Here is a 57,671-nt window from a genome sequence, read left to right on the forward strand (position 1 = left end):
CACCCGCCGCCTATGCCAAGCAGTTAAAGTGACCCCGGACTCCAAACCGTCCCGCTACTCAAAGCGGGGGGACGTCGCTAGTAGAGCTAAGTCCGCTCACTTCTAAACGTGAGACACCAGCGATCTTCGCAGCAGAAGCGTTTAACGAACTTACCGCGGATCCGGTATCAATAAGCATCATCAACCTTTTTCCGTTGACATAAATGTAAGCAGAGGGATAGTTTAAAATTGCGTGGCTGGGCTTGAAGTCATTGGTATATGATTTTGCCGATCCGTCCCCAAAGAGTTGTACAGATTTTATGGTTTGTTTATATTCAAAATGAGGCTTTCGCATAGCGAGTCTCTGCAGGGCTATGCTATCTTGGATTACGGGGCTATTAGCTTCTGTGCCCGCGTTTTTGCCCCAAAGCTTCTGCCACGTCCCATCTGCATAGCCACGCTTTGTGGCCTTGGCGAGTGACCGGAGGGTGGACCAGTAACCATAGTAGCCATATAAGTTAATTGCGTTGGCGCTAATAATCCTGGCGCAGGTGTACGCTGCAAAGCTTTCGTTGTCTTTGGATTCAGATATGCAACGAGCTGCTTCCTGACTCGAAGAAGCCAAATTCCATTCAATTCGAAATGCTGTCGCCCGTAAAAGGTGAGAAATATTTGATGGGCACTCATTAACTGGGCAGCGCGGCAGCTCACCCACGTCCCCCCTTTTTAGAGCGAGGATCAGCTCATTGTACTGAGCTTGAGTGAGATCACGAGTTTTCGTTTCGACCCCGAATGCCGGCAGCGAAGTGACGCAAACGGTCATAAGGAAAACTAGAATAATTTTCATGGATTTCGCTCTCGGCCTAATGCGAACGCCGCTGCCTTGATGTGCGGCTGCGAAATTTTTTCTCGGCAAGGAGTTCCTTATTTACTACTGGATACTTGACGAGTTTTTTGCCGGTCCATCAGCGTGAGAGCACGAGCCAGTATGGCCATACGTGGTCTTGCTCGAGCTCCCATTGGCGCTAGGTCGACTGATTTCCCTGGTGTGGCGCAGAAAGGTCCGGCCGACATCGCGATAAGTTTTTTTTTGAGACAATGAAGTAGGATTCATTCGATATTTAGTGCGTAGTCGCTATGTGTGCACAACCTTTTGAAGCAGTCGCTGCTTCAGCCTGTCGATGCAGAAACGGCAGCCTCGGGGCTGCCGTTTTCGTGTCCGGCGCGCTACGCCCGGATCCACCGCCACAGCTCGCCCCAGCTTGGCTTCTTGCCGTACATCAGAATGCCGGTGCGGTAGATGCGCCCGGCCAGCCACACGCAGGCCAGCAGACCCAGCACCATCAGGCCCAGTGACAGCGCCAGTTGCGTGGGTGGCACGGCGGTCATCGACCAGCGGACGGGCATGGTGAACGGAGCGAAGAACGGGATGAAGGACATGGTGGTACCCAGCATGCCCGAGGGGTTGTTGATCAGCCCGAACATCGACATGAAGCCGACCACGATGCTCATGGTGACGAAGACGGCGTACTGCTGTGCCTCCTGGATGGTGTTGCACATCGCGCCGATCGCTGCGTACAGCGAACCGTAGATCAGGAAGCCCAGCGTGAAGTAGAGCAGGAACACCGCCAGCAACGATGGCGGCATGCTGGGAATGGCGAAATTTCCTGCGGCAGCGCCGATGCCGAATGCACCGGCCAGATGCGGGCCCTGGCTGCCGAGCACGAGGGCCGTGCCCACCCATATCGCCATTTGGGTCAGGCCGGCCAGTCCCACGCCCAGCACCTTGCCCATCAGCATCTGGAACGGCGTGAGCGAAGAGGTGAGCACCTCCATGATTCGGGAATTCTTTTCCTCGATGACGGAGGTCAGGGTGCGGCTGCCGTAGGACAGTATGGCGATATAGAGGATGAAGCCCATCGCGTAGGCGAGCACGAACGATGCCTTGCCGCTCTGTCCGGTGAGCTTGCCGTCGGTGACCTTGGCGGTGTCCACGTCCGCGGGCGCCATCGCCTTGGCGACCAGCGCCTGGTCGACGCCGGCATGCGCCAGTCGCACGCCGGCGAGCGCCTTGGAGATTTCGCGTTGCAGCCGGCCCATGCCGTTGGGCGAACTGACGTCGTCGCCGTAGTAGTGCAGCTTGCCGCTGGCCAGCGTGTCGGCGTCGAGAACCAGTACGCCGTTCCAGCCATCCGGCTGCGTGTCCCGTGCGAAGCCGGCCTTGGCGATCAGGCCGCTTCGCACCTGGTCGAGGTGTTCGGTATCGGTGGTGAACAGGGTCAGTTCGTAGCGTGGCCTGACCTGTGCGCTGTCGCCGAAGGTGGCGGTCCCGAGCGCGGTCATGACCGGTTGGCCCAGCCCGGCGCCGGAGGCATCCACCACCGCCACGCGGCTGGTGTGGTCGCCGCCGCGCATCAACAGTGCCGGCAGTACCGCCATCGCCACCATGAACACCGGCAACAGCAACGTGGAGATCAGGAAGGCCCGCGTACGCACGCGCTCCACGTACTCGCGGCGGATCACGGCAAAGGTCTTGTTCATGCGGCGGCTCCGGTGGCAACCGGCAGGGGGGCGGCGTCGGGATCGGAGTTGACCTTGGCCACGAAGATGGCGTGCAGCGAGGGCTCCACCACTTCAAAGCGGCGCAGGCCCACGCCGGCGTTGACCAGTGCGGCGAGCAGCTGCTCGGGCTGTGCGCCTTCAGCCATCTTCAGTTCGGCACTGGCGCCGTAGTCGTCCATCCGTGCGATCAGCCGGGGATCGGCGAGTACCGCGTCGGCGAGCGGTCGATTGCCGGAAAACCCCAGTGCGACGTGACGTCCGCCGAAGTCGGCCTTCACCTGCGCCACGGTCCCGTTCGCCACCAGCTTGCCGCGGGCGATGATCGCCACGCGATCGCACATGCGTTCGGCCTGTTCCATGACGTGGGTGGAAAGCAGCACGGTGCGGCCGGCCGCAGCGATCTCCACCACGATGTCCTTCATGACCTGGGCGTTGATCGGGTCGAGGCCGGAGAACGGCTCATCGAGAATCACCAGTTCCGGTTCGTGCAGCAGCGCGCCGGCAAACTGAACCTTCTGCTGCATGCCCTTGGAGAGGTCCTCCACCTTCTTCTGCGCCCAGTTGGCGATTTCCAGGCGTTCCAGCCAGACCAGTGCGCGACGCCGCGCCTCGGTGCGCGAAATCCCCTTCACTTCACCCAGGAACACCAGGTGATCCAGCACCTTCATCTTCTTGTAGAGACCGCGCTCTTCGGGGAGGTAACCGATGCGTGAGGAGAGGTTGCGGCCGCTGCCGCTGGCACCGAACAGGGCGATGCGTCCCTCGTCGGGTTGCAGGATGCCCATGATGAGACGGATGGTGGTGGACTTGCCGGCGCCGTTGGGGCCGAGCAGGCCATAGATGCCACCGGACGGTACCTGCAACGACAGATTGCTCACGGCCGTATGGCCGGCGAACCGCTTGGTTACCGATTCAACGCTGATGCTGGACACGCGCACTGCTCCCTGTTCGCCGGTCTCCCCGACCTTCCGCAGATCAAGCTAGCACGGTGCAAATGGCGTCCCGAAGTGTCGTTTGTCACCTGTCTTCATCGCGGCTAGGAGCGCGCCAGGACGAGAGCGTGGAACGGGTCGGCCGACCGTGTCGGCGCAAGCATGCGCAGACCATCCCGCCAACTTCCGCTCCGGATCCGCTCGCCGCGCATCGCCGCGCGGCGGGCTCTGCTCTGGCGGTCTGTCAGGCGCTCAACGGAAATGGTGGATGAAGCCGACCTGGAAGCCGCCGGGCAGCCAGCTCAGGATCAGGGGGGACTTCCGCTTGGCCGACCAGATGCCGATGCCGGTACCCAGGGCAGCACCGACCAGCACGTCGCTCTGCCAGTGGCCGCGGACTTTCATGCGCGCGACGGCGTCATAGGCCGGCAGCAGCGCCAGTGCGTAGACCGCGGGATGTTCGTCGCCGTAGTTGACGATGAACGGCGTCACCGCCGCGGAGATCGCCGCAACCTCGCCGCTGGGGAAGCTTTGCGCGCTGGAACCCTTGAACCACTGGTTGGGGCTGGCCGTGTGCGAGGGCCGCTCGCGGCGGAAGGTGTACTTCATGCCGGTGGCGGCGACGCCGGTGATCACCATCGAATCGACCGAGCGCCAGAAGGTGTCGCCGAGCTTGTCGTTGTCGCCGAGCGCCAGCGCGCCGACGCCGACGGTGAGGATGCTGCCGTACATCAGTGCCAGCTGGTTGTTGCGCTTCCAGATGCCGCGGTTGTCGTAGTGCAGGCGGTGGTCGATACCGAACGGGCCGCCGGCGGCGCGAACCGGCGACGTGACCAGGACCGTGGCGAACAGGCACAAGGCAAGGCAAAGACGGCGCATGACGAATCTCCCCGATCATCGCGGGGACGGACCCCGGACGCCTCGAGCCTGCGCGTGCCGGCTTTCGTCCCGCTTACGTGGGGCCAGAGCATCCTCCCGACGCCCGGGGCGAAGCTTGACGAGGGTCAGTATCCGGGACGGTCGAGCGCCTGCCGCTCGACCGGTGTGAGCGGCACGGACACGGCGCGGCCCTCGCGATGGGAGGCGAAGCCGGCCTCGATCACCGCCATGGTCGCCAGCGCCTCGATCGCACGCACCGGCATCGGCGCCTCATCCCGCAGTGCGTCGCGCAGGCCGGCGTAGTAGGCACGCTGGTCGCCCGGCGCCGTCGCTCGCCGGGTCTCGCGACCCTCGCCATCGATCACGACCAGCGGGTCGGGATCGTCGCCCCAGCCCGGAGTGCCGGGGGCCTGTCCCGCCAGCATCTGCGCCTCCTGGCGGTCGGTGCCGACCTTTACCAGGCTGCCGCGGGTGCCGTGGACGACGAAGCGTCGCGCGCCGCCGGCGACCAGCATGCCGGCGTGCACGATCACCTGCCGTGCGCCGTAGTCCAGCCGCACGTGCGCCCAGTCGTCGCTGAGGCCACCGGCACGCTGGATCGCCAGCCCCGCGTGCACGCGCTCGGGCAGCCCGAACAGTTGCAGCGCCTGGTCGACCATGTGCGGGCCAAGGTCGTACCAGATGCCCGCGCCCGGACCGGCCGATTCGCGCCAGCGGTCGCGCACGGCGGGGCGGTAGCGGTCGATGTGCGATTCGAAGTGCATCACCTCGCCGATGCTGCCCTCGCCGATGGCCTGCTTCACCGCGAGGTAGTCGCTGTCCCAGCGGCGGTTGTGGAAGACCGAGAGCTGGCCGGGCGAGGCGTCGGCCAGCGCGACGAGGGCACGCGCCTCGGCCAGGTCCAGTGCCATCGGCTTGTCGATCACCACCTGCCTGCCGGCGCGCAGCGCCGTGCTGGCCAGTGGAGCATGGGTGTCGTTGGGCGTGGCGATCACCAGCAGATCGATGTCGTCGTCGGCGATCAGCGCGCCGGGCGTCGGCAGCACGCGCACGTCGGGCAGGTCGGCGTGAACCTTGGCGGCGTCGCGCGAGGCGACGGCGACCAGTTCCATGCCGGGCGTGGCGGATATCAGCGGCGCGTGGAAGGTCTTGCCGGCGTAGCCGTAGCCGATCAGGCCGACGCGGATGGGGGCGGGCATAGTCATGGCGGTGCCGAGTGCGAAGTGGTTTGAAGATTCAAGTCGCTGGATCCCGGCTTTCGCCGGGATGACGGCTTACAGATTTTTGAGCGACACGGCAGTGCTGTTTCGCTGGGCTTTCTTCTAACTGAGCCTCGGCAGCAGATGCTAGTGGGCAGCCTCAAAAGTCATCATCCCGGCGAAGGCCGGGATCCAGCGTCTTGCGCTGCCCCACCCGCCTGCCGTCCCATCCGTGAGCGATTCGCTACAAAAAGCAAAGGCCCGCCGACGCGGCGGGCCTTTGCCAAGGCATCACGGTGGGTGGCCCTTACTTCACCGCAAAGCGGTCATTGCCTCGATCTGCATCCGGCAGATCGTGCTTCGGGTCGAGCTCGACCATGGTCACCGGTTGGGTGCCATCCACGTGCACCACGTAGCTGGTGTGCTGCATCCAGGTCTCCACCGGCACGCGCACGTCGCGCGTGCTGCCGTCGGCGTAGGTCAGCTCCAGCGTGTTCGGCAGCACCAGCTTGTCGTGGTTGGACACGGTGACGTCCGCACCGTTCTTCCAGCCGCCGTCGGCCGGCGCGACCTTGTCCACGCTCATGTCGAAGGGCCAGTTGTGCTCGAACCAGCCGCGCCAGAACCAGTTGAGATCCTCGCCGGTCTCGCTGTCCATGAAGCGGAAGAAGTCCGACGGGCTCGGGTGCTTGTAGGCCCAGGTGGCGATGTAGCGACGGAAGGCCGGGTCGAAGCGCTCGGGACCGATGATCTGCTCACGCAGCAGCACCAGGCCGAAGGCGGTCTTGAAGTAGGTGATCGGGTGGCGGTACTTCTCCTTCACCGCGTCGGCGTAGGTCATCGGTGGCGGGGCGTCCGGGTCCTTGAGCAGCGCGGCGATCTGCTCGGCCGGCGTGCCCTTGCCCGGTGCGTACTCGCTGTCGCGCTTGGGCGCGAACTTGCCACCGTCGAAGGCCTCGGCCTCGTAGACGTCGACGAAGGTGTTGAAGCCCTCGTCCATCCACGCGTCGCGGCGCTCGTTGCTGCCCACGATCATCGGGAACCAGGTGTGTCCGATCTCGTGCGCGATCAGCATGCGCAGGACCGGGCCGGCGGCCTTCTTGTGGTCGAAGGTGATGCCCGGGTACTCCATGCCGCCGGCGGTGCCGGCTTCGTTGATGGCCACCGGATAGGGATACGGAAAGTAGGTCCTGGAGAAGAACTCCACCGACTTCTTCAGGTCCTGGGTGGCCACGCCCCAGGCCTGGTCGCCGGCGCTTTCCACCGGATAGGCGGACATCGCCAGCGCGGTCTTGCCGCCGGGCAGGTTGATCCGCGCGGCATCCCAGATGTACGCCTTGGAGGCGCCGAACACGGCGTCGCGCGCGTTCCTGATCGCGAAGTGCCAGGTCAGCGTGCCGCTCTGCTTCGGCCGCGAGGCCGGGTCGGTGACTTCCGCCGCGGTGCGGATCATCACCGTGGCGTCGCTGTGGCGGGCTTCGTCCAGGCGCTTGATCTCGGTCCTGGTCAGCACGTCCTGCGGGTTGAGCAGCTCGCCCGAGCCGACCACGATCATGTCCGACGGCACGGTGATGCGGTAATCGAAGTTGCCGTACTCGAGATAGAACTCGCTGTTGAGGAAGGGCTGGGTATCCCAGCCGCGCAGGTCGTCGTAGACGCACACCCGCGGGTACCACTGCGCCATCTCGAAGATGTCGCCCTGCTGGTTGGCGTTCCAGTCGGTGCGGCCGCCGAATTCGCCGGGGACGGTGTAGTCCCAGGCGATGTGCAGCTTGAGCTTGCCGTCATGTGCTTTCAGCGGCGCGGGCAGGATCACCTGCATGCGGGTGTCGCTGATCACCCATTTGGCCTGCTGCTTGTGGCCGGACGCGTCTTCCACCTCGACCGAACGGATGTGCTCGCCGTCGGTGAATTCGGTCGGGAACTTGCCGCCGCCGAACGCGCCACGGGCGTCCTTGCGGTAGCGGTTCTGCTCCACCTGCAGCCAGATCACGTCGAGCGCGTCGGGGCTGTGGTTGGTGTAGGTGATCGTCTCGCTGCCGGTGAGCTTGCGCGCGACCGGATCGAGCGAGGCCTGGATGGTGTAGTCGGCGCGGTTCTGCCAGAACAGCGGGCCGGGCTTGCCGCTGGCATCGCGCATCGCGTTGGACGCATGCGGATAGGCGAACGGGGCGAAGGTTTCCAGCGGGTTGAAGCCATCCTTGGCGGTATCGGTCGCGTGCAGCGGCAAGGCCGCCCCGAGCAGCATCGCCAGGCCAGCAGCGAGGCGGGTGGTGGTGGGTGTCGTCATGTGGATGGATTTCCCGGTCTCGAAAGAAATAGCGGTGGAACGGCACGTGGGTGCGACCGTTCCACCACCTTACGTGATCACGCGCGCGTCACGCTACGCATCAGCCATGCGGCGGCGGGAACGACGGTGGCTCGCCCGCATCACCCGCGCCCCAGCGCGTATTCGCCTTGCTGCCGAGCACGTAATGCAGCGTGCCGCCATGCCCGACCAGCGAAGTGGTCAGCCAAGGTTTGTCGTGCGCCTGTCCATCGACGGTGAGCGACTGCACGAACGGCGTGGAGGCCGAGGCGCCGGGCGCGTCGATGGTGACGTCGCCGCCGCTGCCGTGGATCACCGCATGCGGGAACAGCGGGCTGCCCAGCACCAGCTCGGCGCGGCCGGGAATCTCCGGGTACATGCCGAGCGCGGCCCACACGTACCAGGACGACATCTCGCCCAGGTCGTCGTTGCCGGGAATGCCGTCGGGCGCGTTCTTCCAGATCGTGTTGGTGACGATGCGCACCGCTTCCTGGGTCTTCCACGGCTGGCCGGTGTAGTCGTACAGCCAGGGCGTGGCGACCGAGGGCTCGTTGTCGAGCTCGGCGTGCAGCGGACCGGCATGGGTCAGCGCCCACTGGCCGTCAGGGGTGTGGAAGAACGTATCCAGCCGCTTCGTCGCGACGGCCTTGCCACCGAGCGTGTCGAGCAGGCCGTGCACGTCGTACGGCACCATCCACAGATACACCGAAGCACTGCCTTCGACGAAGCCGTCGTCGGTGTCCGGGGTGAACTTCGGCCAGCTGCCGTCGGCGTTGCGGTTCTGGATGTAGCCGCCTTCCGGCGTCGCCTTGGGGTTGAACAGGTTGCGCCAGTAGCCGGCACGGGTCAGGAACTGCGCCTGGCCCCTGGCATCGCCGGCAAGACGGGCCAGTTCGGACAGCGCGAAGTCGGCGGTGGTCTCCTCCAGCGTCTCGCCCGCGCCGCCCCAGGCGTGCGACTGGCTGGCGATGTAGTGCAGCTTCAGCCACTGGTCGAGCGAGGGGCGCTCGCCCGCGCATTCGACGTTGCAGCCGGCGTCGGAGAGATCGTGGGCGGTGACCACGGTGGCCGCCTTCTTCAGCGACGCATAGGCGCCGGCGAGGTCGAAGTCGTGGCCACCGAAGGCATGGATATCGGCCAGCGCCGGCACGGCGGGGTCGCCGCTCATCACGTGGGTGCCGCCGGAGTTGTGGGTCCAGCGGTCCCACTCGCCGTGGTTCTGCTTGGCCTGGTTGTACAGCGACTGCGCGATGTCGCTGCCGCGCTCGGGATCGAGCCAGGTGACCAGCTGCAGATGCGAGCGGTAGATGTCCCAGCCGGAGAAGTTGGCGTACTGCATCTCCTGCGTGCCTTCGACCGTGTGCGTCTTCTGGTCGAAACCGCGGTACTGGCCGTTGACGTCGCTGTAGACGTTGGGATGCATCATCACGTGGTACAGCGCGGTATAGAAGGTGGTGCGCTGGTCCGGCGTGCCGCCGTCGATGGCGATCCGGCCGAGGTCCTGGTTCCAGGCCCGGGTGGCCTCTTCGCGGACGGTGGCAAAGGTGGTGCCCCTGGGGATCTCCGCGTGCAGGTTGGCGCGGGCGTTGGCCAGGCTGACGTAGGAAATGCCCACGCGCACGCCAACCCTGGCGCCCTTGTCGCCGAAGTCGATCCACGCGCCCGAGCCCTTGCCGTCGGGGAAGAAGCCCTTCCTGCCGTAGGTGGTGCCGCCGCGGGCCGCACGCGCGCCCTTGTGCACGGTGCCGTCCGCCCAGGTGCCGCCGGCGCTGAACGGCTGGTCGAATTCGGCGACGAAGTACAGCGTGTAGTAGCTCTTGCGGTCGGCCTTGGCGAGGTAGCCGCAGAAGTTGCCGCTGGTGACCGAGCCGGTGACGGTGCGGGTGGCCGGGTCGACCGAGACGCGTGCGTCGCTGGAGCCGACCTCGGAGTCGGAGGTGCGGATCAGCAGATGGGCGGGCTTGCCGGCCGGGAAGTCGATGTCGGCCATGCCGCTGCGCATCGCGGCGGTCAGCGCCACGGTACTGCCGTTGGCCAGTTTCACCCGGTAGTAGCCGGTCCGGGCGGCCTCGTCGGCGTGGCTGAAGTCGCTGGCGTAGAGGCTGTCGGTGGCGTCGGCGGACGGCGAGCGGGTCACCGCCGTGGTGATCGGCATGAACGGGATGTCGCCGCTGGCGCCGGCGCAGCCGGTGCCGGACAGATGGGTCAGCGCGAAGCCGCGGATACGGGGATGGTCGTAGGCATAGCCGCCCGGCGCGGTGGTGCGGTTGTGCTTGCCGCGGGTGGTTTCCGGACTCCACTGCAGCATGCCGAACGGCCGCATGGCGCCGGGGAAGGTGTTGCCGCCGTGGCTGCTGCCGATCAGCGGATTGACCGCCCCGGCGGGCGAAGGCAGGGCCGTGCCGGCCAGTGCGGACGAGGCCGCCAGCAGCAGGGGGACGAGGACGGACAGGCGGGGAGCAGGGACGCGCGACATGCAGACTCCGGTCGTGAGAGTCCGACGCGGACCGCTCCTGCGATGCCACGCGGGACAGACTGCGGATGCGGACCGGTTCCTGCCCGGCCCGCGCGGGGGAGTGGCGGCCGGTACGAGCCGGCCGCCGGGGTTCCGTGGATCAGCCGGTCAGCAGCGCCAGCACTTCGTGGCACGCGCCCATGGTGTGGTAGTCGGTCTTGCCGGCCGGGCTCTTCTCGTCGTCGATCTTGCGGTTGTCCTGGGTGAGGATCCGGTACCAGGCGCCGTAGGTGTGGTCGATCATGTGCTGCCAGCTGTAGCGCCAGATCTTCTCGTAGACCTCGCGGTAGCCGGCGTCGCCGGTGCGGTCCTCGAGCAGCGCGGCAGCGGCCAGCGACTCGGCCTGCACCCAGAAGTACTTCTCGCCGTCGCAGACGCTGCCGTCCGGCGCGAAGCCGTAGCAGATGCCGCCGTTCACTTCGTCCCAGGCAGCGGCCAGCGCGCGGTCGAACAGCTCCTTCGCTTTCGGCACCAGCCAGTCCTGCCCGGTGCCGCGCTCGCGCAGCAGCGGATCCATGATCAGCAGCAGCTTGGCCCACTCGGTCTGGTGGCCGGGCTGGAAGCCCCACGGCTTGAACAGGTTCTTCGGGTCGTCCTTGTTGAACTCCCAGTCGATGTTCCACGCCGTGTCGTAGTGCTCCCACACCAGGCCGCCGGCCTTGGCCGCCTGGCGGCGGGTCATGTGGTCGGCCAGGGTCAGCGCGCGGTCGAGATAGCGCGGCTCGCGGGTGGCCTGGTAGGCGGCGATCATCGCCTCGCACATGTGCATGTTGGCGTTCTGGCCGCGGTAGGGCGAAAAGTGCCAGTCGGCATCCGCCTCGTCGCGGTACAGGCCCGCGTCGGCGTCCCAGTAGCGGGCTTCGAGCAGGTCCCAGGTCTCGTCCATCCAGGCCCGGGCTTCGTCGATGCCGGCCTTCACCGCCGTGGCGTAGGCCAGCAGCACGAAGGCCACGCCGTAGGCCTGGTTGGAGCTGTCTTCCGGCCGACCGTCGCGGATCGTCCAGTGATAACCGCCGTTGGCGTTGTTGCGATGGACCTCGCGCAGGTAGCGCAGGCCGTGCCGGGTGGCGTCGAGATAGTCCGGATCACCGAAGGCCAGCCACGCCATCGCGTAGTTGAAGACGAAGCGGGTGCTGCTCACCAGGTGGCGATGGCTGCGGTCGTAGATCGTGCCGTCGTCCCTGAAATACTGGAAGAAGCCGCCGGCGGGGTCGATCGCACGGGGGTGGTAGAACGCCATCGTCTGCTCGATGTGGCTGCGCAGGAAGTCGGGCGAGCGGAAGTCGGGGAAGGGGGGCGTGGTGTCGCTCATGCGTGGGCATCCATGAAAGCGCGGGCTTCGGCGTCGCTGGGCATGGCGGTGAACGAGCCCTGGCGGGATGCACACAGTGCCCCGCAGGCCGCCGCGTAGCGCAGCACTTCATGCAGGTAGGGCAGCTTGCCGACCAGGCGGTCGAGCATCCCGGCGTGGTTGTCGAGTTCGGCCAGCCGGCACAGCAGGCCGCCGACGAAGGCGTCGCCAGCGCCGGTGCTGTCGACGGTGTCGACCGCATAGGCGGGTAGTTCGCCCTCGGCATCGGGGTGGAACCAGCGCATCGCGCGCGGCCCATCGGTGACCACCAGCAGCCGGGTGCGGCCGCGCCACAGGCGGTCGAGCGTCGCCTCCTCGCCGTCGACCGCCAGCCAGGCCAGTTCCTCGGCGCTGAGCTTCACCACATCCGCCAGGTGCAGCACCGGCCAGACATGATCCAGTGGATCGCGTCCGGACGACCACAGCGCCGGACGCAGGTTGAGATCGAAGCTCACCAGTGCACCCGCGCGGTGGGCGCGCTGCATGCCCTCCAGCGTGGCCGCGGCGATTCCCGCCTCGGTGAGGCTGTTGGAGCACACGTGGAACACGCCGAGTCCGTCGAAGGTGCGATCGCGGAAGTGCTGAGCGCGGAACAACAGGTCCGCCGCCGGTGGCCGGTAGAAACTGAAGCTGCGCTCGCCCGCGGCATCCAGCGTGACGAACGCCAGCGCGGTGTTCGCCTCGCCGGTGCGCACCACGTCGTCGGTGCCCACGCCGGCCTCGCGCAGGTGCGCGAGGAGGAAGTCGCCGAAGCGGTCTTCGCCGAGCATGCCGGCGAAGCGTGCGCCCGCGCCCAGTCGGGCGGCGGCGACCGCCACGTTGGCCGGTGCGCCGCCGGCGAACGGCACGAAATGGCGGGCGAAGCCGTGGTCGTCACGGCCTTCGCCGTGAAAATCGATCAGCGCTTCGCCGAAGCACAGGACGGGGCGACTCATGGCATCCGCCTCATGCGTGAGGGGCCATGGGTGCGTTGTCCCGCACGCGCGAACCGGACGCGCCGTAGAACACGATGTACGCGTAGCAGAGCAGCGGTAGCACGAAGGCGTGCTGCAGTCCGAAGCGGTCGGCCAGCACGCCCTGCACCCACGGTACGATCGCGCCGCCGACGATGGCCATGATCAGCAGGCTCGAGGCCTTGCTGGTCATCGGTCCGAGCCGCTCGATGCCGAGCGCGAAGATGGTCGGGAACATGATCGAGTTGAACAGGCCGACAGCGATCACGCTGTACATCGCCACGTTGCCATGGCTCATCATCGTGGTCAGCACCAGCAGCATGTTCACCGAGGCGAACGCGGCCAGCAGCTTGCGCGGAGACATCGTCGCCATCAGTCCGGAGCCGATGAAACGGCCGATCATGGCGCCGCCCCAGTAGTAGGAGACGTACTTGGCTGCTTCCTGCTCGCTCATGTGGCCGATGTCCGGCATCGACAGGTAGTTGACCATGAAGCTGCCCAGCGACACCTCGGCGCCGACGTAGCAGAAGATCGCGATGACGCCGAACAGCACATGCGGATGGCGCAGTACCTCGGCGAAGCTGTGGCGGTCGTGGTCGCCCTTGTCGGTGGCCTCGGTCAGCGCAGGCAGGCGGAATGCCCACACGAACAGCGCCAGCAGGAACAGCACCACGGCGAGCCCGACGTACGGTCCCTGCACCGCGTGTGCCTGCTGCGCCTGGTAGGCGAGCTGGTCGGCCGGCGCCATGGCGGCGAGTTCCGTCGGCGTCTTCACCACGCCGGAAAGGATCAGCATGCCGCCGAACCAGGGGGCGAGGAAGGTGCCGAAGGAATTCAGTGCCTGGGCCAGGGTGAGCCGGCTGGAACTGGTTTTCTCCGGACCGAGCAGTGCGACGTATGGGTTGGCCGCCACCTGCAGCACGGTGATGCCGGTGGCCAGCACGAACAGTGCGCCGAGGAACGCCGGGTACGAGTGCTGTCCGGCGGCGGGCCAGAAGCCCAGTGCACCGACGCCGGCGATCGCCAGGCCGGCCACGATGCCCTTCTTGTAACCAAGACCGGCGACCAGTTTGCCGGCCGGCAGTGCCATCAGGAAGTAGGCGCCGAAGAAGGTGAACTGCACCAGCATCACCTGGGCATAGCTCAACTGGAAGATCGACTTCAGGTGCGGGATCAGGATGTCGTTGAGGCAGGTCAGGAAGCCCCACATGAAGAAGATGACGGTGAGCACCACCATCGCCATGGGGTAGTCGGTGTAGCGGCCGCTGCCGGACGGAGAGGAAGGCGAGCGCGGAGAAGACATGGGTGAGGCGAGTGCCATGACGGATTCCGTTGGGAGGAAAGAGAGCGGCTCAGGCCGCCAGTGGTGGGCAGCTGCTGGTGCGGACGATCAGCTCGACCGGGACGATCGTGCGTTCGCCGCGCTCCTGCGGGTGCTCCAGGCGGGCCAGCAGCAGGCGGGCGGCCTGGCGGCCGCGCTCGCGTGGGGCGGTGGAGATGGTGGTGAGCGAGGGCGAGACCATGGCGGCTTCGCCGATGTTGTCGAAGCCGGTCAGCGCGAAATTGCGGCCGGGCTGCAGGCCTCGCTGGCCAAGGCCGAGCATCAGGCCGAGCGCGACCGCGTCGTTGTAGCAGACCGCGGCGGTGGGCGCCGGGTCGCTGGCGAACAGAGCATCGCAGGCGCGTGCGGCATCCAGTCGGGTCGGCGCACTCTCGACCAGATAGTCCTTGGGCACCTTGAGCCTGGCGCGCTTCATCGCCTTCATGAAACCGGCGCGGCGCTGCTGGCAGGAGCTTGATTGCGCGTGGCCGCCGAAGAAGGCGATGCGGCGGTGCCCCTGCTCGATCAGGTGCATGGTGGCGAGCTCGGCACCGTGCGCGTTGTCCAGCATCAGCCGGTCCCAGTGGGCGGACTCCGGCAGGTCGCCACCCAGTTCGCGGTTGAACAGCAGCACCGGCATCTGCGGCCCCAATGACTCCATCACGCGGGAGGCATCGCTGCCCTCGGCCGGCGACAGGATGATGCCGCCGGGGCCATGCTCGATCAGCGAGCTGAGTACCGCCTGCTGGCGCTCCGGCGACTCGCCGGTACTGCCGAGCAGGGTCACGAAGCCGGCTGCGCCGACCTCCTCGTCGACGCCTGCCGCGAACTCGGCGAAGAACGGATTGGCCAGGTCGTTGAGCACCAGTGCGATGCTTGACGAGGTGCGCTTGCGCAGATTGGCTGCTGCCCGGTTGTAGATATAGCCTTGCCGCTGCAGTTCGGCCTGCACCCGTTCACGCGTGTGACGGTTGACCAGTGGACTGTTGCGCAGCACCAGCGAGACGGTGGCCCGCGAGACATCGCAGGCAGCGGCGATGTCGATGAGCGTGACCTTGCGGCGAATCGGGGCGTGGGTGCTGGGCATGGGCGCAATCAGCTGCAAAACGGTTCGAATGTACCTGCAACGGCGCGGGTGCGCCCTCCGGCGCTGCAGCATGCGGCGACCGGCCGGGGGATGATAGCGTTATTTTTAGAACGATCTAAATGGGGCATGTCATGGACCACAAATGGGTACTCGCAACGGCGGTCTTCCTGGCCCTGACATCGACGTCGGCCGTCGCTGCCAGCCCCGCTCCGGCCGGACACGCCGCCTCGGTCGATCCGCGCATCGGCACCGGCGGTGACGGGCACACCTTCCCGGGGGCCACGGTGCCGTTCGGCATGATCCAGCTGTCGCCGGACACGGCGATGCCGGATTTCCACCACGCCTACAAATGGGCCGCCGGCTACCAGTACGGCGATCCGACCATCAGGGGCTTCTCGCACACCCACTTCTCCGGCTCCGGCCATTCGGACCTGGGCGATGTGCTGGTGATGCCGATCGCCGGCGCGGTGAAGCTCGATCCGGGCGACGCCGGCCAGCCCGGCAGCGGCTACCGTTCGCGCTTCAGCCATGCCACCGAGGTGGAGCAGGCCGGCTACTACGCGGTCACCCTGAGCGACTACGGCATCCGCGCCGAGCTCACCGCCGGCCGGCGGATCGGCTGGCACCGCTATACCTTCCCCAAGGGCAAGCCGGCGCACCTGCTGCTGGACCTGCGCCCCTCGATCTACGACTACGACGGCAAGGTGCTGTGGTCGCGCCTGCGCGTGCGTGAGGACGGCACGGTCACCGGTTGCCGTCTCACCAACGGCTGGGCGCGCGGCCGCGAGCTGTGCTTCGCCATGCGCTTCAACCAGCCGATGACCGGCCGCACGCTCTACAACCGCGAGCAGAACATGCCGTACAAGGGTTTCAAGGGCCCGGGCAACCAGCCGCAGGACGCGGACGACCAGAACGGTCGCGCGCTCGAGGCGGTGTTCGATTTCGGCGCGCTGGGCAAGCCGCTGGAAGTGAAAGTGGCGATCTCCACGGTGAGCGCGGACAACGCCATCGCCAACCTCGACACCGACGGCAAGGGCTGGGATTTCGACGCCCGCCGCCGCGAAGCCGCCGCCGCCTGGAACAAGGCATTGGCGGCGATCGACATCAAGGGCACGGCGGCGCAGAAGACGCAGTTCTACACCGCGCTCTACCACGCGTTCCTGTCGCCCACGCTGAGCATGGACGTCAACGGCCAGTACCGCGGCCCGGACCATCAGGTGCACGAGGCGAAGGACGCCAACGGGCGGTTCGACTTCTACTCCACCTGGTCGCTGTGGGACGTGTACCGCGCCCAGCAGCCGCTGATGGTGCTGCTGCGCCCGGACATGAGCACCGACTTCGTGCGCTCGCTGGTTGCCGCTGCCAAGGACAGCCCGTTCGGCATCCTGCCGGTGTGGGCGTACCAGGGCCTGGAGACCTGGTGCATGATCGGCTACCACGCGGTGCCGGTGATCGCCGACGCCTACGTCAAGGGCGTGCGCGGCTTCGATGCGCGTGAGGCGCTGAAGGTCATGGTGGCCAGCGCCACCTACAAGCCCTACGGCGACCTGGCCGACTACATGAAGCTCGGCTACGTGCCGATCGACCACGAGCCCGAAGCCGCCTCCAAGACCCTGGAATACGCCTACGACGACTGGTCGCTGGCGCAGATGGCCAGGGCGATGGGCGAGTCGGCCACCGCGGCGACCTTCATGAAGCGCTCCACCAACTGGCGCAACGCCTGGGACCCGGTGACCGGCTTCATGCGCGCCAAGCTCAGCAACGGCCAGTTCCGCGAGCCGTTCGACCCGACCTTCGCCGGCTACGGCAGCGACTACACCGAGGGCAACGCCTGGCAGTACTCCTGGTACGTGCCGCAGGACGTGCCGGGCCTGATCCAGGCGATGGGAGGCAACGACAAGTTCATCGCCAGGCTCGACGCCACCTTCGACGCCAGGGTCGACCCGGCGCACTTCAGGAACGTGGAGGACATCACCGGCCTGATCGGCTGGTACGCGCACGGCAACGAGCCGAGCCACCACATGGCCTACCTCTACGACTACGCCGGCGCGCCGTGGAAGACCCAGCAGCGCCTGAAGCAGATCATGGACACCCAGTACGCGGCCACGCCCGACGGCCTGGCCGGCAACGACGACCTGGGCCAGATGTCCGCCTGGTACGTGTTCACCGCGCTGGGCTTCTATCCGGTGGCGCCGGGCAGCGACACGTATGCCGTTGGCCGGCCGTTCGTGCCGGAAGCGGTGCTGCACCTGGCCGGCGACAAGACCTTCACGATCACTGCGGCACCCTTCGACGGTTTGCATCCGTATGTCGGCGAGATCACCCTCGATGGCCACCCGCTCAGGCAGCCCTTTCTGCACCACGGCGACCTGGTCGCCGGCGGCACCCTGCACTTCACCATGGTGGCCCACCCGCCTGCCGGCGCGACGGCGGGCGATGCGCGTTGAGCGCGCCGCGTCCGCGACCGGGCCGCATGACGCGCGGGCGTGCCAGAATGCCCCGTCCAGCCTGTCGGGGGGCGGTCGGTAGATGCAGATGAGGAACCTGAGCTTCCTGCGCTGGCGGGTCGTCGGCCTGCTGCTGTCGGTGGTGGTGATCGTTGCGCTGCCCTACGCGATCACCCGCAACACGTCGAACGATGCGCTGGATGCGTCCCAGTGGGTGACGCATTCCTCGGAAGTGAAGTCGATCACCTATCGCATCGCCTATCTCAGCCGCGATGCCGAGGCGGCCGCCTACCGGATCGTGCTGAGCGGCGATGACGAAGCGGCGCAGTCGCGGATCGACGATGCCTCGCATGCGATTTCCAAGCTGCTCTGGCAACTGCGCGACCTCACTCGCGACAACCCGGACCAGCAGGCGCTGATCGGTTCGCTGCAGACCACCATCAGCGGCCGCTCCACCCTGATGTGGCAGGCGCTCTGGCGTGCCCGCCACAACGATCGGCCCGGCGCGGAGAAGGCGTTGCGCGACGCCGGCAGACTGTTCGTGCTCGGCGACATCCTCGACAAGATCGTCAGCACCGAAGACCGGCTGCTGGTGGACCGGCGAAAGGCGGCAGAGGCCCAGTCGAGCAACTATCGCCTCGTGCTCGGCATCGGCGCATTCGCGCAGATGCTGCTGCTGGGCATCGTCGTGGTGGTGTCGGAGCGGCAGATCGGCGAACGCCTGCGCGCGGAGGAGCGCGAGAGCCAGGCTGTGCGTCGTTCACGGCAGATCGTGCAGGCGGTGCGCGAGCCGATCGTGCTGCTGGACAAGGGGCTCGATACGCTGCTGGTCAACGCCGCGTTCGCCGAGTTGTACGGCATGGATCCGGACGAGAAGCAGTCCCTGCCGTTGGCCGAACTGGGGGGAGGGGCCTGGAACGACGGGCCGCTGCTGCAGCGGCTGGGCGACGTCATGCTGCGCGACCGCGAGCTGTGGGACTACGAGCTCAACCAGCGCACCGCGGACGGTGCCGATCGCCGGGTGGTGGTCAACGCGCGCCGCGTGCAGCAGGAAAACGACGAGCCGGCGCTGCTGGTGACGGTGAGCGACATCACCGTGCGTGCGCTGGTGGAAAAGCAGGTCAAGGAGCTCAACCGGCAGCTGGAGGGCAAGGTCGAGCAGATCTCCGACGTGAACCGCGAGCTGGAAGCCTTCAGCTACTCGGTATCGCACGACCTGCGCGCGCCGCTGCGACACATTGCCGGTTTCGCCGGCAAGCTGGAGCGCCACCTCGGCGAGCAGCTGGACGAAAAGGGGCACCATTACCTCGGGGTGATCTCCGGCTCGGCCCAGCGCATGGCCCAGCTGATCGACGATCTGCTGGTGTTCTCCCGCCTGGGACGTGGTGCGCTGCGCCTGCAGCCGGTGGACATGCAATCGCTGGTGGACGAGGCCCGCGCCCTGGCCGAGCCGGACACCGCCGATCGCCGCGTCGAGTGGAAGGTGGCGCCGCTGCCGGTCGTGGTCGGCGACGAGAACATGCTGCGGATGGTCTGGCAGAACCTGGTCAGCAACGCGGTGAAGTACACCGGCAAGTGCGACGTGGCGCGGATCAGCATCGAAACCACACGCGCCGCCAACGGCGACTACCAGTTCACGGTGGCTGACAATGGTGCCGGATTCGACATGGAATACGCCGGCAAGCTGTTCGGCGTGTTCCAGCGGCTGCACCGCGCCTCCGATTTCCCCGGCAACGGCATCGGGCTGGCCAATGTCCGTCGCATCGTGGCGCGCCATGGCGGACGGGTCTGGGCCGAGGGCGAGCCGGGCAAGGGCGCACGCTTCCACTTTTCCCTGCCGGCCTCCGACGCCGGCGACACCCATCGACAGGACCGTTCATGAGCAATCGCCTTATCCGCCCCATCCTGCTGGTCGAGGACAGCCTCGCCGACGCCGAAATGGCGATGGATGCGCTGCGCGAGGCCAATCTGGCCAACCCGGTCATCCACCTCGAGGACGGGGTGGAGTGCCTGGACTATTTCTATGCCCGCGGTGCCTGGGCGACCCGTGAGCGGGCCGAGCCGGCGGTGGTGCTGCTGGACATCAAGATGCCGCGGATGAACGGTCTGGACGTTCTCACCCAGATGCGCACCGACGAGCGCCTGCGCCGGGTCCCCGTGGTTATCCTGTCCTCCTCGCGCGAGGAGAGCGATCTGGCGCGCAGCTGGGACCTGGGTGTGAACGCTTACGTGATCAAGCCGGTGGATGCGGACCAGTTTTTCGAGGCGGTGCGCACGCTGGGCCAGTTCTGGGCAGTGCTGAACCAGTCGCCGGCGCTGGACTGACCGCGACGGGGCGAGGTGGCCGCGCTACGCTGCGCGGCGGACGAGGACGCAGATCGGATACAGCTTCCATGCCTCACAGGTTGAACAGGACCATTCCCCCCATCCGCGTCCTCCAGGTAGAGGACAACGCGCTCGACGCCGAGCTGGTGCTCGGCGAGCTCGAGGCGGACGGTCTTGCCCATTCGGCACGGCTGGTCGACGACGAGGCCAGCTACCTCGAGGCGCTCGAATCGTTCCGGCCGGACATCGTGCTGTCCGACCTGAGCCTGCCCGGCTTCTCCGGCCAGCGTGCGCTGGAACTGCTGCGTGCCCGCGACGACGGTACGCCCTTCATCTTCGTCTCCGCCACGCTGGGCGAAGAGGCGGCGATCGAGGCGCTGCGCAATGGCGCCACCGACTACATCCTCAAGCAGAACCCTGCGCGCATGGCCAGCGCGGTGCGCCGCGCGCTCAGCGAGGCCGAGGCGGAGCGGGCGGCGCATCGTGCCGAGGCCGAACTGATCCGCGCCCAGCGCTTCGAGGCGCTGGCGATGCTGGCCGGCGGTCTCAGCCACGACCTGCGCAATCTGCTGCAGCCGCTGTTGCTCGCCGGCGACAGCCTGCTCGACTACCAGGACGATCCCCGTCTGGCGCGGCTGGGGGCCCTGGTGCGCGACTGCGGCAAGCGCGGGCTGGAAATGGTGCAGTCGATGCTCTCGTTCGCGCGCGGCGCCCGCCGTGCCGAGCAGGTGCGGCTGGGCGCACTGACCAATGCGCTGGAACTGCTGCTGCAGGGTTCGGTGCCCCGGGCAGTGGCCATGGATATGACGCTGGACGACCCGGAACTGACGTTCGAAGGCAATCACACCGAGTTGCAGCAGTGCCTGTTGAACCTTTGCCTGAATGCCATCCAGGCGATGCCGGACGGCGGTCGTCTGCAGATCACATCCAGCCGCTGTGCGCTGCCGGGCGACTTCTTCCTGGAAGACGAAGAGCCGCAGGAGGGCGAATACCTGCGACTGACCGTTGCCGATACCGGCCACGGCATGGACGGGGACACGCTGGAGCGCCTGTTCGAACCGTTCTTCACCACCAAGCAGACCGGCACCGGCCTGGGGCTGCTGTCGTGCAAGCGGATCGTCGCCAGCCACGGCGGCGTGATGCGGGTGGAGAGCGAACCGGGCGAGGGCACCGCGTTCCACCTCTACCTGCCGCTGGCGGTGCAGGACGAGGCGGACGGAGTCGAGAGCAGCGACGACTGGCTGCAGGGCGAGGCCGAGCGGGTGCTGGTGGTGATCGAGGAAGCCGCGCAGCTTTCGCTGCTGGCGGACATGCTCGACGCCTACGGCTACCAGGCCCACGGCAGCCAGAGCGGCACCGTGGCGCTGCAGTGGATCGAGGCCCAGGGCCTGCCCGACGTGGTGGTGATGGACGCGGAGATGAACCTGTTCACCGGGGTACGCACGCTGGCCGCCCTGGTCGACCGCGGCTATGCCGGCCCGGTGCTGTTGCTGGCCCGCCCCGAGGCGCCGCCGCGGCTCGAGGAACTGCCGTCGCTGGAGCACCTGCACGTGGTGGACAAGCCGGTGACGGCGCGCGATCTGCTGCAGACCCTGCGCCTGGCCCTCAGAGACAGCGAGGCCACCTGAAGCGGTGGCCTCGCGGGTGCCGCGTGGGGGCCGGGCGGCTCAGTCGATACCCAGCTTCTTGAGCTTGTAGCGCAGCGCGCGGAAGGTGATGCCGAGCTTCTTGGCGGCGGCGGTCTTGTTGTACCGCGATTCTTCCAGCGCCTTCATGATCGCCGTGCGCTCGAGGTTGCTGATGTAGTCCTCCAGCGCCACGCCGCTGCCCGGAGTGGCCGGGGGCGCGACTTCGGCAGCGCCGCCGACGGCTGCCGCCGGAGCGACGACGCCCGCATCGAAGGCCGGCCGCGGCGCGCGCTGCGGCAGCATCAGGTCGGCGGCGTCGATGCTTTCGCCGTCGCTCATCGCCATCGCGCGCTCCAGCACGTTCTCCAGCTCGCGCACGTTGCCGGGGAAGTCGTACTCGTCCAGCGCCTGTTGCGCCGCCGGCAGCAGCCGGCCCGGCGCCATGCCGCTCTTGGCGGCGAGCTGGCGCAGGATGTGCGCGGCCAGCAGCGGCACGTCGCCACGGCGCTCGCGCAGCGGCGGCACGCGCAGCTCGATCACGTTGATGCGGTAGAACAGGTCCTGGCGGAACTGGCCCTGGTCGACCAGCGCCGCCAGGTTCTTGTGGGTGGCCGAGAGGATGCGCACGTCCACCGGCACCTCCTCGCGGGCACCGATCGGGCGCACCGCCTTTTCCTGGATCGCACGCAGCAGCTTCACCTGCATGTGCAGCGGCAGCTCGGCAACTTCGTCGAGGAACAGCGTGCCGCCGTTGGCGGCCTGGAACAGGCCTTCCTTGTCGCTGGCCGCACCGGTGAAGCTGCCGCGCTTGTGGCCGAAGAACTCGCTTTCCATCAGCTCGGTGGGAATCGCGCCGCAGTTCACCGGCACGAACGGCCCGGAGGCACGCGGACCCTGCTCGTGGATCAGCCGGGCGACCAGCTCCTTGCCGACGCCGGACTCGCCGGCGATATAGACCGGAGCCTGGTTGCGCGCCAGCTTGCCGATGGTGGCGCGCACCTGCTGCATCACCGCCGAGTCGCCGATCAGCCGGTCGCTGGAGCTGCCCCCGGTGCTGGCGCCGCCCTCGCCGCGCTTTTCCTCGGCCAGCTTCAGCGCCGTGCGCACCAGCCGCCGCAGCATCTGGATGTCCACCGGCTTGGAGACGAAGTCGAAGGCTCCGGCTTTCAGTGCGCTCACCGCCGCATCGACGTTGCCGTAGGCCGTGATCATCGCCACCGGCGTGTCCGGGTGCTGTTCGGCGATCAGTTCGATCACCTCGTGGCCGGTGCCGTCGGGCAGGCGCATGTCGGTGAAGCACAGGTCGTAGCTGCGTTCGGCCAGCGCACGCCTGGCCTCGCCGACGGTGCCGACCGCGTCCACCTGCAGGTCCATGCGGCCGAGGGTGATGGTGAGCAGTTCGCGGATGTCGCGTTCGTCGTCGACGACCAGGACAGTCTGTAGGCTCATGGGCTCTGGGGATCGTGGGCTGGCGGGCAGGATACTCGCCGCGTCCACCGTCGGCAAAGCAGGCCCGGGCGTTCAGCGCGTCCGGTCAGGGGCGGCGTGCCCCCGGTCCGGGCCGCGCCGGCCAAGGTGCCGGGCGAAGAAGTCGACGATGGTCCGGTAGGCCTGGCGCGACTCCGGCAGTTCGGGGTCGGAAAAGAACGAGTGCCACATGCCCTCCCACACGTGCAGCTCCGCCTCGACGCCGGCCTGCTGGAGCAGCGCCTGGCTGCGCACCTCCGAGCTCATCGCCATGTCGCGGGTGCCGGTGATCAGCAGGGTCGGCGGAAACCTGGCCAGCAGGGTGGGCGACAGCCCCGGCTGCACCAGCGGGTCGTGCGGATCGACGCCGCGGAAGTACGGCAGATCGCCGAAACCGAGGCGGTGTGCCGGCACACCCTGGCCGTTCAGCAGGGGTGCGACCCGGGAAGAATCGCCGGTCAGGTCCAGCAGCGAGCCGCAGAAGGTGCCGATCGCACCGGGTACCGGCACGTTGTCATGGATCAGCCGCGCTACCGATTCGGCGGTGAGGATGCCGCCGGCCGAGCAGCCGTAGATGCCGATGTCCTGTGGGCGGTGCTGCTTCAGCAGGGCACGGTAGACCGCCTCGACGTCGTCGCTGGCGGCGGGGAAGGTGTGTTCCGGCCCCTGCCGGTAGTCCACCGTGATCACCTTGATGCGGCCAAGGCTGGCGATCGGGATCGACTCGACCAGGCCACCGCTGCCGGCACCCCACAGGAAGGCGCCGCCGTGCAGGTTGACCAGCACGCGGTGACGGTTGGCCGTTGCGACGCCACCGGCCGGCAGCACCACTTCGGTCGGCACGCCGGCGATCGTTTCGGGACGGATGGCGACCGGGTAGCGCTTGCGCATGCGCGCCACCCGGTCGCTGTTCATGCGGTCGTAGAACGCGCGGCTTTCGGCGATGGGGGCGGTGATCGGCGGGGCCTTGGCGCCCTCGGCAAGCATCTTCGGGAAGAACGCGCGGGCCTCGGGCGAGGCGAGCTCCGAATACGGGACCGCGATCGCCGGAGAGGTCACGGTTCCGTCCGGTTGCACGCCGGGAGGCGCACTCGCGATCTGTGCCGCGCCGGAGGCTGCGCTGGCCAATGAGCTGGCCGCGAATAGCAGAGGGGCGAAAGCGAAGCTGCGCATGCGGACTCCCCGGGCAGGTCGCGCCGGCCTCTGCCGGCGCCAGTCATCGGATCACTTGCCGCCGATACCCACGGTGACCGGCGCAAGCACGCCGGCACGTTCGGTCTCGCGGCGGAAGAAGAACAGCGTCACCAGCACCAGGGTCATCGGCACCAGCGAGAAGTAGAACGCGTGGATGCCGCCGAAGCGTGCAAACACCATCGCGGTGATGCGCGAGCCGAGGGTGCCGCCCAGGGCGGAGAAGATCACGATCAGGCCGGTCATCGAGGCATGCAGCGGCTTGGGCAGCGAGCTCAGCGCCACCGAGTTGATCACCGGATAGATCGGCGCCATCAGCAGGCCGATCAACGGGATCAGGTAGGCCGCCGCCGGGGCGCTGAGCCAGCCCACGTCCGGCGTCACGCTGACGCCGCGCGCCATCGGCAGCACCAGCAGCACCAGCGCGGCCATCGCCACCACGCAGCCGTTGAGCAGGCGGTGCCAGCTGACCCGGCGCAGCGCCTGGCCGGCGCCGATGCGGCCCAGCGCGGTGGCGCCGGCGAGGATCGACGCCATCTGGATGCTCATCGCGTTGGGCAGCTTGAGGATCTCGTTGTTGAAGGTCGGCAGCCAGGTGCTGAAACTCTGCTCGATCAGCACGTAGAGAAAGGCCGACAGCAGGAATACGTAGACCAGCGGCCGGGCCATCAGCTGCAGCATCTGTCCGACAGTGGATGCCGCCGAGCGCGGGGTCTCGTCGCGGGCCGCCGATTCGTCCAGCGGAGAGGCGGCGAGCAGGGCGATCACCGCGGCGCAGATCAGCGCGAGCAGCCAGTACACGCGCAGCCACCGGGTGTCGCCTGGGGCAGCCGGGTCGACGAAGGCGCTGAACAGCCAGCCGCCGGCCAGCACGCCGACCATGAACAGGCCTTCGATGGTGTTGGTCAGCCGGGAGTGCTCGGCGCGATCGGTGGTGAGCAGGCCGATCGAGGAGTACACCGCCACCTTGGCCAGGGCGAACGACACGCCCACGCAGGCGAACAGGAATTCGGTGGTGCGGAAGCCGGGAAACATCGGCATCAGCAGGCAGGCGCCGCCGACGATGGTGAGCGCGCCCATCATCGCCCGGCGGTAACCGAGCAGTGGCAGGAACGAGGCCACCATGAACGAGGTGACCGCGATCGGCAGGTCCTTGAACAGCTCCAGCAGGCTGGCCTGCGGCTTGTCGACGCCGAAGCTGGCCATCGACTGCAGGATCACCGTGCCGACGCTGTTGAGCAGGATGGCGAAGACCATGTAGATCAGCGCCAGCGCGACGATCATGCGGAGTCGGTTCATGCGGTACTCGCGGGCAGTCGACAAAACGACGGTCCGGACCGCGATGCCGCCGCGGCCCGGACCGTTCCGGGGTAACACTCAGGCGGTCAGAACTTGTACTTCACCTGCACGTTGACCTCGCGGCCCTCCAGCGGGCGCGCCAGGATCACGCCGCCGGAACCGGTCGCCGCGCCGAAGATACGCGAGTTGCTCTCGGTCAGGCCCAGCTCGTTGGTCATGTTGGTGCCCTGCAGGCGCAGTTCCCAGTTCTGCTGCACGTTCGCCACCACACCGAAATCCCAGGTGTCGTAGCTGCCCAGCTGCTGCAGCCCGGACTGGTCCTGGGTGTGCGGGCCGACGTGGGTATAGGTCACGAAGGCGGTCACGTCGCCCCAGTCGAACGGGATGCGATAGCTCGGCGTCAGCATGAAGCGCACCTTCGGCTGGCGCTGCAGCTGCTTGCCGTTGACCGTGATGCACTGCGTGGTGCCGGTGGCCAGGTCGGTGTAGAGGAAGCAGGACTGGTTGTGCGAGTAGTGGCCGTCGAGGTAGTTGGCGACCACCTGCAGCTTGAAGTTCTTGAACGGGGTGACCGCGCCGGTCAGGTTCACGCCCTTGGAGTCCGAGCCGTACAGCGCCTGCGCACCCACCGGGGCACCGGCACCATCCGTGGGCTGGTAGACCAGGCCGTCGAACAGGCGGTGGTACACGCTGATGTCGGCGTAGACCAGGTCGGACTGGTACTTGAAGCCGCCCTCGAAGTTGGTGATTTTCTGCAGCGGCGGGGTGTTGCCGGTGGTGTTGCCGCGCAGGGCGTTGTCGAAGTCGCCGAAGTGCGCGCCCTTGTTGGCCCGGAAGTACACGCTCATGTTGTCGGCGAGCTCGTAGTTCACGCCGAACGTCCACGACGGGTGGGTCTTGTTGTAGCTGGTGCGGGCGTAGGTGCCGTCGCACACCGGCACGCTGTTGTCGTACAGCGTGTTGGCGTTGCCGTCGAGATTCCGGTTGACGAGGTTGCAGACGTTGTTGACCGCGTCTTCGTTCTCGATGCGGCCGGACAGGTCGAACAGCCACTTGCCCACGCGCCAGACGTCGGACAGGTAGAACGCCTTGTTGGTGGCGGTGCCGTGCTGGGCGATGTTGTAGCCGCCGTAGTCGAGGAAGCCCTGCGCGTCGGTGAGCTGCTTGGTGACGCCGCCGTCGACGTAGCTGACCTGGATCGGCCGCGCGTTCGGCGTGTTGGTCATCAGCATCTGGTTACCCAGTGCCCACTTGTCGTTCATCGTGTAGTGGGCCAGGTACAGGCCGCCGGTGAGCGTGTTGCCCTCGAACAGCTCCTTGCTCAGGCGGAAATCGTTGCTCATGTTCTTCAGGTGCTTGTGGATGTACCACCAGCCCTGATGGATCACGCTCTGGTTCGGGTCGACCATGCCGCCGCCGTTGACGTAGGTGGCGGTGGCCGAGCCGGCCGGCAGGTTGAACGCGCCGATACTCGAGCCGTCGGTGTAGAGCATGTCGCTGAGCGAGCCGGGGTTGGTGCCGGAGAACAGCGCGTTGGTGTCGACGTCGCCACCGTCGATGAGGAACTTGTCCGACAGCGTCCAGCTGCTGCCCAGGTCGTAGTCGAAGTTGCCGCCGAAGAAGTTGAACTTGGCACCGCGGCCGTTGGCCAGGTTGGCGTGGGTGCCGCCGCCCGGATAGCCCGGCAGGTAGACGTGCTGGATCTCCGGGCCGTTGTAGGTGTCGGTCAGCGGATCGAAGCCGGGGTAGGCGCTGAACTGGTCGGTGCCGCGCTGGATCAGCGGGATCGGCGTGATGAACTGGTTCTTGTCGTTCAGCGCCCTCGCGTACAGCGTCATGGTGCCGTTGTCGCTGTCGTGGCTGAGGGTGGCGGTGAACTGGCCGCCCTTGTCGGCCGGGAATTTCGGATCGCGCACACCGTCCGAGTCGCGGTAGAAGCCGCCGACGCTGCCGTACCAGTCATGGCCCAGCGGGAAGCCGTAGAAGCCGTCCACGCGGCGCAGGTTCTCACTGCCGTAGGTCACGCCGATGCTGCCGCTGGGTACGTCGGTGCCGGTCTTGAGCATGAAGTTGGCGGTGGCGCCGATCTGGCCGTCACCGAACACCACCGACGGGCCGCCCTGCAGGATTTCCACCCGGTCCACGGTGTCGTCGAGGCGGAAGATCGAGGTGGTCTCGAAGAACGACAGCGTGGGCATGCCGTACAGCGGCGAGCCCATCAGCTGGGTGGAGAAGAACGGCGCGTCGCCGCCGCCCGGGAAGCCGGCGATCTCGATGTTGGCGCCGGTCTGGCCGCCGGTGGATTCCGGCCACAGGCCGGGCGAGATCTTCAGCAGGTCGGCCGTGCTCTTGGGGTTGGCCATCTTGATCTGCTCGGCGCTGGCGCTCACCACCGAGTAGCTGGTGTCGATCTTCTTCAGGCCACCGGTGGCGGTGTTGCCGGTCACCACGACCTGGTCGAGGGTCTTGGCGGCACTGGTGTCCGGCTTGGCGTTCTTGGCCGGCTTGGTGGTTGCGCTGGTGTCCTGGGCCGCAGCCAGTGCGGGCAGCAGGCAGGCGGCGATGGCCGCGGACAGGGCCAGTCGGGTCAGGTGCTTGTTGTTCATCGGCTTGTACTCCCCACGATGGATCGTTTGTGATGGCGGACGCCCTCCCCGGGGCCGCCGGTTCGCCTTCATGTTGTGTATTGCTTGATATCGAACGCGGCGACGTTCGGAATGCGCGCATCCGCATGCGCCAGCGCAGGCGAGTCGCCCACGGCCACCGCGGCCATCCCGGCCGCGAGGATGCTGTCCACGCCGGCCGCGGCGTCTTCCACGCCGAGGCATTCGTGGGGTTCCACGCCAAGCCCGCGGGCGGCGGCGAGGAAGATTTCCGGATCGGGCTTGGAACGCGTGATGCGACCGGCATCCACCACGTGGTCGAACAGCTCGGCGATGCCCATCCGCTCTAGCAGCAACGGCGCATTCCGGCTGGCCGAGGCCAGGCCCACCTTCAGACCCGCTGCGCGCGCGGCGGCGATCGCTTCGCGCGCCCCGGGCAGCAGTTGTTCGGGACCGAAACGTTCGATCTGTTCCCGGTAGTAGCCGTTCTTTCGTTCGGCCAGGGCGAGGCGCTCGTGCTCGGCGTAGCTGCGGTCGGCGCGTTCGAGCAGGATGTCGAGCGAGCCGAGCCGGTCGACCCCCTTCATGCGCTCGCCGGTGGCGTCGTCGAACGGCAGGCCCAGCTCGCGCGCCAGCTGGCGCCAGGCCGAGTCGTGCACCACGGCGGTGTCGGCGATGACGCCGTCCAGGTCGAAGATCACCGCCTTGAGCGGGCGCGGCAGGCGAGCGGGCGTCGCCAGCGGAAGATCGATCGATCCGCCCGGAGCCAGCTCCTGCAGCGCGCCGCCGTGGCGGAAGCGCAACGGTCGTGCGCCGGACAAGGTGTAGCGCACGCCCTGGCGGGACACCTCCACGCGCAGCTGCGCGTCGCGCCAGCGCAGTCCGAAACGGTAGCCGGTCCAGGCGTCCGGCAGCGACGGGGCGAGGCTGGGCAGGCCGTCGACCACGCGCAGCCCGCCGAATCCCCAGGTCAGGGCGAGCCAGCTGCCGGCCATGGCCGCCATGTGCACGCCGTGCGCGGCATTGCCGTGCAGGTCGTCCAGGTCCACCCGCAGGGTGTCCAGGAAGTAGCGATAGGCTTCGTCCGCGTAACCGACCTCCCCCGCCATCACGCTGAAGGTGGATGCCGACAGCGTGGAATCGTGCAGCGTGACCGATTCGTAGTAGTCGAAGTTGCGCCGCTTGGCGGCGCGGTCCACGTCGTCGCCGGCCAGCATCAGCGCGAGCAGGGTGTCGGCCTGCTTGCAGACCTGGTGGCGGTAGATGGTGAGCGGGTGCAGTTCCAGCAGGAGCGGACGCTTGCCCTCGACCCGCGGGCGCGGCGGCAGGCGCGGACGGTCGAGGAACGCGTCGTCCTGCGGGAAGATGCCCAGGCCGGGATCGACCGGCAGGTACATGGCATCGGCGGCGCGCGTCCAGGCGGTGATCTCGTCGGCGCCCAGGCCGATGCGGGCGGCCAGCGCATCGAATTCGGCCGCCTGTTCCTCCGCCATCCAGCGGGCGACCGCCGCCGCGTCGCGCAGATGCTTCTGCGCCATGCGATTGGTGTAGTGGTTGTTGTCCACCACGGCGGAGTACTCGTCCGGTCCGGTCACCGCATGGATGCAGAACGCACCGTCGCGGCGCGGATTGAAATGGCCCACGTCCAGCCAGACACGGGCGGTCTCGAACAGCATTTCCGCTCCCTTTTCGACCAGGAAGGCCTGATCGTCGGTCGCATCCACGTAGAGCCGGATCGCCCAGGCGACGGCGGCGTTGATGTGGTATTGCGCCGAGCCGCTGGGGAAATAGGACGAGCACTCGTCGCCACTGATGGTGCGCCAGGCGTAGAGCGCGCCGCGTGCGTGGTTCATCTCGCGCGCATGCAGTCGCGCGCGCTCCAGCGTGGCGTGGCGGTAGGTCAGCATGCTGCGCGCCAGTTCGGGCGCCACGTTGACCAGCGCCGGCAGCATGAAGGCCTCGGCGTCCCAGAAATAGTGGCCTTCGTAGCCTTCGCCGGTCAGGCCCTTGGCGGCGGCGCTGGCGCGGCCGTCGCGGCTGCTCGACTGGTAGACGTGGAACAGGTTGAAGCGCAGCGCCTGCTCCACCGAGGGGTCGCCGTCGATCGCCAGGTCGGCCTGGCTCCAGAGGGGGGCGAGCGCGGCGGTCTGGGCGGCGAGCAGGGCATCGAAGCCGGCAGCACCGGCGCGCTGCAGGGCCTCGCCCGCCCGTTGGCGCAGGGCTTCGGCGGGGAGATCCTCGTGCGGCCCGGTCCAGGCGTAACTGGCGTACTTCTCCAGCGTCACGTGGCGGCCGGGAGCCAGTTCGCCCTCGATGATCTGCGCCACGCCGTGCGGTGCGTGGCCGCCGTAGCGGCAGTGCAGGGTGTCGCCCAGGCGATGCTGCTGCACGCAGGCCACCCGCACCCCGCTGTGGGTGGTCTCCTGCACCAGCCAGGCGAGTTGCTCGTCGGCGGCCGCGGCCAGGGTGCGGAAGCCGCCGTCCACGTGCGTGCCGATGCGGGGGTCGAAGCCCTGCTCGACCGCGTCGCGGCCGGTGTCGATGGTGGACTCTAGGCTGATCGGGCCGGCGTAGTCGTCCGACTGCACGCTGTAGCGGATCGCCAGCAAGCCCGGCTCGTCCAGCAGCACCAGGCGCTCGGCGCGGATGTCCAGTGTCGCGCCGGTCGGGGCGCGCCAGCGCAGGTGTCGGCGATAGCATCCCGTGCGCAGGTCCAGCTCGCGCTCGAAGACCAGCCATTCACCCTCGGACAGCCGTACCGGGACCTCGCCCAGGCGCAGCTGGATCCCGATCGCGTCGGCCACCGGAATGCGGGTGTCGGTATGGGCGGCGAAGCCGGGGAAACGCTCGTGGTAGCCGATCGGGCTGCGCTCCCAGGCGCCCGCGAGGAAGCTGCCCTGGGTGGCGCCGGGGGCCTCCTCCAGTCCGCCGCGGACACCGAGCGCGCCATTGGCCAGCGCGAACAGGCTCTCGTCCTGGGCAAAGCCGGCCGGGTCGGTGCCGTGGCGTACGACGCGCCATGGGTCCGGCGTTGCCGTTGCCGATGGCCAGGCCTGGTTGCCACGTGGCGTATGCGCCGGTGGCGGCACCGGCGCGGCGTCGAGCTTTTCCAAGCGATACCCCTCTATGACCATTCTGTCGGGCTGCCGTGAAGGTTTGGTTCCGGCTGGCGGGGCGCGACGATGACAGCTAATGATATCGATATCAAGACATCGATATCATTGTTGCGGCACAGCATGCCGGGCAGTCGCCTGCCAGGGTCTTCAAAGGGCTTCGGGATGCCGTTTTGCGGGGGTGAGCCGTCACTTCGTGGCGGCCTGGTTGCGGCGGCGCGGCGGATTAGACGTCGGGCCCGCAAATCGCCACACTTGGCCAGGACGCGGCCAGTTCGCCTGGCCCGATCCGGAATCTGGCCCGGAGGCCCCGTACTTGAGTCGAACCCGCAAAGACCGGCCGGGCCGCACCGGCAGCCTCACCATGGCGGACCTGGCCGAACTGGCCGGCGTGTCCAAGATCACGGTGTCGCGCGCGCTGGCCGACAGTCCGCTGGTGACGCCCGAGACCCGCGAGCGGATCCAGGCGCTGGCGCGCGACCACGGCTACAAGCTCAACGTGAGTGCGCGCAACCTGCGGTTGCGTCGCAGCCATACGGTGGCGGTCATCGTGGAGATGAAGCCGTCCAGCGACCGCACCATGCTCGACCCCTACCCGCTGACCCTGCTCGGTGGCATCGCGCAGGAGCTCACGGCGGCCGGGTACAGCGTGCTGCTGACCACCCGGCAGGGGGCGGCCGCGGCCGCGGTGCAGGCCGCCGACGGGCTGATCCTGCTCGGCCAGGGCGTGCGCCAGGATGCGGTGCGCCGCTTCGACAAGCTGGGGCTGCCGATGGTGGTGTGGGGTGCGCATGGCGAGGAGGACGCGCACGCCGTGGTCGGCAGCGACAACCGCATGGGCGGCCGGCTGGTGGCCGAGCACTTCCTGCGCCAGGGGCGACGCCATCCGGTGTTCGTCGGCAATCCCAGCCACCCGGAGATCTTCGAGCGCCTGAGCGGCTTCGTGGACACGCTTACCGCCCACGGCATCAAGCCGCTGCTGCTGCGGCGGGACGAGTTCACTCTCGCGTCGGGCATCGATGCGGTGCACTCGCTGGCGACCCGCAAGGTGCCGTTCGATGCGCTGTTCGCCTGCAGCGACCTGCTGGCGATGGGCGCCATACGCGCCGTGCAGGAGCTGGGCCGCAAGGTCCCCGATGACTGTTCGGTAGTCGGCTACGACGACATGCCGATGGCCGCCGCATTCCAGCCGGCGCTGAGTTCGGTGCGGCAGGACTGGCAGGCTGGTGGCAGCCTGCTGGCGCAGAAGATGCTTGCGCTGATCGCCGGCGAGCCGGTGGAGTCGCAGGTGTTGCCGGTGAGCCTGGTGGCGCGCGCTACCTGACGCTCTCGTCGGCGATCGCCGGATCGCCCGTCTGCCGCGCGTGCGCGGGCGTCAGCGTGATGCGGAAGCAACTGCCGCCGCCGGCAACGCGAACGTATTCCAGCGATGCCTGGTTGGCCTCGGTCATCTGCCGTGCCAGGTAAAGCCCCAGGCCGGTCCCGTATTCGTGCGTGGTGTAGAACGGCTCGAAGATCTGTGCGGCGACCTTGGGCGCGATGCCCGGGCCGCGATCGATCACTTCCAGGATCGGCACGCCGTGTTCGCCCGGGCGGGTCACCACCATCACCCGGGCCGGCTCGCCGGGCATGCGCCCGTAGCGCAGGGCGTTCTGCACCAGGTTCCACACCACCTGCTGCAGCTGTTGCGGGTCGGCCACGGCGGCCACTGGTGCGCTGGAGTTGATCACCCGCAGCGAGTCCTCGCCCAGGTCGTTCCCCTGGCGGTACTCCTCGACGAAAGCGTTGGCCCAGTGGCCCAGGTCCAGGGTCTCCGGCCGCGAGCGCTCGCGGCGGGACAGCTGCAGGATGTTCTCGATGATCTCGTTCAGCCGCACGCAGTGGTTGTTGATGATTTCCACCATGCGCTGGTCGGTCGGCGGCATGTTGCGCGATTCGGCCAGCAGCTGTGCGGAGTAGCGGATCGCCGCCAGCGGGTTGCGGATCTCGTGGGCGATCGAGGCCGACAGCCGCCCCAGCGAACTGAGCGTGAGCTCCTCGGCGCGACGGGACACCAGCGAGGTGTCGTCGAGGAAGATCAGCACGTGCGAGTCGTCGTTTGGCGCCAGCCGGGTGAAGCGCGGCACCACCTCGGGCGTGCCGTCGGCGAGCTGGGTGGCGGTCTCGTCCAGCTTGCCGGAGGTCATCCAGTGGTAGAGCCGGCGCGAAAGCTCCGGCGCCAGCTTGCCAAGGTCGCGCTGGTCCGCCGGCGGACTGCCCAACAGCATCCAGCCGGATTCGTTCATCTGGTGGATGTGGTTGGCGTCGTCGACCAGCAGCACGCCGGTCTTCATGCGACGGATGATCAGCTCGTTCACCTGGGCCAGGTTGGCCAGGTCGATGCTGCGCTGTTCGGCCAGTGCTTCGGTGGCACGCAACTGGCGACCCAGCACGTGGCAGAGCGTGGTGGTGGCGAAATAGGCCAGCCCGAACAACGCGGCCTCGAGCAGCTCATGGCTGTCGATGGGGGTATTGGGCGAGGTCTCCAGCGTGGTGTGGCCGAGCATGCCGAGCGTGGCCAGGGAGGCGAAGAACAGCGACAGCCGCAGCGGCAGCACCAGCGCGCCAGCGCTCAGGTTCACCGCCAGCATCATCGCGATGCCGATGCGTGCGTCGTGCATGGCGATCACCGCCATCACCGCTACGCCGATATCCACCACCAGGGTCAGCGACACCGTCACCGGGGCGATCACGGCGAGCCGGCGGGTCAGCAGCAGGATGGCCACGGCGGCGAGCAGGTAGGCGATCACCACGCTCTGCGCCAGGTCCGGGTGGGTCAGCCGGATCCAGCGCATGTCGACCGGAGCGAATGCCAGCGCCACATACACCACCGCCTGCGCCAGGCGGAAGTAGTTGAGGAAGAACAGCTCGTGTCGCGTGGCCGTGGTGGCCCGGCGGGGGACCGGCGAGGGCATCAGGGCGGGGCTGGACACGGGCAGGTGCACTCCGCGGGCGGGTTCAAGGGCATCTGCGCGCGAGTATAGACGCCCTGCCGGGCCGCGCGCAGCGTGGCCGAGAGATGACCTGCCCTTTCCATCCGGCCCCGCTGCTGCGAAAATGCGCGGCCGTATCGCGCCGTTTTGCGGTGACCGGTCCCCGCGCCTCGGGCGCGCCGGCCGGATGCCACGGCTGCGCTGTGCAAGTGCCGGCAGGGCTCCTCCACTGCCGTGTCGACTCTCCCGGACTCCCGCCCCCGCCATGGCGGGGGTCCGACACGTCCCCCATTCACTCGAGGTATCGAATGAATTTCCACGAGTACCAGGCCAAAGAGCTGTTCGCGCAGTACGGCATCACCGTACCGCCGGGCAAGGTTGCCAATTCCCCCGATGCTGCCGTCGACGCCGCCAAGGCGCTGGGCGGCACGCAGTGGATGGTCAAGGCGCAGATCCACGCCGGTGGCCGCGGCAAGGCCGGCGGCGTCAAGTTCTGCCGTAGCCTCGACGACGTCCGCGATGCCGCCAAGGGCATGCTGGGCACCAGGATGGAGACCTACCAGTCCGCCGGCCGCGCGCTGCCGGTGAACCTGGTGCTGGTCACCGACGCCACCGACATCGCCAAGGAGCTGTACCTGTCGGTGCTGGTCGACCGCGATTCCAAGTCGGTCTCGTTCATCGCCTCCAAGCACGGCGGCGTGGACATCGAGCAGGTGGCCAAGGACACCCCGGAAGACATCCACACCATCGTGGTGGACTTCGTCGAGGGCCTGCAGCCGTACCAGTGCCGCCAGCTCGGCTTCGCCATGGATCTCAACGCCAAGCAGGTCGGCCAGCTGACCAAGATCATGCTGGGCCTGTACAAGCTGTTCAACGAGAAGGACCTGTCGCTGGTCGAGCTGAACCCGCTGGCGATCCTCGCCGACGGCACGCTCGCCGCGCTGGACGGCAAGGTCAACTCCGACGACAACGCCGAGTTCCGCCACCCGGACCTGGCCGCCATGCGCGACCTGACCCAGGAAGACGCGGCCGAGGCGGCTGCCGTGCAGCACAACCTGAACTACGTGACCATGGACGGCACCATCGGCTGCATGGTCAACGGCGCCGGCCTCGCCATGGCCACCATGGACGTGATCAAGCTGGCGGGCGGCGAGCCGGCCAACTTCCTCGACGTCGGCGGCGGCGCCACCAAGGAGCGCGTCACCGAGGCGTTCAAGCTGATCCTCTCCTCCGACAAGGTGAACGCCATCCTGGTCAACATCTTCGGCGGCATCGTGCGCTGCGACCTGATCGCCGAGGGCATCATCGCCGCGGTGAAGGAAGTGGGCCTGACCATCCCCGTGGTGGTGCGCCTGCAGGGCACCAACGTCGAGCTGGGCCGCGAACTGCTGGCCAACTCCGGCCTGGCGATCACGCCGGCCGACGATCTCAACGATGCGGCGCAGAAAGCCGTGGCTGCGGCCAAGGCCTGAGGAGTAGCGAATCCATGAGCGTTCTCGTCAACAAGAACACCAAGGTCCTGGTGCAGGGCTTCACCGGCCAGCAGGGCACCTTCCACGCGCAGCAGGCGCTGGACTACGGCACCCAGGTCGTCGGCGGCGTCACCCCGGGCAAGGGCGGTTCCGAGCACATCGGCCTGCCGGTCTTCAACTCGGTCGATGAGGCCGTCGCCGAGACCGGTGCCGACGCGTCGGTCATCTTCGTGCCGCCGCCGTTCGCGGCCGACTCGATCCTCGAGGCGATCGACGCGGGTATCCGCGTGATCGTGGCGATCACCGAGGGCATCCCGGTGCTGGACATGCTGCGCGTGAAGAACGTGCTGGCGCAGCATCCGGAAACCGTGCTGATCGGGCCGAACTGCCCCGGCATCATCACCCCGGGCGAGTGCAAGATCGGCATCATGCCGGGTCACATCCACAAGCCGGGCAAGGTCGGCATCGTGTCGCGTTCGGGCACGCTGACCTATGAAGCGGTGTTCCAGACCACCAACGAGGGCCTGGGCCAGTCGACCTGCATCGGCATCGGCGGCGACCCGATCAACGGCCTGAACTTCATCGACTGCCTGAAGCTGTTCCAGGACGACCCGCAGACCGAGGGCATCATCATGGTCGGCGAGATCGGCGGCAGCGCCGAGGAAGACGCGGCCGAGTTCATCGCCGAGTACGTGACCAAGCCGGTGGTGTCGTTCATCGCCGGTGCCTCGGCCCCGGCCGGCAAGCGCATGGGCCACGCCGGTGCGATCATCTCCGGCGGCAAGGGCACGGCGGAAGCCAAGTTCGCCGCGCTGGAGAAGGCGGGCGTCACCACGGTGAAGTCCCCGGCCGACCTGGGCAAGACCCTGGCCAAGCTGATGAAGTAAGCCGGTCGCCCACGGGCACCGACGCGAAAAGGCCGCGCATCGCGCGGCCTTTTTGTTTGGCCCGTTTCCAGGCGATGAGCCTTTGCCGCGGGGGAGCCTGCCGCGAGCCGGGGCGATCTGCACCGCCCGCGCTCGCGGCCACAAAAAAGCCGGCGATGGCTCGCCGGCTTTTCTGGTCCACGATGCCCCGTCGGTCAGTGATGACCGGAGAACGGCACCATCTTGCGCAGCGTGGAAGGCGCGTGCGGCCACTTCGGGTCGGTCAGGTACGGGTGGTCCGGATAGTTCAGCGCCAGCACCTTGCGCACCTCCTCGGCCTGCTTCTTCTGGTCCAGCGACAGGTAGCTGCGCGAAAGGATCGCCAGCGCGTCGCCGACCTGCGGCGCCTGCTGGTAGTGCTCCACCACGTACTGGGCGCGGTCGGCCGAGGCGACGTAGGCCTTGTTGCGCAGGTAGAACTCGGCGACGTTGATCTCGTACTGGGCCAGCACGTTGCGCAGGTAGATCATGCGCTGGCGGGCGTCCGCGGCGTAAGCGCTGTCCGGGAAGCGGCGGGTCAGCTCGGTGAAATCGTCGAAGGACTTGAGGTTGTAGCCCTGGTCGCGGCGGCTCTCGGCGCCGGAGCGCGAGATATAGCGCTCGATGATGCCCGAGGTGCGGCCGAAGTTGACCAAGCCGCGGAGGTAATAGGCGTAGTCGACGTGCTTGTTGGTCGGATACGTCTTGATGAAGCGATTGATCGTCGAGTACGCGTCGTCGGGCTGGTTGTCCTTGTACTGCGCGTAGGCCAGCTCCAGCTGCGCCTGCTCGTTGTACTCGCCGGAGGGGAAGCGGGCGATCAGACGCTGATAAGCTTTCGTCGCCGCGGAGTAGTCGCTGTTCTCCAGGTCGCCGTGCGCTTTTGCATAAAGCTGCGGCAGCGGCATCGTGTCGATGGTGGCGCGCTTGCTGTGGAACAGCGAGCAGGCGCTCATCGTGAGGGTGACACCGAGCACGACGAGCAGTTTGGAAAGGCGCATGGGCAAGGAATTCAGATGTTTGATCGAAAAGGCATGATAGCCGAAACCGGCCGGACCTCGCGGGGGCGGGCATGACCCTGATCCGCCACGAGGCCGTGGTCCCGCTGGCTGCTGCAGGTCGGAGGTTCGACCAGACGCTGGCCGAGATGTTCCCCGATTACTCCCGCTCCCGCCTGGCGGGTTGGATCAAGGCCGGCGCAGCCACCCTGGACGGTGCCAAGGCTCCGCCGCGGCAGTTGCTCAAGGGAGGCGAGAAGGTCCGTCTCGAGGCCGAGCTCGAGGTCGAGGTCAGCTCCGCGCCGGAAGCGATCGCGCTGGACATCGTCCACGAGGACGAGCATCTGCTGGTGCTGAACAAGCCGGCCGGGCTGGTGGTGCATCCCGGTGCGGGCAATCCGACCGGCACGGTGCTGAACGCGCTGCTGCACCACGACCCGGCGCTGGCCGAGCTGCCGCGGGGCGGCATCGTTCATCGCCTGGACAAGGACACCTCGGGGCTGATGGTGGTGGCCAAGACCCTGGCCACCCATACCGCGCTGGTGGACATGCTGTCCCGGCACGACGTCGAGCGGCAGTACGAGGCCGTGGTGCTGGGGACCCTGGTTGCCGGCGGCACGGTCGACGCACCGATCGGCCGTCATCTCGGCGACCGCCTGCGCCAGGCCGTGCGCGACGAGGAAGACGGCAAGCGCGCCGTCACCCATTACCGTCTGCGCGAGCGCTTCCGCGCGCACACCCTGATCCAGTGCAATCTGGAGACCGGTCGCACCCATCAGATCCGCGTGCACATGGCGCACATCCATCATCCGCTGGTCGGCGATCCGCTCTACGGTGGCGGCCTGCGCCTGCCGAAGGGCGCCACCGAGCAGCTCGTCGCCGCGCTGCGCGGCTTTCGCCGCCAGGCCTTGCACGCCGAGCGACTGGCCTTCGAGCACCCGGCCACCGGCGAGGCGTTGGCGTTCGCGGCGCCGCGCCCGGCCGATTTCGAGGCGCTGATCGGCGCCCTGCGGCTGGATTTCGCCGAGCGCGGACCGGCCGATGACGAATTCTGACCGTACGCGAGCGCCGGGCTCCGCCTGGGTAGTGCCCGGTTGGTCTGCGCCCACGCGGGTACGCGCGGTGGTGACCACCCGGCAGGGGCCGGGGAGCTCCTTGCCTCCGTTCGACCGCTGCAACCTCGGTTTGCGCAGCGGCGATGATCCCGAGGTCGTCACGGCCAACCGTGCGTCGGTCGCGGCCGCGCTGGCGCTGCCGTCCGCACCGTGCTGGTTGCAGCAGGTACACGGCTGCGAGGTGGCTGTGATCGGCACGGCCCCGGTATCCGGGGAGCCGGTCGCCGATGCGGCGGTGACCCGGGAGCCGGGGCGGTCGCTGGCGATCCTCACCGCCGACTGCCTTCCGGTGCTGTTCTGCGATCTCGCCGGCGAAGCGGTCGCTGCCGCCCACGCCGGCTGGCGCGGGCTGGCTGCCGGGGTGCTGGAGCAGACGGTGGCGGCGATGGGCGCTCCCCCCGCACGGGTCGTTGCGTGGCTCGGGCCCTGCATCGGCGCCCCGAGCTACGAGGTCGGCGAGGATGTTCGCGAGGCCTTCCTGGCCCGCGACGCGGACTGCTCCGGCTGCTTTGCGCCGACGCGCCCGGGCCATTGGCTGTGCGATCTGGCCGGCCTGGCGCGGCGCACCCTGCAGGCCACCGGAGTCGGTCGCATCGATGGCGGCGGCTTCGACACGTTCACCGATGCGCGCTTCTACTCGTACCGCCGGGACGGCGCCCGCAGCGGTCGTTTCGCCTCGCTGATCTGGCTGGACGAGGCCTGAGCCTCAGCCAGTCAGGCGCTCGAGGAAGGCTTTCGACCAGGCGTCGATATCCTGCTTCTCCAGCACGTCCATCATCGCCCGCCAGCGTTGGCGCCGCTCGCGCAAGGGCATGGTCAGTGCGCGTCCCAGCGCATCGGCCAGCTCGGCCGGATCGGCCGGGTTCACCAGCAGCGCGTCGCGCAGCTCGGCCGCCGCACCGGCGAAACGCGAAAGCACCAGCACGCCCGGATTCTTCGGGTCCTGGCAGGCGACGTATTCCTTGGCCACCAGGTTCATGCCGTCGCGCAACGGGGTGATCAGCGCCACCCGGGCGGTGCGGTAGTAGCCGGTGAGCAGGGAATGCGGAAACGACTGGTTGACGTAGCGGATCGGCACCCAGTCCGGCGCGGCATATTTGCCGTTGATGTGCCCGGCCAGTCGCTCGAGCTCGCGACGGATCTGGCGGTACTCCGGCACGCTGCCGCGCGACGGCGGAGCGATCTGCAGGAAGCTGATCCTTCGATGCAGGTCGGGACGGTGTTCGAGCAGGTGGTCATAGGCGCGGAAGCGCTCGGGCAGGCCCTTGGAATAGTCCAGCCGGTCCACCCCGATGATCAGCGCGCGGTCCTGCAGGCTGGTCTCGAGCTGGGCGATCTCGTCCAGACGGGCGGCCTCGCGTGCACTCTGCGCGACCTGGGCGGTATCGATGCTGATCGGGAACACCGACGCGCGGAAGCTGCGCCCGTCCGGCCCGCGCAGACGCCCGCCGGGGCGCATGGCGCCGCCGATCTCGTGCAGGAAGTAGTCCTCCAGCGCGCGCAGGTCGCGCGCGGTGTGCAGGCCGACCAGGTCATAGGCGGACAGCGTCTCGAACAGGGCCTGGTGGCGCGGCAGTCCGATCAGCAGCGCCGCCGCGGGCAGTGGGGTGTGCAGGAAGAAGCCGATGCGGTTCTTCACCCCGCGGGCGCGCAGCCGGGCGGCCAGCGGAATCAGGTGGTAGTCGTGGACCCATATCACGTCGTTCGGCTCGAGCATCTGCACGAGATGGTCGGCGAACAGTGCATTCACCCGCAGGTATCCCTCCAGCTGCTCGCGCCGGTAGTCGACCAGGTCGGGGCGGTAATGCAGCAGCGGCCACAGCGCGCGGTTGGCGAAGCCGGCATAGAACTGGTCGTGGTCGAGGCGGGACAGGTCGAGGGTGACGTACTCCACCGTGTCGTCGCGCACGCGGCGCACGCGGCCGGTGTCGCTGCCGACCTTGCCGCTCCAGCCGAACCACAGGCCGCCGCGCTCGCGCATCGCCGCGCGCATCGCCGAGGCGAGTCCGCCGGTGGCGGTCTGCTTCGGCAGTGCGACGCGGTTGGAGACCACTACCAGTCGTCCCGGGGTCTTCGCGCCGCTCACAGCGCATCCTCCCAGCGGCGCGACAGGCGCCTGGCCGCCTGGATCAGGCCGACCATCGAGTAGGTCTGCGGAAAATTGCCCCAGTGTTCGCCCGATGCCGGCGCCAGGTCCTCGGAGAGCAGGCCGAGCGGATTGCGGCGCGCCAGCAGCAGTTCGAACATCTCCCGTGCGCGCTGCTGGCGACCCGTCGCGGCGAGCGCCTCGATGTACCAGAACGTGCAGATGGTGAAGCTGGTCTCCGGCGTACCGAAGTCGTCCGGTGCGATGTAGCGGAACAGGTAGTCGCCCCGGCCGAGCGCCGCACCGATGGCGTCGACCGTCGCCACGAAGCGCGGGTCCATCGGGTCGACGAAGCCGATGTCGGCGAGCAGCAGCAGGCTGGCGTCGAGGTGCTCACCATCGAACGCGTCGACGAAATGCCCCAGGCGCCCGTTCCAGCTGCGTTCCAGGATGCGTTCGCGCAACGCCACGGCGTGGTCGTGCCAGTGGCGGGCGCGCTCGTCCAGGCCCAGTTCGGTGGCGATGTGGGCCAGGCGGTCGCAGGCCGCCCAGCACATCGCGGCGGAATAGGTGTGCACGGCGGCGCGGCCACGGAATTCCCACAGTCCGGCATCCGGCTCCTCGGCCATGCGCACGGCCAGCCGGCCCATGCGCTCGAGCCGCTCGAACGCGCGGGTGTCGCCCCTCTGCTCGATGCGACGGTCGAAGAACAGTTGTGCCGAGGCCAGCACCACCGAGCCGTAGACGTCGTTCTGGCGCTGACGCCAGGCATCGTTGCCGACCCGCACCGGCCCCATGCCGCGATAGCCGGCCAGGTGCGGCTCGACTCGCTCATGCAGCTCGCGCTCGAAGGTGATGCCGAACACCGGGCCCACCTCGTCGTCGCGGTCGGCGGCGATCAGGTTGAATACGTAGCGGATGTAGTTCTCCATCGTGCGGGTGGCACCGAGACGGTTGAGCGCGCGCACGGTGAAGGCCGCATCGCGCAGCCAGCAGTAGCGGTAGTCCCAGTTGCGTTCGGTGCCCGGCGCTTCGGGGATGGACGTCGTGAGGGCCGCGACGATGGCGCCGGTGGCTTCGTACTGGCACAGCTTGAGCGTGATCGCGGCGCGGATCACCGCGTCCTGCCATTCGTAGGGAATGGACAGGTAGCGCACCCAGTCGAGCCAGTACTCGCGCGTGCGCTTGAGGGCCAGCGACACGAAATCGGCCGGACTGTCGTTCAGTGTCTCGTCGGGACCGAACACGAAGTGTGCCGCCCGGTCGAGCCCGAACGGCAGGGCGCGTTCGATCATCGGCACCGGCACGTCGCTGGTCAGCCGCAGGGTGGTGTCGGCCAGCCGGTAGCGCAGATGGTTGCTGCCACTGGTGGCCGGCGCCGCTTCGGCGCCGTAGCGATTCCTCGGACGCATCCGCACGCGTACGCGCGGCGAGCCGTGCAGTGGCCGCACGCGGCGCACCAGCATGACCGGATGGAACATCCTCCCGTGGGTACGGTAGCGGGGCGCGAAGTCGGTGATTTCGATGGCGCCGCCGTGGTGGTCGTGCAGGCGGGTGATCAGCACGGCGGTATTCGGGTCGTATTGCTGCCCGCTGCAGGCCAGGTCGAGCAGCTCGATGCTCCAGTCGCCGCCGCCCTCGCGGGGAGAGAGCAGGGCACAGAAGGCCGGGTCGGCATCGAACGTGGGCAGGCAGGACCAGACGATGCTCCCGCGCGGATCGACCAGGGCGGCGACGGTGCCGTTGCCGATCACGCCGAGCTCAAGCTGGGCCGGAGGGTTCTCCTTCGGGTCGGAGGGCATGGGACGGGGCTCCTTGCTGGATCGCGTCGAGAACGCAAGCCAGCCAATGCTGCACGGCAGCAGGGCTAGGGAGCGTGAAACGGGCGGCGGTGGGCGTACGGTCGCCGACGCGGATCGCCCATCCGTCGCGGCGCTCGATGGCCGCGAAGGCGTGTTCGTCGGTCAGGTCGTCGCCGAGGTAGACCGGCCGGCGGTCACGGAACGGCGGCCGTTCGAGCAGGGCAGTCACCGCGCGCCCCTTGTCCATGCCCTCCGGCTTGATCTCGGTCACCAGGTTGCCGGCCTGCAGCTCGTACCCTTCCAGCGAATCGGCCAGTTCGGCCGCGGCGGCGAGGAGGGTGTCGTAACGATCCGGGTGGCGGCGGCAATGCAGGGCGACTGCGCTCCCCTTGTCTTCCAGCTGCACCCCTTCCAGCGTCCGGGTCAGCTGTCGGGCACGTTGTCGCAGGAGGTCGAGGGAGGCGGAATTCACCGGCAGGACGCGGCGTGTGCCGTCGGCATGGCGAAGCTCCAGGCCATGCAGGCCGGCCATCGCCCAGGGCAGGTCGAACAGCCGCTCCAGATCGGCCAGCGCGCGGCCGCTCACCAGCGCCACTGCACCCTCGAGCGCATCGTGCAGGGCGAGCAACCGTCGTCGCAGCGATGGATCGACGGAAACGGCAGCCGGATCGTCCTGGAAATCCAGCAGGGTGCCGTCGACGTCGAGGAACAGCGCCCAGCGTTCGCCGCCCCCGGGCAGGGGCGGCATGGGCAGGTCGGAGACGGGTGGGACGGTGCGATTCATGAAGTGGGCACGTTAGCCGGGAGCATGTGAAGGCCGGGCGCATCGCTTGAATCGCCCGGCCCCGTCCGCATCTTCCGGCTCAGTGGCAGCGGGGCTGCCAAATTCTTTTCGAGAGGGGATTCACCTCATGCGGATGGACAAACTCACCTCGCGTTTCCAGCAGGCACTGGCCGACGCGCAGTCGCTGGCGGTCGGCCGCGACAACAACATGCTCGAGCCGGCGCACGTGATGGCGGCGCTGCTCGACCAGCAGGGCGGCTCGACCGCGCCGCTGCTGGCCCAGGCGCAGGTCAACGTGCCGGCACTGCGCCAGCGTGTCGGCGAGATCCTCGCGCGCCTGCCGCAGGTCAGCGGGCAGGAGGGCAACATCAACGTCGGCAACGACCTCTCGCGCCTGCTCAACCTCACCGACAAGCTGGCGCAGCAGCGCGGCGACCAGTTCATCGCCAGCGAGCTGTTCGTGCTGGCGGCGCTGGAGGACAGGGGCGAGCTGGGCGCGGCGCTGAAGGCGGCCGGCGCGACCAAGGCCAACCTCGAAGCGGCGATCGACAAGGTCCGCGGCGGCGAGAAGGTGCAGAGCGAGAACGCCGAGGACCAGCGTCAGGCGCTGGAGAAGTACTGCATCGACCTCACCTCGCGCGCCGAGAGCGGCAAGCTCGATCCGGTGATCGGCCGCGACGAGGAGATCCGCCGCACCATCCAGGTGCTGCAGCGGCGCACCAAGAACAATCCGGTGCTGATCGGCGAGCCCGGCGTGGGCAAGACGGCGATCGTCGAGGGTCTGGCCCAGCGCATCGTCAAGGGCGAGGTGCCCGAGGGTCTGCGCGACCGCCGCGTACTCGCGCTGGACATGGGCGCGCTGATCGCCGGCGCCAAGTTCCGCGGCGAGTTCGAGGAGCGCCTCAAGGCCGTGCTCAACGACCTGGCCAAGAACGAGGGCCAGATCATCCTGTTCATCGACGAGCTGCACACCATGGTCGGTGCCGGCAAGGCGGACGGCGCGATGGATGCCGGCAACATGCTCAAGCCGGCGCTGGCGCGTGGCGAGCTGCACTGCATCGGCGCCACCACGCTGGACGAGTACCGCAAGTACATCGAGAAGGATGCCGCGCTGGAGCGCCGCTTCCAGAAGGTGTTCGTGGGCGAGCCGAGCGTGGAGGACACCATCGCGATCCTGCGCGGCCTGAAGGAGCGCTACGCGGTGCACCACGGCGTGGAGATCACCGACCCGGCGATCGTCGCCGCGGCCACGCTGTCCAACCGCTACATCCCGGACCGCCAGCTGCCGGACAAGGCGATCGACCTGATGGACGAGGCGGCCAGCCGCATCCGCATGGAGATCGACTCCAAGCCGGAGGAGCTCGATCGCCTCGAGCGCCGGCTGATCCAGCTGAAGATCCAGCGCGAGATGCTGAAGAAGGAGAAGGACGACGAGTCGAAGAAGCGCCTCGCCGACCTGGAGGCCGACATCGAGAAGCTGGAGCGCGAGTTCTCCGACCTCAACGAGGTCTGGAAGTCCGAGAAGGCCGCGCTGCAGGGCGCGACCAAGGTGAAGGAGCAGATCGAGGCCGCACGCGTCGAGCTGGAGGCGGCCCAGCGCCGGCAGGACTACGCCAAGATGAGCGAGATCCAGTACGGCCGCCTGCCGGAACTGGAGAAGCAGCTTGCCGCGGCGCAGGCCGCCGAGCAGCAGGGCGACTTCAAGCTGGTGCAGGACCGCGTCACCGCCGAGGAGATCGCCGAGGTGGTCTCGCGCTGGACCGGCATCCCGGTCTCCAAGATGCTCGAAGGCGAGCGCGAGAAGCTCTTGAAGATGGAGGACGCACTGCACGCGCGCGTGGTCGGCCAGGACGAGGCGATCAAGGTGGTGTCCGACGCGGTGCGCCGTTCGCGCGCCGGCCTGTCCGACCCGAACCGGCCCAGCGGCTCGTTCCTGTTCCTCGGTCCCACCGGCGTGGGCAAGACCGAGCTGTGCAAGGCGCTGGCCGAATTCCTGTTCGACTCGGCCGATGCGATGGTGCGCATCGACATGAGCGAGTTCATGGAGAAGCACGCGGTGTCGCGGCTGGTCGGTGCGCCCCCGGGCTACGTCGGCTACGAAGAGGGCGGTTATCTCACCGAGGCGGTGCGTCGCCGTCCGTACAGCGTGATCCTGCTGGACGAGGTGGAGAAGGCGCATCCGGACGTGTTCAACATCCTGTTGCAGGTGCTCGACGACGGCCGCCTCACCGATGGCCAGGGCCGCACGGTGGACTTCCGCAACACGGTCATCGTGATGACCTCGAACCTCGGTTCGCACCAGATCCAGGAGCTGGCCGGTGACGACAGCCCGGAGGCCTACACGCAGATGAAGGCCGCGGTGATGGGCGTGGTGCAGGCGCACTTCCGCCCGGAGTTCATCAACCGGCTGGACGACATCGTGGTGTTCCACCCGCTGACCAAGCCGCAGATCCGCCAGATCGCACGCATCCAGCTGCGCAGCCTGGAGAAGCGGCTGGCCGAGCGGCAGCTCGCGCTCACCATCAGCGAAAAGGCGCTGGACCTGCTGGGCAACGTCGGCTTCGACCCGGTCTACGGCGCGCGGCCGCTGAAGCGGGCGATCCAGCAGCAGGTGGAGAACCCGCTGTCGCGGCAGATCCTGGAGGGGCACTTCCCGTCCGGCGCCACCGTGGCGGTGGATGCCGAAGGCGGCCAGCTGGTGTTCCGCAAGGCCTGATCGACCGCGTGCCGCCCCAAGAAAAGAAAAAGCCCGCCGTGAGGCGGGCTTTTTCTTTGCCTGCGCGGCGCGGCCTACCAGTGGTAGGCCACGGTCGCGTAGTAGTACGAGCCGCTGAAGCCGAACGGCGAGGAGTTCGGGTACGGCAGGATGATGTTGAAGGCGCTGGTGCGCGGCTGGTTCTTGTCGGGGTACTGGTTGGTGACGTTGTTGCCGCCGACACTGAAAGTCCAGTCGTTCCAGTTGTAGCTTGCCGACAGGTCGAGCAGCACGGCGGCGCCGTAGGTCTGGTCTCCGCTCGGGTTGGTGGCGAAGGTGGTCCACTCGCCGTAGCGGGTCAACTGGCCGTGCAGGCTCCAGTTGCCGATCGTCCAGTCGCCGGCGACGAAGGCCTTGGTCTTGGGGGTGCCCTTGGTGATGCGGCCCTGTTCGGAGCGATCGATGATCGGCAGGGTGAGGCCGGCCAGTCCCAGCTGCGGCGGGTTCGCGGCGATCGAGCGGATCGTGGTCTTGTTCCAGTTGATGCCGCCGGTGAGCTTCAGCGAGGAGCTCTGAAGTTCGATCGGGTAGGTGGAGACCAGGTCCGCGCCGCGGGTGCGGGTGTTCACCGCGTTGGTGAAGAAGCGGCCGCCGCTCACGAACGGGATGCCCACCGAGGTGAGGTAGTCCTGTACGGCGGAGCCCACCAGATTGCCGCTGAGGATGATGCGGTTGTCGATGTCGATCTGGTACAGGTCCAGCGTGGTGTACAGGCCGCTGTCTGGCGTCAGCACCAGGCCTACGCTGTAGTTGCGCGACTTTTCCGGCTTGAGATTCTGGGCGCCCAGCGCCCGCGCCGCCGGATCGCTGACCGGGAACGTGCGGATGGTGTACGGCACCAGTACGCCATTGCCCTGGTTGACGAAGTTGATCGCGGTCGAGGAGTAGTACTCCTGCTGCAGCGACGGTGCACGGAAGCCATTGGACACGGTGCCGCGCAGCGCCACGGTGTCAGTGAACGCATAGCGGCCAGACAACTTGGCCGAGGTGGTGCTGCCGAAGTCGCTGTAGTGCTCGTAGCGCGCCGCGAAACCACCGGACAGCTTGTAGGTCAGGTCGGTCTCGAGGTCGATATAGGCCGCATCACTGTTGCGGCTGTGGCTGCCCGCGTCGCCGGGCTGGTAACCCGGGAACACCTGGGCGCCGGCGCCGGCATAGGACGCGGCATCGCCTTGCTTGATGGTGAACGACTCGTGGCGATGCTCGAGGCCCCAGGCCACGGTCAGCGGGCTTTCCAGGCCGCTGACGTTGAAGTCGCGGCTGAAGTCCCCGTTGAAGCTGTCCTGGCGGTTGCTCAGCGTGCCGATGTAGAAGCCGGTCGGCGAGTTCGGGTCGAGCGAGTAGTTGTAGGTGTCGGCGGTGTGCAGCTTCCAGTGGTTGCCGCCGGTGTTTGCGCTCAGGTCGTAGTTCCAGCCGGCGACCTTTCCGCGCACGCCGAGCACTTCGGAGTCGTCGCGGATGGCGCTGTTTTCGATCGGCAGGTAGCCATTGGGGTACTGGGCCAGCGCGCCGGGTTGGCTGCCCGAGTACGTCGACAGCGAGCGGAAGAAGCCGCCGGAGCTGACGTTGCGCTTGTTGAACAGCGTGAAGGCGTACAGCTGCGCAGCCGGACTCAGGTCGTACTGGGCGTTGATCGCCGCCTGCTTGGAGCGGGTCTGCGGCAGGCCGTAGTGGAAGGTGACCGTGTTGTAGGTCGGATCGGCCGGATAGCGCATGTCCGGGCCGGCACGGTTGGTCGGATCCTGGTGCGTGGCGTTGGCGCTCAGGTGGATCCAGCCCTTGTCACCGAGCTTGAAGCCGCCGTCGGCGCCGCCCTGCCAGGTCTTGCCGTCGCCGGTGTCGTAGCGGCCGCCGGTCAGGCTGGCCGAGCCGTGGCTGGCCCCGCCCTTGAGGATGATGTTGATCACGCCGGCGATGGCGTCGGAGCCGTACTGGGCGGCCGCGCCGTCGCGCAGCACTTCGACGTGGTCGATGGCGTTGATCGGGATCGCATTGATGTCCACCGGCGACGAGCCGCGCCCGAGCGATCCGTTGACGTTGACGATGGCGGTCGGGTGCTGGCGCTTGCCGTTGATGAGCACCAGCGTCTGGTCGGGCGACAGGCCGCGCAGCTGCGCCGGCTGGGTCGCGTCGGTGGCGTCGGTGACCGAGGGCTGCGGGAAGTTGAACGACGGCAGCAGCGTGCGCAGCGCGGAGGCGAGATTGGGTGCGCCGGTGTTCTGCAGGTCCTTCGGCGTCAGCACGTCGATCGGCGCCAGCGAGGTGGACTCGGTGCGGTCGAACGAGCGGGTGCCGGTGACCACCACGGTCTGAAGTTCCGTGGTCTTCTTCTTGGCGGCGTCCTGGTTGGCGGACGCGTCCTGCGCCACGGCCACCTGCGACAAGGCAAGCAGGGTGGCTGCGGCGAGAGCGGTGCGGGTCAGCGTGGGTCGTGCAAGCATGATGTTTCTCCCCGGGGTCGACGGGTCGCGTGTGGGGCGCGACGGATATCCCTGCAGCAGTGGGCCGGATCGCGCGAGATGTTGCGATGCGGCATGATTCCCTGTCTTCGGAAGCTAGGCAGCGGACGTCGTTCTGTCAACCTGACGTTAGTAATATGTAACAAAGGCGTCCCGCGGTCCGTCGGGCGCCATGCTTGAAATTGACCGGGGCGCCGCCATAGACCGGCGCCATCGAGGTTTCCTGGAGATTCCGATCCATGCCCATCTACGCGTTTGCCTGCAAGGCATGCGGTCATGCCTTCGACCGCCTGCAGAAGCTTTCCGATGCCGATCCGACCGTCTGCCCGGCATGCGGTGCCGAGCAGGTGCAGCGGCAGGTCACCGCGCCGTCGTTCCGCCTGGCCGGCAGCGGCTGGTACGAGACCGACTTCAAGAAGGCCGGGGACAAGAAGCGCAACCTCGCCGGGGATGCCGCCGCTCCGGCCCCGGCCCCGGCCCCGGCTCCGGCTCCGGCTCCGGCGCCCGCTCCGGCGCCTTCGTCCGGTAGCGACTGACCACGGTTCAAACCCCGTTGGGGCGGGCGACTGTAGGGTTCGGCCACCTGTCTTCGAAAGGGGTCTTCATGCGGATTTCCCTCGCCGCTTTCGGCGGTCTGGCCCTGGCCATCGCGATCCTGTCTCTCTCTTTTCCCGGCCTAGTGGAGGCGCGCCAGGGCTGGAACGATCCGGTTCGCTGCAACAGCCAGGATGGGCATTACGCCCGCTGTGTCATGCCCTGGCGGAACGCCCGCCTGCTTCGTCAGGAGTCCAAGGCGGACTGTATCCGCGGGCAGAGCTGGGGTGTCGATCGCGGTGTGTTGTGGGTCGACCGCGGCTGTCGCGGCCTTTTCGTGGCCGCCGACCGCTGGTACGGCGGCCGCGACGATGGTGGCTGGCGCGACGGCGACGACCACGGTCGCTGGCAACATCATGACGACGATCGCCCCCGTGAACGCGATGATGATCGCGGCGGCTGGCGTCCGGGCCACGATTGGGATCGCGACATCCGCCTGCAGTGCGACAGCAATGGCCGCCGTTACCAGATGTGCCGGGTCGACACGGGGCGACATGGTCGGGCCCGACTGGTGCGGCAGCTTTCCAGCTCCCGCTGTACCGAGGGCTACAGCTGGGGCTACAACCGGGCGGGAGTGTGGGTTGACCACGGTTGCCGCGGCCAGTTCGTGGTGCAGCGGCGCTGGTAGGGAGGCCGCGGAGCGGGTCCTGGCCTGCTCCGCTCCCGGCGGCTTGCGTCCGCTGCAGTGCTACCATTGGCGGTCTTTTCCCTGCCCATTCCGCGATCGCGGCCCGGAGTTCCAAGCGCATGCGCACCCACTACTGTGGACTCATCGACGAGTCCCTGGTCGGCCAGACCGTCACCCTGTGCGGCTGGGTCAACAAGACCCGCCTGCAAAGCCACGTTGCCTTCATCGACCTGCGTGACCACGAAGGTCTCGCCCAGGTGGTGGTGGAGCGCGAGAACGCCGACGCCTTCGCCGTGGCCGGCGAGGTGGGCTACGAGTACTGCCTGCGCGTGACCGGCACGATCCGCGCGCGGCTCTCGGTCAACGACAAGCTGAAGACCGGCACGGTGGAACTGCTGGCCGAGAAGGTCGAGATCCTCAATGCCGCGAAGGACCTGCCGTTCGCGCTGCACGAGAACCCGAACGAGGACATGCGGATGACCTACCGCTACCTCGACCTGCGCCGCCCGGAGATGCAGGCGATGATGCGCAAGCGCATCAAGCTGGTGCAGGCACTGCGCCGCTACCTCGACGAGCGCGGCTTCCAGGACATCGAGACGCCGATCCTGACCAAGGCCACACCGGAAGGCGCGCGCGACTACCTGGTGCCCAGCCGCGTGCATCCGGGCCAGTTCTACGCGCTGCCGCAGTCGCCGCAGCTGTTCAAGCAGATCCTGATGATGGCGGGCTTCGACCGCTACTACCAGATCGCCCGCTGCTTCCGCGACGAGGACCTGCGCGCCGACCGCCAGCCGGAGTTCACCCAGCTCGATCTCGAGTTCGCCTTCGTCGAAGAGCAGGACGTGCAGGACTTCGTCGAGGAGCTGATCCGTCACGTGTTCCGCGAAGTGCAGGGCGTCGAGCTGGACGCCGCCTTCCCGCGCATGACCTGGGAAGAGGCCATGCGCCGCTTCGGCTCGGACAAGCCGGACCTGCGTATCGCGCTGGAGCTTGTCGATGTAGCCGAGGCGCTGAAGCACGTCGAGTTCAAGGTGTTCGCCGAGCCGGCCAACGATCCGGCAGGCCGCGTCGCCGCGCTGCGCGTGCCGGATGCGGCCTCGCTGTCGCGCAAGGAGATCGACACGCTGACCGAGTTCGTCGGCCGCTACGGCGCCAAGGGTCTGGCCTGGCTCAAGGTCGAGGATCTGGCCAAGGGTCGCGAGGGCATCAACTCGCCGGTGGCGAAGTTCCTCGACGATGCCGCGCTCGATGGCGTACTGAAGGCGACCGGCGCACGGACCGGCGATATCGTGTTCTTCGGCGCCGGCAAGTGGAAGACGGTCACCGACTTCATGGGCGCGCTGCGCCTGAAGGTCGGCAAGGATCGCGGCCTGGTGGAAAACACCTGGAAGCCGCTGTGGGTCACCGACTTCCCGATGTTCGAGTACGACGAGGAGGAGCGGCGCTTCGTGGCGCTGCATCACCCGTTCACCGCGCCGAAGGTCGACGACATCGCCGATCTCAAGGCCAACGCAGCCAACGCGGTCAGTCGCGGCTACGACATGGTGCTCAACGGCAACGAGATCGGCGGTGGCTCGATCCGTATCCACCGGCCGGAGATGCAGAGCGCGGTGTTCGAACTGCTCGGCATCGGCGCGGAGGAGGCCGAGATGAAGTTCGGCTTCCTGCTCAAGGCGCTGAAGTTCGGCGCGCCGCCGCACGGCGGCCTCGCGTTCGGCATCGACCGGATCGCCGCGCTGATGGCCGGTACCGAGTCGATCCGCGACGTGATCGCCTTCCCCAAGACCACCAGCGCGCAGGACCTGATGACCGATGCGCCGTCGCCGGTGGGCGATGCGCAGCTGAAGGAGCTGCACGTGCGCACCGCCGTCGATCCGTCCGCCTGAAGCGGGATCGCGTCGGCGAACCGCGGCGGGCGGCGCGGGCAGAATGCAGCGCCCCGCCCGCCGGGCGGTCTTCTCCTTCTTCCACGTTGGCCGGTCCCCATGCTTGAACACGTCATCCTGCTGCACGGCCTGTGGATGAGGGGCTTCGCACTGGCCATGCTGCATCGTCGGATGATGGAGGCGGGTTTCCGCGTTCACCGCTTCGACTACCTCAGCGTGGCGGCGACCCAGGAGCGCATCCTGGAACGTCTGCAGGGCCGGATGCGCGACCTTGGCGATATCGGTGGCCCGGTCCACCTGGTCGGGCACAGCCTGGGCGGGCTGCTCGCGCTCAAGGCCTGCCGCGAAGAGAGCATCCTGCCTCCGGGGCGGGTGGTATGCCTGGGCTCGCCCCTGCGTGGCAGTGCCGCGGCTCGGGAATTCTCGCGCTTCGGGCGCGGTGGCGAAGTGCTGCTGGGGCACAACCGTGACCTGCTCGAGAAGGGCTTCGAGCGTTGGGACGGCCGGCGCGAGGTGGGCGTGATCGCCGGCCGCTCGCCGATCGGGCTGGGTGCGGTGCTGACCCATATCGAGGGCGACCACGACGGCACGGTGGCGGTGGCCGAGACCCGGCTGCCCGGTCTGGCCGACCACTGCGTGGTGGACACCAACCACACCGGCCTGCTCTTTTCGGCCGATGTGGCGCGCCTGACTGCCTGCTTTCTGCGGGAGGGGCGTTTTGCCGCAGTGACGGCCCCGGCAGGGCCGGCCGGCTGAAACCCCCGGGCCACCCTTCCACGGCCCACGGGGGGATGGAGTAAAATTCGGCGCTTGTCCACTGTCAGGTTGCGCAACGCCATGGGTAGAGGCCCGTCCATCGAAGGTCGCAAGAACGCCGAAGACGCCAAGCGCGCGAAAGTGTTCACCAAGCTGATCCGCGAAATCACCGTCGCCACTCGTGCCGGCGTAGCCGACCCGTCCGGCAACCCGCGGCTGCGCGCGGCCGTGGACAAGGCGTTGTCGGCCAACATGCCCAAGGACACCATCGAGCGCGCGATCAAGCGCGGCTCGGGCGCCGACGGCGGCGCCGCGATGGAGGAGCTGCGCTACGAAGGCTATGGCCCGGCCGGCGTGGCGCTGATCATCGAGTGCTTCACCGACAACCCCACCCGCACGGTGGCCGATGTGCGCCACGCGTTGACGCGTCACGGCGGCAACCTCGGTACCAGCGGCTCGGTGGCGTTCCAGTTCACCCGCTGCGGCGAGATCGTGTTCGCTACCGGTGGCGACGAGGCGGCCGAGGAAAAGGTGCTCGAGGCGGCGCTGGAGGCGGGGGCCGACGACGTGGTGAACGAGCACGGCGAGAGCACGGTGATCTGCGCGCCGGAAAACTTCGAGGCGGTGCAGCAGGCACTGGCCGCGGCCGGGCTGGAGTCCGACCATGCCGGCGTCGGCATGCGCCCGAACAATCGCGTGGCAGTGCCCGCGGACGCGCAGGAAACCATGCAGGACCTGCTCGAGCGCCTGAACGCGCTCGACGACGTCAGCGAGGTCTACCACAACGCGATCCTGCCGGCCGAGGCGGCGGATTGATCCGGCGTCGGCCCTCGGGCCGCGTCGGCGCGTGCAGCGCATGACCCGCATTCTCGGCATCGATCCCGGTAGCCAGCGTACCGGTGTCGGGATCATCGATGTCGACACGCAGGGCAAGCTGTCCCACGTCTTCCATGGTGCGCTGGTGGTGGGCAACGAGGCGTCGTTCCCGCTGCGTCTGAAACGCATCTTTGACGAGCTGTGTGACATCATCGCCGCCCATCGTCCATCCGAGTGCGGGATCGAGCGTGTGTTCATGGCGCGCAATCCCGACTCGGCATTGAAGCTGGGGCAGGCGAGGGGCGCCGCGATCTGCGCGGTGGTCAGCCAGGGGATCGCGGTGCACGAATACGCAGCAACCGAAGTGAAGCAGTCGGTGGTCGGCAGTGGCCGCGGCGACAAGACCCAGGTACAGCACATGATTGGCGTACTGCTCGGCTTGAAAGGGCCGTTGCAGGCCGACGCCGCGGACGCGCTGGCGATCGCCGTGACCCATGCACACACCCGTGCCAGCCTGGCCCGCGTCGGTATTCCGCGCACGGCCTGGAGGCGTGGCCGATGATCGGTCGCCTGCGTGGCACCCTGGTGTCCAAGCAGCCGCCGTGGCTGCTCGTCGACGTCGGCGGCGTGGGCTACGAGCTCGAGGCGCCGATGTCGACGATCTTCGACCTGCCGGCGACCGGCAAGGAAGTGATCCTGCTCACCCATCACGCGGTGAAGGAGGACAGTGTCGCCCTTTACGGTTTCCTGCAGGAATCCGAGCGCGCGCTGTTCCGCAGCCTGCTGAAGGTCAGCGGGATCGGCGCGAAGATCGCGCTGGCGGTGCTGTCCGGTGTGTCCACCGGCGACTTTGCGCGGTTGGTGCAGGCCGGTGACGTGGTCGCGTTGACCAAGATCCCCGGCATCGGCAAGAAGACCGCCGAACGTATCGTGGTCGAGCTGCGCGATCGGGTCGACGGGCTGGACCATGTCCGGCTGCCCGGTCAGGCCCCTGCCGGCGCCCCGATGGACGCGGCCGGCGAGGCGACGGTCGCGCTGCAGCAACTCGGCTACAAGCCGGCCGAGGTCACGCGCCTGGTGCAGAAGGTCGCCGCCGACGGCGACAGCGCCGAGGCCATCATCCGCAAGGCGCTGCGCGCCGCCCTGGGCGGCTAGGCAGCCGGGAATCGCATGAGCCAGTCATCGCAAGTTTCGCAACACGCAGGATCCACCGAAGGCGGCCAGCACGGCAGCGTTTCGGCGCTGATACTCGGTGCCATCGGTGTGGTGTTCGGAGACATCGGCACCAGCCCCCTGTACACGATGCACGAGACCTTCCTGCCGGAGCACGGGCTGCATCCGCGGCCGGCCACGGTGCTCGGGATCCTCTCGCTGATCACCTGGTCGCTGATCATCGTGGTGGCATTGAAATACGTCAGCCTGGTGATGCGCGCCGACAACAAGGGCGAGGGCGGGATCATGGCGCTGATGACCCTGGCCCAGCGGGCCGTGGGCCAGTCCCCCCGCATGCGCAAGCTGGTGGTGCTGATGGCATTGCTGGGGGCGGCACTGTTCTTCGGCGATGGCGTGATCACGCCGTCGATCTCTGTGTTGTCGGCGGTCGAGGGCCTGGAGGTTGCCGCGCCCGGGCTGTCGCACTGGGTCGTGCCGGTCACCGTAGGCGTGCTGCTCGGGCTGTTCTGGATGCAGCGCCATGGAACGGCCAAGGTCGGCGCGGTGTTCGGGCCGATCATGGTGCTGTGGTTCCTCAGCCTCGGCGTGATCGGCGCGTGGAACATCCTGAAGTCGCCGGGGGTGCTGTACGCGCTCAATCCCTGGTACGCGGTGCAGTTCTTCATGACCCACGGCATGGCTTCGGCACTGGCCCTGGGTTCGGTCGTGCTGTGCGTGACCGGTGCCGAGGCGCTCTACACCGACATGGGTCACTTCGGGCGCTTCCCGATCCGCGCGGCCTGGTTCTTCTTCGTGATGCCGGCCCTGCTGCTCAACTACTACGGCCAGGGTGGCCTGCTGCTGATCGAGCCGGCGGCGATCAGCAACCCGTTCTACCACTCGGTGCCGGACTGGGCGCTCTACCCGATGATCGGACTGGCGACCGCCTCCACGGTGATCGCTTCGCAGGCAGTGATCTCCGGCGCCTTCACGGTGACCCGGCAGGCGATCCAGCTCGGCTTCGTGCCGCGCATGCAGGTGGTGCACACCTCGCGCGAGGCGATCGGGCAGATCTTTCTGCCCTGGGTGAACCGTTCGCTGATGATCGCGGTGATCGCCACGGTGGTGAGCTTCGGGTCGTCCAACGCGCTGGCCGGTGCCTACGGCATCGCCGTGACCGGCACGATGGCGATCGACACCGTGCTGGTGATGATCGTCGCCCGCCGCATGTGGCACTGGAACCGGGCGCTGGTGATCGTGGCCGCGATCGCTCTGCTGTCGGTGGACCTGAGCTATTTCGGTGCCAACACGCTGAAGATCCTGCAGGGCGGCTGGTTCCCGCTGGTGCTCGGCCTGGTGATGTTCGTGGTGATGACCACCTGGCGTCGCGGTCGGGACCTTGTGGTCCGCGAGATCAAGCAGAGCGGACTGGCGCTGAAGCCGTTCATCGCCAACATCGCCGAGCATCCGCCGCTGCGCGTCCCGGGAACGGCGGTGTTCCTCACCGCCAACCAGGAGGCCGTGCCGCACGCGCTGTTGCACAACCTCAAGCACAACAAGGTGCTGCACGAGCGCAACGTGCTGCTGACGGTGGAGACGCTGGAAACGCCGGTGGCCGAATCCGACGAGCGGATCCAGCTCGAGGAGCTCGGTGGCGGCTTCTATCTGCTGACCCTGCGCTTCGGCTTCGCCGAGGATCCGAACATTCCACTGGCGCTGGGGCAGTGCTCGCGCAGCGGCCTGCCGTTCGACCTGATGGACACCACTTTCTTCCTGTCGCGCGAGAGCATCGTGGCGGGCGCGCGCCGACCGGGCATGGCACTGTGGCGCGACAAGCTGTTCGCTTTCATGGCGCGCAACGCGTTGCCCGCCACGGCCTTCTTCCAGATCCCGGGCAACCGCCTGATCGAGCTGGGTGCGCAGGTGGAGATCTGAAAAGCGGGAGCGGGGCCCCGGGGGTGAGAGGAAGACCGGTGCCCGGGGCGGCGTACGGGGTCTCCCGCCTCCCGCTCCTCTTCACTCACCCCTCGCCTCAAGCCCCATAATGCCGCCATGACCGATCGCATCATTACCGCCGCCGCCCAGCTCGACGACGACGCCCTGGAGGCCACCATCCGGCCCAGGCGGCTGGCCGAATACCTCGGCCAGCAGGCAGTGCGCGAGCAGCTGTCGATCTACATCGAGGCGGCCAGAAAGCGCGGCGGAGCGCTCGACCACGTGCTGATCTTCGGGCCACCCGGGCTGGGCAAGACCACGCTCAGCCACGTGATCGCCAACGAGCTGGGCGTCAACGTCCGCACCACCTCCGGTCCGGTGCTCGAGCGCGCCGGCGACCTGGCCGCGCTGCTGACCAACCTCGAGCCGCACGACGTGCTGTTCGTGGACGAGATCCATCGCCTGTCCCCGGTGGTCGAGGAGGTGCTCTATCCGGCGATGGAGGACTTCCAGATCGACATCATGATCGGCGAGGGGCCGGCCGCCCGGTCGATCAAGCTCGACCTGCCGCCGTTCACCCTGATCGGCGCCACCACCCGGGCGGGCATGCTCACCGCGCCGCTGCGCGACCGCTTCGGCATCGTGCAGCGTCTGGAGTTCTATACGGCCGAGGAGTTGACCGACATCGTCCGCCGTGCCGCCCGCATCCTGGGCATCGCCTGCGAACTGGAAGGCGCGCAGGAGATCGCCCGCCGCTCGCGCGGCACGCCGCGCATCGCCAACCGCCTGCTGCGCCGGGTGCGCGATTACGCCGAGGTGCGCGCGGGCGGGGCGATCACCCGGGAGGCGGCGCAGGCCGCGCTGGGCATGCTCAAGGTCGACCCGCAGGGTTTCGACGAGCTGGACCGCCGCCTGCTGTCGCTGATCATCGAGAACTTCGACGGCGGCCCGGTGGGCGTGGAGTCGCTGGCGGCGGCGCTGAGCGAGGATCGCGGCACCCTCGAGGACGTGGTCGAGCCGTACCTGATCCAGCAGGGCTATCTGGTGCGCACCGCTCGTGGGCGCATGGTCAGCGCCAAGGGCTGGCGCCATCTCGGTCTGGCCCCGCCGCCGAGGCAGGCGCTGGCGCCTGACCTGTTTTCCCCCGAACCGGACGAGCGCTGACCCGGCGCGGCGTCCGGCCTCCTGGTCTGCAAGAGAGTCCGACGATGCCCCCTTTCGAATGGCCGGTACGCGTGTATTGGGAAGATACCGACGCCGGTGGCGTGGTCTACCACGCGAGCTACCTGCGTTTCATGGAGCGCGCCCGCAGCGAGTGGTTGCGCAGCCTCGGCGTGGCCCAGTCCGAGTTCAAGGCGCGGACCGGGCTGGCCTTTCTGGTGCGTTCGATGAAACTG

Annotated in this window: 42 protein-coding genes (1 of these 42 running past the window's edge); 20 read left to right on the forward strand and 22 right to left on the reverse strand. The window is 67.9% G+C overall.

Annotation, left to right across the window (positions count from 1 at the left end):
• Window positions 1–58: 58 nt before the first annotated feature.
• The 11 genes from C693_RS23595 to C693_RS0106630 all read right to left on the reverse strand — a co-directional run bounded on the left by C693_RS23595 (window position 59) and on the right by C693_RS0106630 (window position 15,086).
• Window positions 59–826, reverse strand: coding sequence for a hypothetical protein (locus C693_RS23595; protein WP_157798568.1), 768 nt, complete (start codon window positions 824–826; stop codon window positions 59–61).
• A 380-nt stretch (window positions 827–1,206) separates the two neighbouring features.
• The gene (locus tag C693_RS0106585) at window positions 1,207–2,520 is read right to left on the reverse strand and encodes an ABC transporter permease (protein ID WP_017461463.1); all 1,314 of its coding nucleotides are present in this window, start codon (window positions 2,518–2,520) and stop codon (window positions 1,207–1,209) included.
• Window positions 2,517–3,473, reverse strand: coding sequence for an ABC transporter ATP-binding protein (locus C693_RS0106590; RefSeq protein WP_017461464.1), 957 nt, complete (start codon window positions 3,471–3,473; stop codon window positions 2,517–2,519). Before C693_RS0106590 ends, C693_RS0106585 begins: the two co-directional genes overlap by 4 nt.
• 252 nt (window positions 3,474–3,725) lie before the next feature.
• Window positions 3,726–4,352, reverse strand: coding sequence for a phosphatase PAP2 family protein (locus C693_RS0106595; protein ID WP_017461465.1), 627 nt, complete (start codon window positions 4,350–4,352; stop codon window positions 3,726–3,728).
• 125 nt (window positions 4,353–4,477) lie between these two features.
• Complete coding sequence (locus C693_RS0106600) at window positions 4,478–5,551, reverse strand: oxidoreductase (RefSeq protein ID WP_017461466.1); 1,074 nt, start codon at window positions 5,549–5,551, stop codon at window positions 4,478–4,480.
• 307 nt (window positions 5,552–5,858) lie between these two features.
• Window positions 5,859–7,841: a M1 family metallopeptidase gene (locus C693_RS0106605; protein ID WP_017461467.1), complete on the reverse strand. Its 1,983-nt coding sequence runs from the start codon at window positions 7,839–7,841 to the stop codon at window positions 5,859–5,861.
• Between the two features lie 100 nt (window positions 7,842–7,941).
• A complete protein-coding gene (locus C693_RS0106610) occupies window positions 7,942–10,335 on the reverse strand; it encodes a GH92 family glycosyl hydrolase (RefSeq protein WP_017461468.1) in 2,394 nt (797 codons plus the stop codon).
• Between the two features lie 139 nt (window positions 10,336–10,474).
• The gene (locus C693_RS0106615; protein ID WP_017461469.1) at window positions 10,475–11,686 is read right to left on the reverse strand and encodes an AGE family epimerase/isomerase; all 1,212 of its coding nucleotides are present in this window, start codon (window positions 11,684–11,686) and stop codon (window positions 10,475–10,477) included.
• A complete protein-coding gene (locus C693_RS0106620) occupies window positions 11,683–12,660 on the reverse strand; it encodes a carbohydrate kinase family protein (protein WP_017461470.1) in 978 nt (325 codons plus the stop codon). Before C693_RS0106620 ends, C693_RS0106615 begins: the two co-directional genes overlap by 4 nt.
• Before the next feature lie 10 nt (window positions 12,661–12,670).
• Window positions 12,671–13,999 (reverse strand): L-fucose:H+ symporter permease, encoded by a 1,329-nt coding sequence (gene fucP, locus C693_RS0106625; protein WP_052329361.1) that lies wholly within the window; start codon window positions 13,997–13,999, stop codon window positions 12,671–12,673.
• A gap of 31 nt (window positions 14,000–14,030) precedes the next feature.
• The gene (locus tag C693_RS0106630) at window positions 14,031–15,086 is read right to left on the reverse strand and encodes a LacI family DNA-binding transcriptional regulator (protein WP_017461472.1); all 1,056 of its coding nucleotides are present in this window, start codon (window positions 15,084–15,086) and stop codon (window positions 14,031–14,033) included.
• Between the two features lie 131 nt (window positions 15,087–15,217).
• On the opposite strand from C693_RS0106630, the gene C693_RS0106635 reads away from it, so the two are divergent.
• The 4 genes from C693_RS0106635 to C693_RS0106650 all read left to right on the forward strand — a co-directional run bounded on the left by C693_RS0106635 (window position 15,218) and on the right by C693_RS0106650 (window position 21,486).
• A complete protein-coding gene (locus C693_RS0106635; RefSeq protein ID WP_017461473.1) occupies window positions 15,218–17,533 on the forward strand; it encodes a GH92 family glycosyl hydrolase in 2,316 nt (771 codons plus the stop codon).
• 88 nt (window positions 17,534–17,621) lie between these two features.
• Window positions 17,622–19,415 (forward strand): sensor histidine kinase, encoded by a 1,794-nt coding sequence (locus tag C693_RS0106640; protein WP_043598523.1) that lies wholly within the window; start codon window positions 17,622–17,624, stop codon window positions 19,413–19,415.
• Entirely contained in the window at window positions 19,412–19,858 is a 447-nt protein-coding gene (locus C693_RS0106645) for a response regulator (RefSeq protein ID WP_017461475.1), read from the forward strand. Before C693_RS0106640 ends, C693_RS0106645 begins: the two co-directional genes overlap by 4 nt.
• A 68-nt stretch (window positions 19,859–19,926) precedes the next feature.
• On the forward strand, window positions 19,927–21,486 hold the full coding sequence (locus tag C693_RS0106650; RefSeq protein WP_198506843.1) for a response regulator: 1,560 nt from the start codon (window positions 19,927–19,929) through the stop codon (window positions 21,484–21,486).
• 39 nt (window positions 21,487–21,525) lie between these two features.
• Here the strand turns inward: C693_RS0106650 and C693_RS0106655 are convergent, their stop codons facing one another.
• The 5 genes from C693_RS0106655 to pgmB all read right to left on the reverse strand — a co-directional run bounded on the left by C693_RS0106655 (window position 21,526) and on the right by pgmB (window position 31,159).
• A complete protein-coding gene (locus tag C693_RS0106655) occupies window positions 21,526–22,935 on the reverse strand; it encodes a sigma-54-dependent transcriptional regulator (RefSeq protein ID WP_017461477.1) in 1,410 nt (469 codons plus the stop codon).
• 72 nt (window positions 22,936–23,007) lie between these two features.
• Entirely contained in the window at window positions 23,008–24,012 is a 1,005-nt protein-coding gene (locus C693_RS0106660; protein ID WP_241762643.1) for an alpha/beta hydrolase, read from the reverse strand.
• A gap of 165 nt (window positions 24,013–24,177) precedes the next feature.
• A complete protein-coding gene (locus C693_RS0106665) occupies window positions 24,178–25,443 on the reverse strand; it encodes an MFS transporter (RefSeq protein WP_017461479.1) in 1,266 nt (421 codons plus the stop codon).
• Between the two features lie 86 nt (window positions 25,444–25,529).
• Window positions 25,530–28,049 carry a TonB-dependent receptor gene (locus tag C693_RS0106670; protein ID WP_017461480.1) on the reverse strand — a complete coding sequence of 840 codons (2,520 nt, stop codon included), beginning with the start codon at window positions 28,047–28,049 and terminating at the stop codon, window positions 25,530–25,532.
• A 68-nt stretch (window positions 28,050–28,117) separates the two neighbouring features.
• The gene (pgmB, locus tag C693_RS0106675; RefSeq protein WP_017461481.1) at window positions 28,118–31,159 is read right to left on the reverse strand and encodes a beta-phosphoglucomutase; all 3,042 of its coding nucleotides are present in this window, start codon (window positions 31,157–31,159) and stop codon (window positions 28,118–28,120) included.
• A gap of 364 nt (window positions 31,160–31,523) precedes the next feature.
• On the opposite strand from pgmB, the gene C693_RS0106680 reads away from it, so the two are divergent.
• Complete coding sequence (locus C693_RS0106680) at window positions 31,524–32,483, forward strand: LacI family DNA-binding transcriptional regulator (RefSeq protein ID WP_017461482.1); 960 nt, start codon at window positions 31,524–31,526, stop codon at window positions 32,481–32,483.
• Here C693_RS0106680 and C693_RS0106685 read toward each other — a convergent pair.
• Window positions 32,476–34,113, reverse strand: coding sequence for a sensor histidine kinase (locus C693_RS0106685; protein ID WP_017461483.1), 1,638 nt, complete (start codon window positions 34,111–34,113; stop codon window positions 32,476–32,478). The two genes, C693_RS0106680 and C693_RS0106685, sit on opposite strands and share 8 nt — an antisense overlap.
• Window positions 34,114–34,439: 326 nt before the next feature.
• Between C693_RS0106685 and sucC the strand changes: the two genes are divergently transcribed.
• Both sucC and sucD read left to right on the forward strand, forming a co-directional pair.
• Entirely contained in the window at window positions 34,440–35,603 is a 1,164-nt protein-coding gene (gene sucC / locus C693_RS0106690; RefSeq protein WP_017461484.1) for an ADP-forming succinate--CoA ligase subunit beta, read from the forward strand.
• A gap of 14 nt (window positions 35,604–35,617) precedes the next feature.
• On the forward strand, window positions 35,618–36,490 hold the full coding sequence (gene sucD / locus C693_RS0106695; RefSeq protein WP_017461485.1) for a succinate--CoA ligase subunit alpha: 873 nt from the start codon (window positions 35,618–35,620) through the stop codon (window positions 36,488–36,490).
• A 194-nt stretch (window positions 36,491–36,684) separates the two neighbouring features.
• On the opposite strand, the gene C693_RS0106700 is transcribed toward sucD, so the two are convergent.
• Entirely contained in the window at window positions 36,685–37,509 is an 825-nt protein-coding gene (locus C693_RS0106700; protein WP_017461486.1) for an outer membrane protein assembly factor BamD, read from the reverse strand.
• Window positions 37,510–37,580: 71 nt separating this feature from the next.
• Here C693_RS0106700 and rluD point away from each other — a divergent pair, with 71 nt between their 5' ends.
• Window positions 37,581–38,561 carry a 23S rRNA pseudouridine(1911/1915/1917) synthase RluD gene (gene rluD / locus C693_RS0106705; RefSeq protein ID WP_017461487.1) on the forward strand — a complete coding sequence of 327 codons (981 nt, stop codon included), beginning with the start codon at window positions 37,581–37,583 and terminating at the stop codon, window positions 38,559–38,561.
• Window positions 38,548–39,324, forward strand: coding sequence for a peptidoglycan editing factor PgeF (gene pgeF / locus C693_RS0106710; RefSeq protein WP_052329362.1), 777 nt, complete (start codon window positions 38,548–38,550; stop codon window positions 39,322–39,324). Before rluD ends, pgeF begins: the two co-directional genes overlap by 14 nt.
• A gap of 3 nt (window positions 39,325–39,327) precedes the next feature.
• On the opposite strand, the gene otsA is transcribed toward pgeF, so the two are convergent.
• Genes otsA through otsB form a run of 3 tightly spaced genes read right to left on the reverse strand, consistent with a single transcriptional unit; the run spans window position 39,328 to window position 43,293 of the window.
• The gene (otsA, locus tag C693_RS0106715) at window positions 39,328–40,707 is read right to left on the reverse strand and encodes an alpha,alpha-trehalose-phosphate synthase (UDP-forming) (protein WP_017461489.1); all 1,380 of its coding nucleotides are present in this window, start codon (window positions 40,705–40,707) and stop codon (window positions 39,328–39,330) included.
• Window positions 40,704–42,509, reverse strand: a complete 1,806-nt coding sequence (locus C693_RS0106720; RefSeq protein ID WP_017461490.1) for a glycoside hydrolase family 15 protein — start codon at window positions 42,507–42,509, stop codon at window positions 40,704–40,706. The genes otsA and C693_RS0106720 overlap by 4 nt, the downstream gene beginning before the upstream one ends.
• Window positions 42,469–43,293, reverse strand: coding sequence for a trehalose-phosphatase (gene otsB / locus C693_RS0106725; protein ID WP_017461491.1), 825 nt, complete (start codon window positions 43,291–43,293; stop codon window positions 42,469–42,471). The genes C693_RS0106720 and otsB overlap by 41 nt, the downstream gene beginning before the upstream one ends.
• Window positions 43,294–43,420: 127 nt before the next feature.
• Between otsB and clpB the strand changes: the two genes are divergently transcribed.
• Window positions 43,421–46,009: an ATP-dependent chaperone ClpB gene (gene clpB / locus C693_RS0106730; RefSeq protein ID WP_017461492.1), complete on the forward strand. Its 2,589-nt coding sequence runs from the start codon at window positions 43,421–43,423 to the stop codon at window positions 46,007–46,009.
• A gap of 74 nt (window positions 46,010–46,083) precedes the next feature.
• On the opposite strand, the gene C693_RS0106735 is transcribed toward clpB, so the two are convergent.
• Window positions 46,084–48,489 carry a TonB-dependent receptor plug domain-containing protein gene (locus C693_RS0106735; RefSeq protein ID WP_017461493.1) on the reverse strand — a complete coding sequence of 802 codons (2,406 nt, stop codon included), beginning with the start codon at window positions 48,487–48,489 and terminating at the stop codon, window positions 46,084–46,086.
• 257 nt (window positions 48,490–48,746) lie between these two features.
• Here C693_RS0106735 and C693_RS0106740 point away from each other — a divergent pair, with 257 nt between their 5' ends.
• The 10 genes from C693_RS0106740 to ybgC all read left to right on the forward strand — a co-directional run.
• Window positions 48,747–49,043: an FmdB family zinc ribbon protein gene (locus C693_RS0106740; RefSeq protein WP_017461494.1), complete on the forward strand. Its 297-nt coding sequence runs from the start codon at window positions 48,747–48,749 to the stop codon at window positions 49,041–49,043.
• 68 nt (window positions 49,044–49,111) lie between these two features.
• Window positions 49,112–49,729 (forward strand): DUF3011 domain-containing protein, encoded by a 618-nt coding sequence (locus tag C693_RS21280; RefSeq protein WP_043598521.1) that lies wholly within the window; start codon window positions 49,112–49,114, stop codon window positions 49,727–49,729.
• Between the two features lie 119 nt (window positions 49,730–49,848).
• On the forward strand, window positions 49,849–51,615 hold the full coding sequence (gene aspS / locus C693_RS0106750; protein WP_017461496.1) for an aspartate--tRNA ligase: 1,767 nt from the start codon (window positions 49,849–49,851) through the stop codon (window positions 51,613–51,615).
• Between the two features lie 99 nt (window positions 51,616–51,714).
• A complete protein-coding gene (locus C693_RS0106755; RefSeq protein WP_017461497.1) occupies window positions 51,715–52,371 on the forward strand; it encodes an esterase/lipase family protein in 657 nt (218 codons plus the stop codon).
• 81 nt (window positions 52,372–52,452) lie between these two features.
• Window positions 52,453–53,187 (forward strand): YebC/PmpR family DNA-binding transcriptional regulator, encoded by a 735-nt coding sequence (locus tag C693_RS0106760; RefSeq protein WP_026107234.1) that lies wholly within the window; start codon window positions 52,453–52,455, stop codon window positions 53,185–53,187.
• Between the two features lie 40 nt (window positions 53,188–53,227).
• Entirely contained in the window at window positions 53,228–53,749 is a 522-nt protein-coding gene (gene ruvC, locus C693_RS0106765) for a crossover junction endodeoxyribonuclease RuvC (protein WP_026107235.1), read from the forward strand.
• Window positions 53,746–54,342, forward strand: a complete 597-nt coding sequence (gene ruvA, locus C693_RS0106770; RefSeq protein WP_017461500.1) for a Holliday junction branch migration protein RuvA — start codon at window positions 53,746–53,748, stop codon at window positions 54,340–54,342. The genes ruvC and ruvA overlap by 4 nt, the downstream gene beginning before the upstream one ends.
• Window positions 54,343–54,357: 15 nt before the next feature.
• The gene (locus C693_RS0106775) at window positions 54,358–56,274 is read left to right on the forward strand and encodes a potassium transporter Kup (protein WP_017461501.1); all 1,917 of its coding nucleotides are present in this window, start codon (window positions 54,358–54,360) and stop codon (window positions 56,272–56,274) included.
• 117 nt (window positions 56,275–56,391) lie between these two features.
• A complete protein-coding gene (gene ruvB / locus C693_RS0106780) occupies window positions 56,392–57,438 on the forward strand; it encodes a Holliday junction branch migration DNA helicase RuvB (RefSeq protein WP_017461502.1) in 1,047 nt (348 codons plus the stop codon).
• Window positions 57,439–57,482: 44 nt separating this feature from the next.
• On the forward strand, window positions 57,483–57,671 hold the beginning of the coding sequence (gene ybgC, locus C693_RS0106785) for a tol-pal system-associated acyl-CoA thioesterase (RefSeq protein ID WP_017461503.1). 213 nt of this gene lie beyond the right edge of the window; only the first 189 of its 402 coding nucleotides appear in the window; the start codon lies at window positions 57,483–57,485; its stop codon lies beyond the right edge, outside the window.

This window comes from Dyella ginsengisoli LA-4 (assembly GCF_000334915.1).
GTDB classification, from domain to species: Bacteria; Pseudomonadota; Gammaproteobacteria; order Xanthomonadales; family Rhodanobacteraceae; genus Dyella_A; species Dyella_A ginsengisoli_A.

Excerpts from the sequence above, each read along its gene's own strand:
- rluD (WP_017461487.1), top strand. The coding sequence starts at position 37,581 with ATGACCCTGATCCGCCACGAGGCCGTGGTCCCGCTGGCTGCTGCAGGT.
- C693_RS0106605 (WP_017461467.1), bottom strand. The coding sequence starts at position 7,841 with ATGACGACACCCACCACCACCCGCCTCGCTGCTGGCCTGGCGATGCTG.
- C693_RS21280 (WP_043598521.1), top strand. The coding sequence starts at position 49,112 with ATGCGGATTTCCCTCGCCGCTTTCGGCGGTCTGGCCCTGGCCATCGCG.
- ruvB (WP_017461502.1), top strand. The coding sequence starts at position 56,392 with ATGACCGATCGCATCATTACCGCCGCCGCCCAGCTCGACGACGACGCC.
- C693_RS0106635 (WP_017461473.1), top strand. The coding sequence starts at position 15,218 with ATGGACCACAAATGGGTACTCGCAACGGCGGTCTTCCTGGCCCTGACA.
- C693_RS0106585 (WP_017461463.1), bottom strand. The coding sequence starts at position 2,520 with ATGAACAAGACCTTTGCCGTGATCCGCCGCGAGTACGTGGAGCGCGTG.
- ruvA (WP_017461500.1), top strand. The coding sequence starts at position 53,746 with ATGATCGGTCGCCTGCGTGGCACCCTGGTGTCCAAGCAGCCGCCGTGG.
- sucC (WP_017461484.1), top strand. The coding sequence starts at position 34,440 with ATGAATTTCCACGAGTACCAGGCCAAAGAGCTGTTCGCGCAGTACGGC.
- C693_RS0106595 (WP_017461465.1), bottom strand. The coding sequence starts at position 4,352 with ATGCGCCGTCTTTGCCTTGCCTTGTGCCTGTTCGCCACGGTCCTGGTC.
- ruvC (WP_026107235.1), top strand. The coding sequence starts at position 53,228 with ATGACCCGCATTCTCGGCATCGATCCCGGTAGCCAGCGTACCGGTGTC.
- C693_RS0106655 (WP_017461477.1), bottom strand. The coding sequence starts at position 22,935 with ATGAGCCTACAGACTGTCCTGGTCGTCGACGACGAACGCGACATCCGC.
- C693_RS0106760 (WP_026107234.1), top strand. The coding sequence starts at position 52,453 with ATGGGTAGAGGCCCGTCCATCGAAGGTCGCAAGAACGCCGAAGACGCC.
- pgeF (WP_052329362.1), top strand. The coding sequence starts at position 38,548 with ATGACGAATTCTGACCGTACGCGAGCGCCGGGCTCCGCCTGGGTAGTG.
- C693_RS0106685 (WP_017461483.1), bottom strand. The coding sequence starts at position 34,113 with ATGCCCTCGCCGGTCCCCCGCCGGGCCACCACGGCCACGCGACACGAG.
- C693_RS0106600 (WP_017461466.1), bottom strand. The coding sequence starts at position 5,551 with ATGCCCGCCCCCATCCGCGTCGGCCTGATCGGCTACGGCTACGCCGGC.
- C693_RS0106720 (WP_017461490.1), bottom strand. The coding sequence starts at position 42,509 with ATGCCCTCCGACCCGAAGGAGAACCCTCCGGCCCAGCTTGAGCTCGGC.
- fucP (WP_052329361.1), bottom strand. The coding sequence starts at position 13,999 with ATGGCACTCGCCTCACCCATGTCTTCTCCGCGCTCGCCTTCCTCTCCG.
- otsB (WP_017461491.1), bottom strand. The coding sequence starts at position 43,293 with ATGAATCGCACCGTCCCACCCGTCTCCGACCTGCCCATGCCGCCCCTG.
- C693_RS0106620 (WP_017461470.1), bottom strand. The coding sequence starts at position 12,660 with ATGAGTCGCCCCGTCCTGTGCTTCGGCGAAGCGCTGATCGATTTTCAC.
- C693_RS0106645 (WP_017461475.1), top strand. The coding sequence starts at position 19,412 with ATGAGCAATCGCCTTATCCGCCCCATCCTGCTGGTCGAGGACAGCCTC.
- C693_RS0106640 (WP_043598523.1), top strand. The coding sequence starts at position 17,622 with ATGAGGAACCTGAGCTTCCTGCGCTGGCGGGTCGTCGGCCTGCTGCTG.
- C693_RS0106630 (WP_017461472.1), bottom strand. The coding sequence starts at position 15,086 with ATGCCCAGCACCCACGCCCCGATTCGCCGCAAGGTCACGCTCATCGAC.
- C693_RS0106680 (WP_017461482.1), top strand. The coding sequence starts at position 31,524 with ATGGCGGACCTGGCCGAACTGGCCGGCGTGTCCAAGATCACGGTGTCG.
- C693_RS0106740 (WP_017461494.1), top strand. The coding sequence starts at position 48,747 with ATGCCCATCTACGCGTTTGCCTGCAAGGCATGCGGTCATGCCTTCGAC.
- C693_RS0106735 (WP_017461493.1), bottom strand. The coding sequence starts at position 48,489 with ATGCTTGCACGACCCACGCTGACCCGCACCGCTCTCGCCGCAGCCACC.
- C693_RS0106775 (WP_017461501.1), top strand. The coding sequence starts at position 54,358 with ATGAGCCAGTCATCGCAAGTTTCGCAACACGCAGGATCCACCGAAGGC.
- C693_RS0106755 (WP_017461497.1), top strand. The coding sequence starts at position 51,715 with ATGCTTGAACACGTCATCCTGCTGCACGGCCTGTGGATGAGGGGCTTC.
- C693_RS0106615 (WP_017461469.1), bottom strand. The coding sequence starts at position 11,686 with ATGAGCGACACCACGCCCCCCTTCCCCGACTTCCGCTCGCCCGACTTC.
- C693_RS0106650 (WP_198506843.1), top strand. The coding sequence starts at position 19,927 with ATGCCTCACAGGTTGAACAGGACCATTCCCCCCATCCGCGTCCTCCAG.
- C693_RS23595 (WP_157798568.1), bottom strand. The coding sequence starts at position 826 with ATGAAAATTATTCTAGTTTTCCTTATGACCGTTTGCGTCACTTCGCTG.
- sucD (WP_017461485.1), top strand. The coding sequence starts at position 35,618 with ATGAGCGTTCTCGTCAACAAGAACACCAAGGTCCTGGTGCAGGGCTTC.
- C693_RS0106665 (WP_017461479.1), bottom strand. The coding sequence starts at position 25,443 with ATGAACCGACTCCGCATGATCGTCGCGCTGGCGCTGATCTACATGGTC.
- C693_RS0106700 (WP_017461486.1), bottom strand. The coding sequence starts at position 37,509 with ATGCGCCTTTCCAAACTGCTCGTCGTGCTCGGTGTCACCCTCACGATG.
- C693_RS0106610 (WP_017461468.1), bottom strand. The coding sequence starts at position 10,335 with ATGTCGCGCGTCCCTGCTCCCCGCCTGTCCGTCCTCGTCCCCCTGCTG.
- C693_RS0106670 (WP_017461480.1), bottom strand. The coding sequence starts at position 28,049 with ATGAACAACAAGCACCTGACCCGACTGGCCCTGTCCGCGGCCATCGCC.
- clpB (WP_017461492.1), top strand. The coding sequence starts at position 43,421 with ATGCGGATGGACAAACTCACCTCGCGTTTCCAGCAGGCACTGGCCGAC.
- aspS (WP_017461496.1), top strand. The coding sequence starts at position 49,849 with ATGCGCACCCACTACTGTGGACTCATCGACGAGTCCCTGGTCGGCCAG.